We start from the raw sequence: 55,178 nt of genomic DNA, 5'->3' as shown, positions 1-55,178 counted from the left end.
ATGGAGGACTCCGAGCCGGTCGCCGTCGAGGAACTGGTCGCCGAGGCGGTCGACCGCAGCCGCCAGGGTGCGGCCACCAAGCAGATCACCATGGCCACCGGCGGCATCGAGGGCCTGTTCGTCTTCGGGCACCGCGGGCAGCTCGCGGCGGCGCTGGGCAACCTGGTCGAGAACGCCGTCAACTACTCGCCGCCGCGAACCCGGGTCGGCATCGCGGCGCGGCGGGTGCCCGCTCCGGGCGGCGACATGATCGAGATCGCCGTCACGGACCAGGGCATCGGCATCTCCGAGCGGGATCGCGACCGCATCTTCGAGCGCTTCTACCGCGTCGACCCGGCCCGCTCCCGGGCGACGGGCGGCACCGGTCTGGGCCTGGCCATCGTCAAGCACGTCGCCGCCTCCCACGGCGGTGAGGTCACCGTGTGGAGCGCCGAAGGCCAGGGCTCCACGTTCACCCTGCGACTTCCCGAGGCCGGGCAGGCCCGGGAGCGGGCCGAGGAGAACCGCCGCAGCCGCAACCGGCTCAGCGGCGCGCTCCAGGAGCCCGGGGACTACCACGGCCCCGAGGGCGACGAGAGTGTCGACCCCGTGGAGTCCACCGGCCCGATCGAACCGGTCGGCCGGCCCAAGCCCGTCAGCCCGATGGACGGGCCCGGCGGCGGGGCGGCCCTTCCCCCCAGCCCCCGTTCCCGGCGGCCCCGCACCGCCGACGGTTCAGAAGGCACCGTCAGGGGACGGTCATACGAGACCTTCACCCAGGATCAACTCTCAGCCCCGGAGGTCCTTCCGTGACCCGAGTGCTCGTCGTCGAGGACGAGGAATCGTTCAGCGACGCGTTGTCGTACATGCTGCGCAAGGAGGGGTTCGAGGTCGCCGTGGCGACGACGGGCCCCGACGGCCTCGACGAGTTCGAGCGCAACGGCGCCGACCTCGTCCTGCTCGACCTCATGCTGCCGGGGCTGCCCGGCACCGAGGTCTGCCGTCAGCTCCGCAGCGTGAGCAACGTCCCCGTCATCATGGTCACGGCCAAGGACAGCGAGATCGACAAGGTCGTCGGGCTGGAGATAGGGGCCGACGACTACGTGACCAAGCCGTTCTCCTCGCGCGAGCTCGTGGCCCGCATCCGCGCCGTGCTGCGGCGCCGCGGGGAGCCGGAGGAGACTGCCCCGGCCGCGCTGGAGGCCGGTCCGGTCCGGATGGACGTCGACCGGCACGTCGTCACCGTCGCGGGCGGCAAGGTGGACCTCCCGCTCAAGGAGTTCGACCTGCTGGAGATGCTGCTGCGCAACGCGGGCCGCGTCCTGACCCGCATGCAGCTCATCGACCGGGTGTGGGGTGCCGACTACGTCGGTGACACCAAGACCCTCGACGTCCACGTCAAGCGGCTTCGCGCCAAGATCGAGCCGGACCCGGGCGCCCCCCGCTACCTGGTGACGGTCCGCGGCCTCGGCTACAAGTTCGAGCCCTGACGGGCCCGCCCCCGCGCGGGGCCCACCCCGAGCGGGGCACACACGCGTGGGACCCCCGGCCGCCCGGCCGGGGGTCCCACGCGTGTTCGGCGCCGTCGGTCCGGCGGGCGCGCCGGACCGACCGGATCAGTGGGCGGACTCGACGCCCTCGGAGCCTTCGCTGCCCTCGATGCTCTCGGTGCCCTCGTCGGCGGGGGACTCCGCCTCGTCCTGCGTGCCCGCCTCGGCCGACTCGCCCTCGGCGGGCTCGCCCGCGGAGTCGTCGGGGGTCTCGCCGCCCGGCGTCTCCTCGGCGCCCTCGGCCTCCTCCCCGGCCGGGGCCTGCTCGGCGCCCGGCGCCGGCGAGGGGCCCCAGGGGGCGTAGTGGTCCTGGTCCGAGGGGAAGACGAGCGCCTTGATGTCGATGTCGCCCGTGGAGCTCAGCTCGAAGGTGAGCTGCTGCGCCTCGCCGTCGTGGATCTCCTGTGCGGCCTCGCCCTCGACGACGGCGGACGCGTGGCCCTCGCCGCCGAGCACGAGCCGGCCGCCCGCCGGGACGGTGAGGTCGTCACCCTCGGCCGGGGAGAGCTCGAAGGAGCCGTCGCCGCCCGGCGCGGCGAACGTGATGCCGCGCAGCGTCTCGGCCTTGTCGCCGTTGTTGAAGATGGTGGCCGTCACACCGGCCGGGCCCTCGCCGTCCTCGGAGGTGATCACGAGGACGTTCTGCAGCGCGATGTCGCCGACCTGCTCGGAGGGGGTGTCCGGGCGGACCTGGCTCGTTCCGGCCTCGAACCCCGCCCCGCACCCGGCCAGCGAGAGGGACGAGAGCGCGAGAACGGCGGCGGCGACTGCGCCGCGTCGAAGGCTGCTGCGGCTGCTGCTCACGGCGGCGCATCTCCTAGCGGTGAAGAACGAAAGGCGTCTGTCAGCGGCTCAGCGTACCCACCCCGGGTGACGGCTCCGCACCCGACCCGCCTCGGGGCCGGGACGGGGTGCGGAGCCGGTCGGGGGGAAATGAGCGCCGACGGTCTCGGGGATTCCGTGACGCCGAATGCGGGGCGAAGTCGGGAATTGATCTTCCCGACCGTTCGCGGTTGCGTCGGCGCAACAGTCGGACGGAACTGTTGATCAATTGGCGGGGGTCGAACGGCCTTCCAGGAAGTCCGGCATATCGGACACCGATAAACGTCTTCGCGGCCGCCTCGCCGGTGTTTCCGGGTGCCGCCAGAGGGGCTCCCACCTGCGAATACCCGGTTGCGTGACGGGGGGCGAGCACGGTACGGGGGTTGTTGTCAAGCCCCGAGATGGGCCCTGACCTGCGGAAATGCCATTCAGGACGACCCACTCTCGTGCTATCCTGGATAGCCACGGAAGGGGTACCTGTCACATGACGTTCAAGGTTGGCGACACCGTGGTCTATCCCCATCACGGGGCCGCGCTGATCGAGGCTATCGAAACTCGTCAGATCAAAGGCGTGGACAAGACCTACTTGGTTCTGAAGGTCGCCCAGGGCGACCTCGAAGTTCGTGTGCCGGCGGAAAACGCCGAGCTCGTCGGCGTGCGTGATGTGGTCGGCCAGGATGGGTTGGACCGGGTCTTCGAGGTGCTGCGCGCACCGTATGCGGAAGAGCCCACCAACTGGTCCCGTCGCTACAAGGCGAACCTGGAGAAGCTCGCCTCCGGTGACGTCATCAAGGTGGCCGAGGTCGTGCGCGACCTGTGGCGCCGCGAGCGTGAGCGCGGGCTCTCGGCCGGTGAGAAGCGCATGCTCGCGAAGGCGCGGCAGATTCTGGTGAGCGAGCTGGCGCTCGCCGAGAACACCAACGAGGACAAGGCGGAGGCCCTGCTCGACGAGGTCCTGGCCTCCTGACCGTTCCGTCACCCGTTCCGACACGTCGGCGGAGCGGGTCATCCCGGAGGGGCCGGACGTCTCGATGACGTGCGAAATGCCGCGGTGCCCGAGTGGCGGCCTGAGGGTCGCTCGGCTCGGGCGCTGCGGCATTCGTGCTGTTCCCCGGGTGCGTGCTGTTCCCCGGGTGCCCGGGGGTGTGTTGTTCGGCCGTGGGTCAGCCGCTGTTGCCGACGGCGCCACCACAGGGGCCGAAGACATCGCCGTCCGGGCGCTTCGCCGGCCTCCGGCCCCCGCGCGACGGTGCTCCGTCGACCCGGACGGCCCGTACAGCTCTCGCTCCATGCCCGCAGGCCGGAACGCCGGGCCGGGCGGCAGACTTGGTCGGCTGTCACGGAAGGGACCGACCAAGGCCTCACACCCGGCACGCTGTGGCCATACCCATCTCAGCCAAGGACACAAACCTGAACGTGCAACCAATGTCTGATCACCTGCCCGGCGACGAGCGTCCCGCGCCCCGCGAGGCCCGGACGGCCGTCGTCATCCCCGCCGCCGGAAAGGGCGTACGGCTCGGGCCGGGGGCTCCCAAGGCGCTCCGCGCGCTGGGCGGCACCCCGATCCTGGTCCACGCCGTCCGCGCCATGGCCCGGGCCCGTGACATCGCACTCGTCGTGGTCGTCGCCCCGCCGGACGGTGCGGCGGACGTCCGGCACCTCCTCGACGCGCACCCGCTGCCCTCCACCGGGCAGTCGACGGATGTCGTCGTCGTGCCCGGCGGCGCCACCCGGCAGGAGTCCGTACGCCTCGGCCTCGAGGCCCTGCCCGAGCACATCGAGGTCGTCCTCGTACACGACGCCGCCCGGCCGCTCGTCCCGGCCGAGACGGTGGACGCCGTCGCCGCCGCCGTCCGCGCGGGGGCGCCGGCCGTCGTCCCGGCCGTGCCGCTGGCCGACACCGTCAAGCAGGTCGAGCCGCGCGACGACGGCACGCCCGAGCCCGTCACCGGCACCCCCGAGCGGGCCCTGCTGCGGGCCGTCCAGACGCCGCAGGGATTCGACCGCGCGCTCCTGGTCGAGGCCCACGCCGCCATCGCCGCCGAGGGCGAGGGCGCGACGGACGACGCCGGGATGGTGGAGCGGCTCGGCAAGCCCGTCGTCGTCGTGCCCGGGCACGAGGAGGCGTTCAAGGTCACCCGTCCGCTGGACCTCGTGCTCGCCGAGGCCGTACTCGCCCGACGGAGGTCCACCGATGGCTTCTGAACAGCCCCCGGTCCCCCGGGTCGGGATCGGCACGGACGTGCACGCGTTCGGGGCCGGCCGTCCGCTGTGGTGCGCCGGCCTGCTGTGGGACGAGGGCGACGGGCTCGCCGGCCACTCCGACGGCGACGTGGCCGCGCACGCCGCCTGCGACGCGCTCTTCTCCGCCGCCGGCCTGGGCGACCTGGGCGCCCACTTCGGCACCTCGCGGCCCGAGTGGTCCGGCGCCTCCGGCGTCAGCCTGCTCGGCGAGGCCGCGCGCATCGTGCGGGCCGAGGGCTTCGTCGTCGGCAACGTGGCGATCCAGGTCATCGGGGTGCGGCCGAAGATCGGCAAGCGCCGGGACGAGGCGCAGAAGGTGCTCTCCGAGGCTGTCGGGGCACCGGTCTCGGTGTCCGGGACGACGACGGACGGCCTCGGGCTCACCGGGCGGGGCGAGGGCCTCGCCGCCATGGCCACCGCGCTCGTCTGGGCGCCCGCCCCCTGAGCGGGGCTGCGCCCGAGCCGGACCGTCCGGCACGGTTCGCCAGCCGGGGCGCCCCGAGCGGGGCGGCCCGCGCCGGGTCCCGCCATCCGGTCCGGGCCCGGATCCCGGGCCCGGACCCCAGATGGCGGGCTTGGGGGTGCGCGCGAGGTGGGTACGGGTAACGCGTCCGTCCGTCGCACACCGTGGGAGGCCCCGTGGCAGTCGCCCTGTCCGACAACCTCAAGCAGCTCCTCGACAGCCAGGTCTTCGTCGTCGTCGCGACGGTCCAACCCGACGGCAGTCCGCAGCTATCACCCGTCTGGGTGAAGCGGGACGGTGACGACGTGCTGTTCTCCACCACGATCGGCCGCCGCAAGGAGAAGAACATGCGGCGCGACCCGCGCGTGAGCGTCGTCGCCCAGCCCGCCGACGCGCCCTACACCTACGCCGAGATCCGCGGCACCGCCACCATGACCACCGAGGGCGGGCAGGAGCTGATCGACGAGCTGTCGACGAAGTACGTCGGCAAGACGTACCGCGAGTTCAACCCGGCCTCCGCTCAGGAGCCGGAGCGCGTGGTCGTCCGGATCACGCCCGAGCGGGTCGTGGGCATGGGCGACCTCGCCTGAGCCACCCGCCGCACGGTCCGTCGCCCGCCCGCCGTGCGCGCCCGTCCAGGGGGTGCCGGGCCCGACTGCCCGGCACCGCGCCGGGCAGTCGCCGTCTTCTACTACCCTTGACGGGTGACTCTTCGCCTGTACGACACCAGCGCCCGGCAGATCCGTGACTTCGAGCCCCTCACCCCGGGCTGCGTCTCGATCTACCTGTGCGGTGCCACGGTGCAGGCCGCGCCGCACATCGGGCACATCCGCTCGGGCCTGAACTTCGACATCATGCGCCGCTGGTTCGCCTACCGCGGCTACGACGTCACCTTCGTCCGCAACGTCACCGACATCGACGACAAGATCATCGCCAAGGCCGCCGAGCAGGGCCGCCCCTGGTGGGCGATCGGCTACGAGAACGAGCGGGCCTTCAACGACGGCTACCGCGCCCTCGGCTGCCTCCCGCCCACCTACGAGCCGCGCGCCACCGGGCACATCCCGGAGATGACCGAGATGATGCGCGCCCTGATCGACAGCGGCCACGCCTACGCGGCCGACGGCAACGTCTACTTCGACGTCCGCTCCTTCGACCGCTACCTGGCCCTGTCCAACCAGGACCTCGACCACCTGCTCCAGCCCTCCGGCGAGGGCGAGACCGGCAAGCGGGACCAGCGCGACTTCGCCATGTGGAAGGCCGTCAAGCCCGGCGAGCCCCACTGGGACACGCCCTGGGGTCCCGGCCGCCCCGGCTGGCACCTGGAGTGCTCGGCCATGGCGCACAAGTACCTCGGCTCCGCGTTCGACATCCACGGCGGCGGCGTCGACCTCGTCTTCCCGCACCACGAGAACGAGATCGCTCAGTCCGCGGCCTACGGGGACGCGTTCGCCACCTACTGGCTGCACAACGCCTGGGTGACGATGAGCGGCGAGAAGATGTCCAAGTCGCTCGGCAACTCCGTGCTCGTCTCGGAGATGGTCAGGCAGTGGCGGCCCATCGTGCTGCGCTACTACCTCGGCACCCCGCACTACCGCTCGACCATCGAGTACAGCGAGGAGGCACTGCGGGAGGCCGAGACGGCCTTCGCCCGCATCGAGGGCTTCATCCACCGGGCCGTGGAGCGCACCGGCCCGGTCGAGCCGTCGGCCGAGGTGCCCGCCGAGTTCGCGGCGGCGATGGACGAGGACTTCGGCGTGCCGCAGGCCCTCGCCGTCGTCCACACCACCGTCCGGCACGGCAACGCCGCCCTGACCGCCGACGACAAGGACGCCACCGCCACCGCCCTCGCCGACCTGCGCGCCATGCTCGGCGTCCTCGGGCTCGACCCGCTGGACGCCCACTGGCACGGCGCGGGCCACGAGAGCGGCGAGCGGCTGCACGACGTCGTCGACTCCCTCGTCCGCCTCGTCCTGGACCAGCGCCAGGCCGCCCGCACCCGCAAGGACTACGCGACGGCCGACGCCATCCGCGACGAACTCACCCGGGCCGGTCTCGTCATCGAGGACACCCCGCAGGGCCCGCGCTGGGAGCTCGGCTCGGCCGCCGAGCGCTGAGGCCGGGGGCCCGCCACCGGGTGACCGGGCGGCCGGGCCCGCGCGCCGGACGGCCCGGCACGGTGCCGCCGCTCGACGCCACCCGGCCGTGGCCCGCACCATGGACGCGGGCCGCACCACAGAACTTCACGCAGTACCACCGGAAAGAAGGACCCTCCCATGGCCGGCAACAGCCAGCGGCGCAACCGCCGCACGTCCAACAAGAAGGGCGCGCAGGTCGGCAGCGGCGGCCAGCGTCGCCGCGGCCTGGAGGGCAAGGGCCCCACCCCGCCCGCCGAGATGCGCAAGGGGCACGCCAAGCAGCGCGCGGCGCAGGCCCGGGCCCGCCGCGCCACCGGGCGCCCCGCCCCCCGCCGCGGTGGCCCGAAGGGCACCGCGGAGCTCGTCGTCGGCCGCAACCCCGTCTTCGAGGCCCTGCGCGACGGCGTGCCCGCCACCACGCTCTACGTCCAGCAGTTCATCGACAGCGACGACCGGGTGCGCGACGCGCTCAAGCTCGCCGCCGACCGCGGCGGCATCCACCTGCTGGAGGCGCCCAGGCCCGAGCTGGACCGGATGACCGGCGGCCTCAACCACCAGGGCCTCGTGCTCCAGGTCCCGCCCTACGAGTACGCCCACCCCGAGGACCTGACCGCCGCCGCCTTCGACGAGGGCGACGACCCGCTGATCGTCGCGCTCGACGGCGTCACCGACCCGCGCAACCTCGGCGCCGTCGTCCGCTCCGTCGCGGCCTTCGGCGGCCACGGCGTCGTCGTACCCGAGCGCCGCGCCGCCGGGATGACCGCCGGGGCCTGGAAGACGTCGGCCGGCACCGCGGCCCGCACCCCCGTCGCCCGGGCCACCAACCTCACGCGGGCGCTGCAGGCCTACCAGAAGGCCGGGCTCATGGTCGTCGGGCTCGCCGCCGACGGGGAGGCCGAGCTGACCGACCTCGACCTGCTCGACGGCCCCGTCGCCATCGTCATCGGCAGCGAGGGCAAGGGCCTCTCGCGGCTCGTGAGCGAGTCCTGCGACGTCCGGGTGCGCATTCCCATGCCGGGCGGCGCGGAGTCCCTCAACGCCGGTGTCGCCGCCGGCGTCGCGCTCTACGAGGCGGCCCGGCGCCGCCGCTGACCCCGGGCCGGAGGACCCGGCGGTGTGCCGGGGGCGTGCGCGGTGGCCACGAGCGCCCGGGGTGTGCGCCCCGGGCGCGCGGGTGCGCCCTCGGGCGCACCCTTTGACTGATCGCGGACAGATCGGCGGGGTCAAGGCAGTGTCCTAAAGGTCCGTCACTCGGTTAGATGAGTGTGGACACCAGAACACCCCGCACGCCCACCGGGGGAAGCCCGGGCGGTTTCTTCGACGATGAGCCGATCCTCAGCTCCGTCAAGGTGCCGAGCGACCCGGCGCAGGTGATTGTCAACAACGTGAGCTTCCGGGTAAAGCTCGCCACGCCGACGCCGCAGAGTCGCGCGCTGGCGGACACCGCCCAGCGGCTCCCGGGCGTCCCCGGAGGCGCCGCCGACCCGCTCGCCCCCGCCGCCGTCTCCCTCCCGGCCGGTGCCGCCGCGGCGGCCGGTGCGGCGACCGCCGTCAAGCGGCGCGCCCCCGTGGTGTGGAGCGGCCAGAGCGCGCCCGGCGACACCGCGGCCACCCGGCTGCTGGACGCCGTGCGCCCCGGTGGCCTCGGCACCGTCCCGCCGCAGCCCGACGGGCAGCGTCCCCGGTCCGCAGGCTCGACCCAGGTCCTGCCGCGGGTCACCCCCGACCTCACCGTGCCGCCGTCCGTCGTGGGCCCGCGACCCCCGCAGGACGAGCGCCCGCTCCTGGACGGCGTACGGCCCGCCGAAGGCGCCTACGACACCCCCGCACACGGCACCCCGGCCACCGACGGCGACGGTGACGAGGGCTACGACGCCGGCCGCTACGAACTCGCCGGCGACGACCGCCGCCCCGCCCGCGAGGGCGCCGACCGCGCACGGCACGCCTACTACCCCGGTCGGCGCATGAACCTCGGCGTCGTCCTGCTGCCCCTGCGCATCTTCCTCGGCTTCATCTCCGTCTACGCCGGCATGGGCAAGCTCACCGACCCCGTCTACTTCGAGGGCGGCGAGCGCGGCTCGATGGTCCACTGGCTCGAATCCCTCGAGCCCTGGACGATCGCCGCCCCCCTGCACAGCTTCGCCGTGGCCCACCCCGTCGGCGCGGGCCTGACCGTGGCGTTCCTCCAGGTGCTCGTCGGCGTCCTCACCGTCTGCGGCCTGTGGCAGCGGCTCGCCGCCGGCGTCGGTGCCCTCCTGTCCGCCGCGCTGCTCGTCACCGTGAGCTGGCGCAGCGTCCCCGTCTACGACGCGCCCGACATCATCTACCTCGCCGCCTGGTCCCCCCTCGTCATCGCGGGCGCCCCCGTCTACTCCCTCGACGCCCGCCTCACCAGCGAGGCCTGGCGGCGGCTCGGCCCCCGCGTCGCCCTGTGGGACCTCCGCCGTCGCGTCCTGCGCCGCGGCGCCCTCATGGCGGCCGTCGTCGCCGGGCTCACCCTCCTCGTCGGCTCCCTGCTCGGCAGCGCCGTCCGCTCCGCCCAGGTGACCACCGTCCCGGAGCCCGGTGAGCCCCCGCGCAACCACCTGCCCGGCTCCCCGCTCCCGCAGGACCCGGCCTCCCGGCCCAGCCAGGGCGTCACCTCCGGCCCCACGGTGGGCCCCAGCGCCGGGCCGAGCGCCGAGCCCAGCACCACGCCCAGCCCGGACGCCGCCGAGGAGACCACCGGCAGCGACGGCACCGGAGACGCCCCCAGCCAGGACCAGACCGTCCAGGCCCCGGCGCCGCCCCCCGCCCCCGAACCGCCCGCGCCGCCGCCCGCCCCGGAGCCGCCGACCGACGGCTCCTCCGGCGGCACGCCGGACGGCTCGACCGGCGGCACCACGGGAGGCTCCGGCGACGACTCCGGTGACTCCACGGACGACTCGTCCGGCCGCGGCGCCCTCGGCGGTCTGCTCGGCTGATCCGGTACCGCCGCCCACCCGGCCCGGCGCGTGGCCTCGCCGCCCGCGCCGGGCCGCTCGGCGTCATGGCTGTGGCCGTGGTCGGTGCCGTCGTCCGTGCCGAGGTCCGTGCCGCCGTCGGCGCCGGGGCCGCCGTGAGCGGGAGACGACGGGCGCGAGGCGCACCCCGCCACCCCGCTACTCCGGCTGCTCCACCGGAGGCTCGGGCTCGGCCTGCGCGGAGGCCGCCAGCTCCCGGGCGGCCTCCGACAGGTCCTTCGCCGTGTCGATGGCCCGCCAGTACGCCCCCTGCGGCAGCGGGAAGCCCGCCAGCCGCCCCTCCCGCGCCAGCTGCGGGAACGCCGTCCGCTCGTGGTCCCCGCGCTCCGGCAGGAAGTCCGTGAACTCGGGGGCGCACACGTAGACGCCCGCGTTCACCTCGTACGTCGTCGGCGGGGCCTCGATGAAGTCCGTCACCCGCCCGAAGCCGTCGGTGCGGACCGCGCCCCAGGGAATCCTCGGCCGGGCCAGCGCCAGCGTCGCCACCGCCGCCCGCTCTCGGTGGAACGCCGCCATCTCCCGCAGCGGGAACCGCGTCCAGATGTCGCCGTTCGTCGCGTACCACGGCTCGTCCGCGCGCGGCAGCGCCTGCGCCGCGAACCGCAGCCCGCCGCCGCGCCCGAGCGGCTCCGGCTCCACCACCGTCGTCACCCGCAGCGGCCCGGCCTCCGGCCCCTCGCCGACCAGCGGAAGCTCCGCCGCCGCCAGCCACTCCTGGAGCACCGACGCCAGGTGCCCGCACGACACGACGACATCCGTGACGCCCTCGTGCGCCAGCCAGGACAGCTGAAAGCCGATGATCGGGGTCCCCGTCCCGGGGATCTCGATCATCGGCTTGGGCCGGTCGTCGGTATAGGGCCGCAGCCGGGAGCCCTGGCCACCGGCCAGGATCACGGCCTGCGTCGGTTCAACACGCGGATCGTCTGCCATGCCCGCACGCTATCGGGCGGCGGCCGACGATCCGCGGCAAGCTCAGCGGAAGTCGGCCACGCCCGAGGCGAACGACGTGTCGCACACCGGCCGCGCGAAGCGCTGCGCCCGCTGCGCCGAGCCGTACTTCTGGACGGCCGCCTGTCCGAGCGCCCGGGCGATCGCCACGCAGTGCCGGGCCAGCGACGGCTTCTCGTCCACGGCGCGCTGGAGGCTGGTGAGGGCGACGCCCGGGTCCTTCTCCTGCAACTCCGCCACCAGCCGGTCCCGCAGCACCTCGTGCGGGGCCCGCGGCTCCTGACGGCCGGACGCCGCGCGCTCGGTGGACGCCGTCAGCATCTGCGACTCGGACGGCGCCCCGGACCACGGCACCCGGGCCACGGCGAGCGTCCCGGACAGCACCAGGACGACCGGAAGGACAAGGGCGAGACTTCTGCCGATACGGCGCACTGCCTGATTCACTGGTGTCTTCCTCGCGACGGGATTCCCCGGCGACGCCAGGGGCGGAACGGGTGCCCACAAAGGGCTGCCGGAGCGATGGTAGCGAGGGGTAGTGATATGGCGACAATTGGTCACCCTGATGAGCGAAGAAAAAGTGGTTTCGCAGGCGTGATGTTGACGCTTGGCGCCCCGGACGAGTCATCCCGCGCTCGCGCCGTTGCCGTTGCCGCGCGGACGACGGCAGGGGCCCGCCCCCGAGGGCGAGCCCCTGCCACCTCTGTGCGCTCGATCAGTCGCTGAGCCGCTCACCCGAGGAGGTCGCGAACACGTGCGACTCACCGGCCCGCGGCACGACGTGGATCTCCGAGCCCTTCTCCGGCACGCCGCGGCCGCTCACGCGCACGACGATGTCCTTGTCCTCCCCGCCGACGTGCGCCGTCCCGTAGACGAAGGCGTCGGCCCCGAGCTCCTCGACGACGTTCACCGTCACCGGAAGCCCGGCGGGTTCGTCCTTCTCCAGCGCCCGCGAACCGTCCCCGTTCACCAGGTCGAAGTGCTCGGGCCGCACGCCCACGGTCACCGTGCGGTCGCCCTGGGACGCGGCCTCCGCCACGGCCTCCCGCTCCACCGGCACCAGGCTGTTGCCGAACTTCACCCCGCCGTCGGTGATCGGCACCTCCACCAGGTTCATGGCCGGGGAGCCGATGAAGCCCGCGACGAACAGGTTCGCCGGCTTGTCGTACATCCGGCGCGGCGAGTCCACCTGCTGGAGCAGGCCGTCCTTCAGCACCGCCACCCGGTCGCCCATCGTCATGGCCTCGACCTGGTCGTGCGTGACGTACACGGTGGTGATGCCCAGCCGCCGCTGGAGGCTCGCGATCTGCGTACGGGTCTGCACGCGCAGCTTCGCGTCGAGGTTGGACAGCGGCTCGTCCATGAGGAACACCTGCGGCTCCCGGACGATCGCGCGCCCCATCGCCACCCGCTGCCGCTGACCGCCGGAGAGCGCCTTCGGCTTGCGCCCCAGGTACTCGGTCAGGTCGAGGATCTTGGCCGCGTTCTCCACCTTCTGGCGGATCTCGGCCTTCGGCACGCCCGCGATCTTGAGCGCGAAGCCCATGTTCTGCGCGACGGTCATGTGCGGGTAGAGCGCGTAGTTCTGGAACACCATCGCGATGTCCCGGTCCTTCGGGGGAAGGTGGGTGACGTCCCGCTCGCCGATGCGGATGGCACCCCCGTTGACGTCCTCCAGCCCCGCGAGCATGCGCAGGGACGTGGACTTCCCGCACCCCGAGGGGCCGACGAGGACGAGGAACTCGCCGTCCTCGATCTCGATGTCGAGCTGGTCGACGGCGGGCTTCTCGCTTCCCGGGTACACCCGGGTCGCCTTGTCGTACGTGACCGTGGCCATGTTGTTGTGTCTCCTTCACCGGCAGGAACGTGCCGGACGATCCGAGTAAAGGGAGGAGTCGCCCACGAGACCGTGGACATTCCGCGAACGTTAACCCGCGACCGACCGCTTTGTCAGTAGCCGGAAGTACTCGCGACCACCCGTCGGCGGCTGTGTAGAGTTGACCGCGTCCACGCCGCCTTAGCTCAGCTGGCCAGAGCAACGCACTTGTAATGCGTAGGTCGTCGGTTCGACTCCGACAGGCGGCTCCGACGCGAGGCCCCGGTCCACCCCAGCGGTGGCCGGGGTCTCGTGCGTCGCGTCGAGGGGGCGGCCGGGCGGCGTGACCGCATCGGGGCGTGCCGGGGGCTGCCCCCGGCCTCGGGTCCGTCCCCGGCCTGTCCGGCCGGGTCTGCGGGGGGCGCCGGGTCCGACGTATCGTCCGTGTATGAGGGATATGTCGGCGTGTGGGCGGGGTACCCGGTGCCCGACCCCCGGGGTCGGCCAGAGGGGGTGAGGGCGTGGCGGACGGCGGTGGCCCGGCGGCCGCGGCGGGCTCCGGCCTGGAGTGGCTCGACGGTCCGCTGGTCGACGGCATGCGGGACACCGGCGCCACCACGGGCGCCGTGTACCTCCTGCCGCCGGGCGAGGAGACGCTGTACCTGGCGGTGCTGAGCGGGCTGTCGCAGGAGATCGCCGTGCCCTGGTCGAGAGTGGAGCTGGGGGCCTCGACCCCGGTGAGCGACGCCCTGCGGGGGAACCGGCTGGTGTGGCTCGGCAGCCAGGAGGAGGTGGCGCGCCGCTACCCGCGGATCGCGCTCGTGCTGCCCTACCCGTTCACGCTGGCCGCCGCGCCGATCGCCACCGACGCGACGGTGTGGGGCGGCCTGGTGATGCTGTGGCCGGGCGAGCACACGCAGCAGCTGAGCGCTCACGAGCGCGACGTGGTCGACCACACCCGCAGCCGTCTGGGGCTGCGGCTGCTCAGGGCCCGGGAGGCCGGGCACCCGGTGCTGCCCGGCTCCGAGCCGCGCGTGCTGCCCCCGTCCCGCGCCGGGCACCACCGGCCGGACGTGGCCCGGGCCGCGATCGACTTCGCGGAACGACTGCCCGACGGCTGCTGCGCGCTCGACCTGGACGGCAGGGTCACCTTCGTCACCGCCACCGGTGCCGAACTCCTGGGCGCCGAGGTCTCCGAGCTGCTGGGGACGCTGCCATGGGAGACGCTGCCGTGGCTGGACGACCCGCTCGTCGAGGAGCACTACCGGTCCGCGGTGGTGACCCGCCAGCCCACCTCGTTCACGGCCCTGCGCCCACCGGACCGGTGGCTCTCCCTCCAGCTCCACCCGGACGCCACCGGCATCAGCGTCCGGATCGTCCCCACGGCCCCGGAGCCGACGGAGGACGAGGCGGGGGGCGGGCGTGCCGAGGGCTCGGCCACGCCGAGCCGGGCCGGCGTGCTGGCGCATCTGACGCATCTGGCCGCCACGCTGGCCGAGGCGGTCGGGGTGCGGGACGTGGTCGACGGGGTCGCCGACCAGATCATGCCGGCCTTCGACGCGCAGGGCCTGATCCTCTTCGTGGCGGAGGACGACCGGCTGCGGATCCTGGGCTCGCGTGGCTACAGCGCTGAGGCGGCGGAGCGCCTGGACGGTCTCCGGCTGTCGGCGTCGCCGAGCCCGGCCGCCCAGGTCCTCGGTAACGGCGCCCCCCGCTTCATGACCTCCCCCGAGGAGATGGAGAGGCTGTTCCCGGGGGGCCCGGCGCTGACGGGGAAGGCCGCCTGGGCGTTCCTGCCGCTGATCGCCTCCGGCCGTCCCGTCGGCTCGCTGGTGCTCTCCTACGACCGGCCCCGCCACTTCCCGCCGACGCAGCGTGCCGTCCTCACCTCCGTCGCCGGGCTCGTGGCCCAGGCGCTGGACCGCGCCCGTCTCCACGACACCAGACAAGAGCTGGCCCACCACCTCCAGACCGGCCTGCTGCCGCACGCCCTGCCCCGGGTGCCCGGGCTGGACGTGGCGGCCCGCTACCAGCCTGCCGGCCTGGGCATGGACATCGGGGGTGACTTCTACGACCTCATCCGCCTGGACGACACCGCCGTCGCGGCCGCCATCGGCGACGTCCAGGGCCACAGCGTCACGGCCGCCGCGCTCATGGGGCAGGTCCGCACGGCCGTCCACGCCACCGCCGGCGCACCGCCGGGCGAGGTCCTCGCCAGCACCAACCGCCTGCTCACCGACCTGGACCCGGGGCTGTTCACCAGCTGCCTCTACGTCCGCGTCGACCTGGTGCGCCATCGGGCCTGCCTGGCCAGCGCGGGGCATCCGCCCCCGCTGCTGCGCCACCCCGACGGGCGCACCGAGACGCTCGACGTGCAGCCGGGCCTCCTGCTCGGCATCGACTCCTCGGCCGAGTACGAGGCGGCGGAGGTTCCCCTGCCGGTCGGGGCCACGCTGGTTCTCTACACCGACGGGCTCGTCGAGACCCCCGGTGTCGACATCGGGGACGCCACCGCCGAGCTCGCGGGCCATCTGGCGCGGGCGGGGGACCGGCCCGTGGAGGAGCTCGCCGACGCCCTGGTCGACCGCGCCCGCGGGTCCGCGCCGAGCATCGACGACATCGCCCTGCTCCTGCTGCGCCCGGAGCCGGCCGACCGGTGACGCGGGCCGAGCCCGCCGCCTGCCCGGTGTCACCCGAACGGGGGCCACCGGGTGGGGGCGGGGCGGGGGCGGGCGCAGGGTGGGTGGCATGTGGCCGCGCAGGGTGGCGCAGGGGGCGGCGGTGTCGGTACTGGCACTGCTGATGACCTGGAGCGCCCCGGAGCGGCCCCCGGTGGTGGAGCCGGGTGCCGGGTCGGGGCCGCGCCCGGCGGCGCCGAAGCCCCCGGTCGTGGGGCGGGCGGTGTGGCACGCGGACGAGGAGGCGGTGCGGGAGGGCCCGGCACGCACGCCGTCCGCCGAGGCGGTTTTCGTCCACCACACCAACCACCCCAACGCGTACGACTGTGAGCGGGACGTGCCCGGGCTGTTGCGGGAGATGCAGCGGCAGCACATCGAGGGGCGGGGCTGGGACGACCTGGGCTACAACTTCGTCGTCGACCGCTGCGGGACGATCTACGAGGGCCGGGCCGGGAGCGAGGAGCGCACGGTGCTCGGGGCGCACACGAAGGGGTTCAACAAGCGGAGCGTCGGCATCGCGGCGCTCGGCACCTTCGGTGCGGGCCAGGAGGTGCCCGACCGCATGCTGGCGGCGATCGCGGCCGTGGCCGCCTGGAAACTGAGCCCCGGGGCCGACCCGCTGGGCCGGGTGCGGATGGAGTCGACGAACGACGCGAGCCTGTACCCGAAGGGGACGGAGGTGACGCTCGACGTGATCGCCGGGCACCGGGACGGCTATGCGACGGACTGCCCGGGCCAGGCGCTCTACGAGGCCCTGCCCGGGCTGCGGGAGCGGGTGGCCCGGCTGCGGACGGAGCACGCGGCCCGGGCCTCGGGCGGCCGGTGAGGGCCCGGCGGACGTCCGGACGTCCGCCGGCGTGACGGGGGCGGCCGCTACGGGACGAGGACGACCTTGCCGGTGGTGGCGCGCTCCTCCAGGGCCCGGTGGGCCTTGGCGGCCTCGGCCAGCGGGAAGGCGTGCACGAGCGGGTCGAACGTGCCGTCGGCGAGTCGTGCCATGGCGCGTTCCTCCAGGACCCGCAGGTTCTCCATGCCGCCGATCCGGTCGAACATCGGCTTGCCCAGCACCGACCGGGAGACCACCCCGCGACGGCGCTGTTCGTCCTCGTCGAGCACGGCCTGCCCGGAGGGGTCGAAGCCCGTGGCGGCGTAGCCGTAGGACAGGTGGGTGCCGCCGGGCGCCAGCAGGTCGACGGCGGCCCGGCCGATGTCGCCGCCGACGCCCTCGAGCACGTGGGTGACGGGGCCGGGCACCCGGCGCGTCCAGCCTCGCTCGCGGTAGTCGACGGCCACGTCCGCGCCGAGCCGGAGGACGGCGGCCGTCTTGTCCGGGCCGCCGGCTGCGCCGATCACCCGGGCTCCGGCCCGCTGGGCGTACTGCACGAGGAGCGAGCCGACGCCCCCGGCCGCGGCGAGGACGAGCACCGTGTCGCCCGGGCCCGGCTCGATGAACTGGAGGATGCCCATGGCGGTGCGCCCGGTGCCGATGACGGCGACGGCCTGGGGCTCGGCCACGCCCTCGGGCAGGACGTGCAGCCGTTCGACGCCGGTCACGGCCCGTTCCGCGTAGCCGCCGGGGACCATGCCCAGGTGGGCGACGACGCGGCGGCCCAGCCACTCGGGACCGACGCCCTCGCCGAGGGCCGCGACCCGGCCCGCCACCTCCCGGCCGGGGATCGTGGGCAGTTCGGTGGGCGTCGGGCCGGACTTCCGGCCCGAGCGCAGGGCGGTGTCCACGAGGTGGACCCCCGCGGCGGCCACGTCGACGAGGACCTGGCCGGGTCCGGGAGCCGGGTCGGGCACCCGCTCGTAGGTGAGGTTCTCGGCGGGGCCGAAGGCGTGCAGTCGTACGGCGTGCATGGTGTGTCCCCCCAGCGGCTGACGCGTGCGGTGCGGTTGACGCCCACCATCGAACGTGAACGTAAGTTCAAGTCAACTGCCCGCGGTCGGTGACTGTCAGTGGTGTCTCCCATGCTGGATGTCATGACACCGCGCACGCCTTCGCAGCCGCCCAGGCCGCCACGTCCGGGCCCGTCCCGGCGGGCGGGTCCGACCCCGCCCCGGCCACCCGAGTTCACCCTGCCCGAGCAGGACGGCCACCTCGGCCCCCTCGCCCCCGAGGGGGACTACGACGGCCTGGCGTTCACCTCCCTGGACCTGACGGGGGCCGACGCGCCGAGTGCGCGGTTCCTCGACTGCACGCTGAGGGACCTCACGCTGGACGAGGCCGGTCTGCGCGGCGCCCGCTTCGCCGACTGCGCGCTGGAGGGGGTCAGGGGCGTGGGCACCGACCTGGTGGACGCCCGGTTCCGGGACGTGACCTGCGTGGACGTCCGGCTGGGCGGCGTCCGGGCCTACGGGGCGAGCCTGTCCCGCGTCCTGGTCCGGGGCGGCAAGCTGGACGTCGTCAACCTTCGGGGGGCCACGTTGACCGACGTGGCCTTCGAGGGGTGCGTCCTGGTCGAGCCGGATCTCGCGGGCGCCACGCTCACCCGGGTCGCCTTCCGGGACTGCGTCCTGCGCGGCGCCGATCTGACGGGCGCCACCCTCGTCGACGTCGATCTGCGGGAGACGGCGGGGTTCACGCTCAGCCGGGGCGTGGAGCGGCTGGCCGGGGCGACGATCACCCCGGCCCAGCTGCTCGACCACGCGCCCGCACTCGCCGCCGCTCTGGGCATCCGGGTCCAGCCGTGAGGCGCGGCGGCGTTCCTCGGGCGGTGCCTACCCCCGGGGCAGGGCGCGGGCGGTGTGCACGGTGGTGGCGTGCAGGTAGAAGGCGTCGGGCCGGTGCAGCAGGCCCGACTCCGCCCCGGGGTCGAGAAGGCGGTCCAGCGTCGCGAGGTCCTCCGCGTCCAGCAGTTCGGCGAGCCGCTCGCGCTTGCGGGCCAGCCGGTCGCGCAGGTGTGCGCGGGCGGGCCGGGCCAGGGGTGCCGGGTGCTCGGAGAGGAACGTGCGGCTGCCGGTGGGGGTGAGCCCGGCGGCGGTGAGCAGGGCGGGCCAGTCCTCGACCACGTCCACGGTGCCGCTCAGCCCGGCGCGCATGGCGGCGAACGCCTCCTCCTCGGCGGCGTCCAGACGGGCTTGCAGGCCGGGCCGGCCCAGGCCGATGTCGCGCGGCAGGAAGCGTAGGGGCAGGCCGCGTTCGGCGATGGCCAGCAGACCGCCGGGGCGGAGGGCGGCGGCGAGGGAGGTGAGGGCCGCCTGCTGGTCGCCGAGGTGGTGGACGACGTTGCTGCTCCAGACGAGGTCGGCCGACGGCAGGGTGCCGAACTCGGCGGGCAGGTCGGCGCGGTGCGTGGTCAGCTTCAGGCCCTGTCCCGACGCGCGCTCGGCGGCGTGGTCCAGGAGGGCGGAGGACTGGTCCGCGGCGACGGTCTCGGCCTCGGGGAAGGCCCGGGCGAGCACGCAGGCCGCCACCCCGGGGCCGCTGCCCACGTCCAGCACGCGCCGGACGGCCGGTTCCGGGGCGCCGTCCGCGTCGCCGCCGGCGCCGGCCGCCGCGTCCGCGTCGGCGGCCGTCAGGCCGCGGAGCCACTCCGCCGCCCGCTCCAGGTACGGCAGGTGCAGCTCGCCCTCGCGCAGCAGCTCGGTGACCATGGCGTCCCAGTCGAGGTCCGCGTGGTCGTGGTCGTGGTGGTGGCCGGTTTTCGTGTGCTGGTGTCCCGTCATGGTGTGCGCCTCCATGGTGTGCGGTCCGGGGTTCACGCCCCGCCGACGCTCAGCGTGCGGGCGGCTGAGCGTCACCGGCAATCTTTGTTGCCGTTTCCGGGACGGCGCGGTGCAATGGGCCGCATGGACGACACCACCGCCATCGGCCGGGCCCTGGACGAGGTCGGCCCGCGGCTCAAGCGGCTGCGCACCGAGCGCGGGGTGACGCTCGCGGCGCTGTCGGAGGCCACCGGCGTCTCGAAGAGCACCCTGTCCAGGCTGGAGACCGGCCAGCGCCGCCCGAGCCTGGAGCTGCTCCTGCCGATCGCCCAGGCGCACCAGGTGCCGCTGGACGAGCTGGTCGGCGCGCCCGAGGTCGGAGACCCGCGGGTCCGCCTCGTCCCCCGGCGCCTGGAAGGCCGCACGGTGCTGCCGCTGACGCGCCAGCCGGGCCCGCTGCAGGCGTACAAGCTCGTCATGCCCGCCGAGCAGCGGACGCCGGACCCGGTGCGCCACGAGGGCTACGAGTGGATGTACGTCCTCGCCGGCAGGCTGCGTCTGGTCCTGGCCGAGCACGACCTCGTGCTCGGCCCGGGGGAGGCGGCGGAGTTCGACACCCGCCTGCCGCACTGGTTCGGGAGCACGGGTGAGGAGCCCGTGGAGGTCCTCAGCCTCTTCGGCTCCCAGGGGGAGCGGATGCACGTGCGCGCCAGGCCGCGTCGCGGTGCGTCACGGGAACCGGGCGACCGGCCCCGGCCGCCGGGCGCCCGGCCGGACACCCGGTCAGGCTCCTAGACGCGGGGGAAGCGGGCCTGGAGGTCCCAGACCAGGGGGTTGTCGCCGAGGTCCTCGTGCAGGTCCACCAGGTCGGCGACCAGGTCGTGGAGGAAGTCCCTGGCCTCCCGCCGCAGCGCGGAGTGGCCGAAGGCGAGCGGGGGTTCGTCGGGCGCCCAGTCGGCGGTGATCTCCACCCAGCCGAAGCGGCGCACGAAGCGCAGCCGGTCGGCGGACTCGGTGAGGTCCAGCTCGGCCCGCTGCGGCCGGGACGCGCGGCTGCCCAGGGGGTCGCGGTCGAGGTGCTCGACGACGTCGCACAGCGCCCAGGCGAAGTCCAGTACCGGCACCCAGCCCAGGGCGGTCGCCAGCTCCCGGTCGGCGTCCACGTCGGCGAGGTAGACGTCGCCGCGGAAGAGGTCGTACCGCAGGGCCCGCACGTCGGCCCGCGCGTAGGCGGTCTGCGGCGGGTCGGGGAACCTCCGGGAGAGCGAGTAGCCCAGATCGATCACGCGTCCATGCTCCCACGTGCGGCGAGGCGGTCCGGGAGTGCGCGATAGGTTCCCGGTGGGCCGATGGGGACGTCGCCGGGAGGGACAGTCATGACCGGGAAGCACATCACCGGGGAGCGCTACACGTTCGCGACCGAGTGGGACGAGGAGCGGGCGCGGCTGGCACACCTGGGCGCGTTCTGGGAGCCCGCCTCCCGCCGGGCGCTCGCGGCGGCGGGCGTGCCCGAGGGCGCCTCCTGCCTGGACGTCGGCGCCGGGGGCGGCTCGGTGAGCCGGCTGCTGGCCGACATGGTGGGGGAGGGCGCGGGCCGGGTGGTCGCGCTGGACGTCGACACCCGGCATCTGGAGGCGGCCGCGCTGCCGTCGCGGGTGGAGGTACGGCGGCACGACCTGCTGGCCGACGAGCCGCTGGGCGAGACGTTCGACGTCGTGCACGCGCGGATGGTGCTCTCGCATCTGCCGGAGCGTGCGCGGGTGCTGGACCGGCTCGTCGAGTACTGCGCCCCGGGCGGGCTCGTCGTCCTCTCGGAGTTCGACATCGACGTGCCGGGGCCGCTGCCCGCGCCGCGCACGGCGGCCGAGCGGTTCCAACGGGTGCACGACGCGGTCGTGACGGTGCTCGGCGGGCGGGGCTGCGACAACCGGTTCGGGCACCGGTTGCCCGCCGCCCTCGCGGAGCGCGGGCTGACCGGCGTCGACGCGCTGGTGGACGGCGGGGCGTTGCGCGGGGGGAGCGCCGGTGCCGAGTTCTACCGTCACACGTTCCGGCGGCTGCGGGAGCCGCTGCTGGCCGGCGGGCTGGTCGGTGAGGAGGAGCTCGGCCAGGTCCTGGCGGACCTGGCCGACCCCGGATTCGTCACGCTCTCCGCGCCGTTGGTGTCCGCGTGGGGGAGGCGTGGGCCCGCTCCCGCGCGATCCGGGCGTTCTGCCGGGTGAGCAGCAGGACCTCCTGGAGGAGTTCGACGCTGCCGCCGCCGCTGCCGAGCGGGTAGAGACGCACGTCCTCGCGGTAGGCCTGCCGGGCGATGCGCAGGTGTCGGCCGCGGAACGTCATGACGGTGCGCAGCAGCTCCACCAGCGCCCTGGCCCCGGCCCGCACGGCGCCCGCCTGCGGGCCCCCGGCGGCCGTCAGCAGCCGGCCCACGGCGGACGGCCTGCCGTGCCAGGCGGCGTGCAGGTGGCGCCAGCGCGGGAGGCCGTAGGGCACGGAGTCGAGCAGGAACCGCTCGTACGCGTCAACGCCGGCGTCCGAGAGCCACACCACCTCGTCGACGAGCCACAGCGGCACCTGGGCCGCCGCCGGGCCCAGGTAGGCGGTGCCGTCGACGGTGAACTCCTCGAAGTAGGGGCGCAGGCCGCGGGCGAAGAACTCGGGGCTGACGTCCGCTATCACCCGGTCGATCGACTCCACCATGACCTCGGTGTGCCGGCCGATCTCCGCCACGAGCGGGGCGAAGCCCGGCTCCCAGGGTTCGGTGCGGCTGAGTTCCCCGCACAGCTCCAGCGCCGCGTGCAGCCGGGGGAAGGCGTGCCGGACGGAGTCCTGGAGGGCCCGCTCCTGCGCGTCTCCGGTGTAGGTGCGGCGCCGCTCGCCCGTCGGGTTCCACACGCAGTAGTGCAGCACCGTGTCCCGCGGCACCATGTCGGTGCGGCGTCCCAACTCCTCCAGGACAGGCAGGAGTTCGGGCACCACACTGCCCGGCTCGGCACCGTGGCGCTTGATGGAGCCGGCGAAGAGCCCGATGTCGCGCATGGCGGCCAGGCACGCGTCGCGGGAGAAGCCGTCGAGGTCGGCGGCATCCGGGAGGATGCGGCGCAACGCCGTGGCCAGCGCGAACAGATCGGCCCGGGGGTTGATCTGCGGCAGCCTGGCGCACAGTTCGTCGGCACCCAGCGGGTCGGCGGCCTGGACGGCGCGTATCTGCTCGGCGGAGCCGTACGCGACCGTCGTCGTGGGCATCGTCAGCGCCCCCGCCGGACGCGGGCGAACTGCATCGGTACGGTCAGTGGGCCGTCCAGCCCGGTCTCGACGCTGCGCCCGGTGAAGTCGCCCATCTCGACGACGTCCAGGCCGGCGTTGAGCAGGGTCTCCTCCAGCTCGCCCGGGGCCAGCCGGGCCGGTACGAGCCCGGACTGGATGATGTCGTCGAGCTTGGACGGGCCGCCCTGCCGGGGCCAGGCGGCGAACAGCACGGCGGCCTCGGGGGCGAGCTCGATGACGTAGCCGTGCCCGCGCTCGCCCAGCAGGGTCGCGAGCGAGTCGCCCGCGCGCTGCCGCGCCTCCTCGGGCAGCTGGTGGATGACGGTGCGCACGTAGACGTTCTGGTCCCCGAACTCCTGGTGGACGCGGTCCGCCTCGCCGGGTACGGACAGGTCCAGCTGTCGGTACGCGACGTTGTCCCGGGGGTGCAGCTGGCGCGCCGCGGCCAGCGCGGAGGCGGAGACGTCGTAGCCGATGACGCTGTCGAAACGTTCCGCCAGGGCCTCCGTCTGACGGCCGTTCCCGCAGCCGACGTCCGCGACCGGCAGCCCGGGCGTGTACCACTCCTGGAGCCGCGGCAGGTGGCGGTGCACGGCCTCGGCCGGGTCCACGTCCCACAGCGTCGCGCCGTCCTCCACGGGACGGTCCCGCCAGAAGGCTTCCCAGGCGCTTGAGTTCCCCTGCACAACAATCTCCTCGTTAGCGGACGGTTCCGGACGGTTCGGATCGGCCGTGCGCACCAGAAGGGGCCAGACCCGATGGCCTGGCCCCTTCGCGACGGCTGTCTCAGACGTTAACGCCGAAGTCCTGAGCGATGCCCACCAGCCCCGACGCGTAACCCTGGCCCACGGCCCGGAACTTCCACTCGGCGCCGTTGCGGTAGATCTCGCCGAAGACCATGGCCGTCTCCGTCGCCGCGTCCTCGCTGAGGTCGTAGCGGGCGATCTCCTGCTGGTTGGCCTGGTTGACGATGCGGATGAACGCGTTGCGCACCTGGCCGAAGTTCTGGCTGCGCGACTCGGCGTCGTAGATGGACACCGGGAACACGATCTTGTCGATCTCGGCGGGCAGCGTCTGCAGGTTGACGTTGATCTGCTCGTCGTCACCGCCGCCCTCGCCGGTGCGGTTGTCACCGGTGTGCACGATCGCCTGGTCCGGCGAGGCCGTGTTGTTGAAGAAGACGAAGTGGCCGTCGGTGTGCACCTTGCCGGCGGCGTTCACCGCGATGGCGCTCGCGTCCAGGTCGAAGTCGGTGCCGGTGGTGGTGCGGACGTCCCAGCCGAGGCCGACGGTCACCGCGGTGAGGCCAGGGGCCTCCTTGGAGAGCGAAACATTGCCGCCCTTGGACAGGCTCACAGCCATGGGGTGGGTCCCTTTCTCAAGGTTCTCGTCAGATGCGACGACGGTACATTCACTCCCCACAACGTCGCTCGGGTACGCGCAGGTTCCGACAACGGGTTTCGGCCCGTTTCCGGCCGGGGGCCGACGGCCGGAAGCGGGGCGGCTGGAGGGAGCTCTGAAGGGGCGGCTCCGGGTCGGCGCGACGCCGAGGGTGCCGGGGAAAAGGCGATGCGGGCGCCGGGGGGAGAGGAGATCATGGGCGCATGTCCGGTCCCTACGTCATCCGCGGTTCTGTCGCCCTGCCCGAGTCGGAGCTGAGCTGGCGGTTCTCCCGGTCGTCCGGGCCGGGCGGGCAGCACGTCAACACCAGCGACAGCCAGGTGGAGCTGCGCTTCGACCTGGCCCGCACCGACGCCCTGCCGCCGGTGTGGAAGGAGCGGGCGTTGGAGCGGCTCGGCGAGCGGCTGCGCGACGGCGTCCTCACGGTGCGGGCGAGCGAGCACCGCTCGCAGTGGCGCAACCGCGAGACGGCGGCCGTCCGGATGGCGTCGCTGCTCGCCGAGGCGACGGCGCCGCCGCGGCCCGAGCGCAAGAAGAAGCGCGTGCCGCGCGGTGTGGTGGAGCGGCGCCTGCGGAACAAGAAGCGGCGCGGCGAGGTGAAGCGGGGCCGTAGGGGACAGGGCTGGGACTAGGGTTTCGTACCACTCTGAGCGATTTCTTCCGGATACTCACGGTTCCTCCGGGTCGTCCCGGACACTCCGGCCGAACCCCGGCAGTGGACTAGACCTCTTGGGGGATCTCGGGCGAGACTGTGGACGTGGAATACGTCATCGCCCTCGATGTGGGCGGCACCGGCATGAAGGCCGCCCTCGTCGGCCCGGACGGTGCGCTCCTGCACGAAGACCGTCGTCCCACCGGCCGTGGCCGGGGCCCCGACGCCGTCACCGCCGCTGTCCTGGACTTCGCGGCCGACCTCGCCCGCACCGGCGCCGACCGGTACGGGCGCGGCCCCCGAGCGGCCGGGGTCGCCGTGCCGGGCATCCTCGACGAGCCCGCCGGTGTCGTCCGCTTCGCCGCCAACCTCGGCTGGAGCGACCTCCCCCTCCGCAGGCTGCTCGCCGAGCGGCTGGGCCTGCCCGTCGCGTTCGGCCACGACGTGCGAACCGGCGGTCTGGCCGAGGGACGCATCGGCGCGGGCGCCGGCGTGGACCGCTTCGTCTTCGTCCCCCTGGGCACCGGCATCGCCGGGGCCATCGGCATCGACGGCCGGGTGGAGGCCGGAGCCCACGGCGGCGCCGGGGAGATCGGCCACATCGTCGTCCGGCCGGGCGGCCCGCCCTGCGGCTGCGGCCAGCACGGCTGTCTCGAAACGCTCGCCTCCGCCGCCGCCGTGGGCCGCGCCTGGGCCGAGGCCAGCGGGGACGCCCGGAGCACGGCCGCCGACGCGGCGCGCGCCGTCGCCGCGGGCGACCCCCGGGCCGAGGCCGTCTGGCGGGACGCGGTGGACGCCCTCGCCACCGGCCTCGTCACCGCGCTCACCCTGCTCGACCCGCGCATGCTCATCGTCGGGGGCGGCCTCGCCGAAGCCGGGGACACCCTCTTCGCCCCGCTGCGTCAGGCCGTCCGGGCCAAGGTGACGTTCCAGCGGTTGCCCCTGATCGTTCCGGCCGCCCTCGGGGACGCTGCCGGCTGCCTGGGCGCGGGACTCCTCGCCTGGGACCTACTCACCGCGGAGGTCGCGACCCGATGACGCAGCAGTTCAGCCTCGCCGGGGCCCGAGTCGTCACGCCGGACGGCGTGTTGGACGGTGGCCGGGTGACCGTCGAGGGCGGCCGCATCGCCGCCGTCGAGCCGGCCACGGCGATGTCCGGCGAGCGGGGGGCTCCCGCGCGGGTGCGGCCCGGCGACGTCGACCTCGGCGGGCACTGGCTGGTGCCGGGTTTCGTGGACGTCCACAACCACGGCGGCGGCGGTGCCTCCTTCACCTCCGGCACGGCCGAGGACGTGCTGACGGCCGTCCGCACCCACCGCGCCCACGGCACGACGACGCTTGTGGCCTCCACCGTCACCGGCGAGCTGGACACGCTCGCGCGGCAGGCCGGGCTGCTGTCCGAGCTGGTCGAGCAGGGCGAGCTGGCCGGAGTCCACTTCGAGGGCCCCTTCATCTCCCCCTGCCGCAAGGGCGCGCACAGCGAGGCGCTCCTGCGCGACCCGGAGCCGGCCGAGGTCCGCAAGCTCGTCGACGCCGCGCGGGGCACCGCGGTGATGTGCACGCTGGCGACCGAGCGTCCGGGCGGGCTCGACTCCGTCCGCCTCCTCGTCGACGAGGGCGTGCTCGCCGCCGTCGGCCACACCGACGCCACCTACGAGGAGACGCGGGCGGCGATCGACGCGGGGGCCTCCGTGGCCACCCATCTGTTCAACGCGATGCCGACACTGGGCCACCGGGCCCCCGGGCCCGTCGCGGCCCTGCTGGAGGACGAGGGCGTCACCGTCGAGCTGATCGACGACGGCACGCACCTCCACCCGGCGGCGCTGCGGCTGGCCTTCGACCGCGCGGGCTCCGGCCGGGTGGCCTTCATCACCGACGCCATGGACGCCGCGGGCTTCGGTGACGGCCGCTACCGGCTCGGCCCGCTGGACGTGGAGGTCGTGGACGGCGTGGCCCGCCTCGTCACCGAGGACGGCGGCCCCGGCTCGATCGCCGGCTCGACGCTCACCCTGGACGCCGCGCTGCGCCGCGCCGTCACCCGGGACGGCATCGGCATCGAGGACGCCGTACGCGCCGTGTCCACGACCCCGGCGCGGCTGCTCGGCCGCTCCGACCGCATCGGCGCGATCCGTCCGGGGCTGGACGCCGACCTCGTCGCCCTCGACGCGGACCTCACCGTCCGCGCGGTGCTGCGCCGCGGCGAGTGGGCCGTCGGGCCCGCGCCCGCCTGACGTGGGGCCCGGACGGGCCCCGGGCCATCACGCTCGCCCGAGGCCTGGTCCACGGGACGGCCCGGGCTCCGCCGGGGCGCGGCTCCGGCCGGGCCTCAGCCCTCCGCCGGGGCGAGCCACACGCGGCCGAGGGCCACGTCGCAGGCGTCCTTCGCGCCGCAGGTCAGACGGAAGACGTTCTCGCCCTCCTCGACCGTCACCTGGCCGTAGGTGTACGTCCAGGACTTCTCCCAGTCGTCCTTGGGGCCCTTGGCGAAGTTCTTGAAGTTGACGTTCTGCGGCTTCGGCGCGTCGTTGACGAGCAGGCTGAGCTTCATGTCGCGGCCGGGCACGGTGTAGCCGAAGTACAGGAAGTACGTGCCGGCCTCGGGGACGTTCGTCGTCCAGGTGACCGTGGCGCCGGGCTTGTTCAGGCCCGTCACGTACTTGCCGTCCTTGGCCTTGGAGCCGGGGACGTCTCCGGCGACGAAGGGGCCGTTGTCGAGGCGGAGGCTGGAGGCGTCCTCGCTGGGCAGCTCGACCTCCTCGGACTCCTTCTCCTTCTCGCCCTCGCCCTGCTGCTCGTCGTCCTTCTGGCCCGTGCCGTCGGTGCCGCCGGACTGGCCGTTGCTCGCCGAGTTCTGGGCCTGGTCCCCGGTGTCGTCACCGGAGAAGGCGACGGCCGCGCCGACGCCGATGAGGACGGCGCCCACCACGGCCAGGGCCGCTATGAGCAGCCCGTTGCGCCGCTGCCCGCCGCCGGAGCCGCGGGCGCCGTGGCCGCCGCCCGCCGGGCCGGCCATGCCGCGGGTGGCCGCACGGCCGCCGGGCTGCGTCTCCGGGGCCGCGTAGTGCGCGTTGGGGTGGGCGGAGGACGCGGGAGCCTGGGGCGGGTAGCCGTAGCCGCCCTGCGGGGCCTGCGGGCCCTGCGGCGGCTGGCTCTGGGGCGGCGGGCCCTGGGGCGGGTAGCCGTAGCCGCCCGCCTGCTGGCCGCCGTAGCGGCGCTCGCCCACCGGGCGGACCTGCTGGTATGAGGTGCGGGGGACGCCCTGCTGCTGCGGGGCCTGGTCCGGCGCGCCGCCTTCCTGGCGGTACAGATAGCCGAACGGGTCGTCCCCCTCCGGCGGCGTCGTACCGTTGTTTCCGGCGGTCATCCCCTGTTCTCCTCACACGGCATCGGCTGACCCCGGGCAGCCTACCCCGTTCGGGGGACAGCGCAGGTGTACTCCTGTGCGTGGGAGTACCCTCCGGCCCGCTATCCGGCCCGCCGGTGGCCCTTCGAGCGGGAGCGCTTCTCGACGTACATCCGCTGGTCCGCGGACTGGAGGATCTCCTCCACCGACTCGCCGCAGGAGGCCCAGCCGATACCGAAGCTCGCCCCGACCCGCACCTGGCGCCCCTCGACCCGGATCGGCGGGATGATCGCGTTGCGCAGCCGCACCGCCAGGTCGCCCGCGTCGGCGAGGCCCAGCCCGTCCGCGAGGACGACGAACTCGTCGCCGCCGAGCCTGGCCACCGTGTCGTTGTCCCGCACGCCCGCCGCGAGCCGCCGCGCGACCTCGACGAGGACGGCGTCGCCGCAGTGGTGGCCGAAGCGGTCGTTGATGGACTTGAAGCCGTCCAGGTCGCAGAAGAGGACCGCCAGCCCCTTGGCCGCGGGGTCGTCGTTCTGCGGCGCGATGACGTGGACGTGGTGGTCGAATCCGGCGCCCACGGAGGGCGGCGCCGCCGGGCCCTGCGCACCGGGGTCGTCGGCCTTGAAGCCGTCGACGTCGTACCCGTCCGGGCTGAAGCCGTGGGCGCCGGCGCCGTCGAGATACGCGGCGCCCGAGTCGTAGGCGTCGACCCAGGTCGAGTCCGGGCCCGGATGGCCGGGGTACACGCCCGCGTGGTCGTCCCGGTGGCCGTCGCCGTGCCCTTTCGCGTGCCCGCCCGCGTGGACCGACGTCAGCGCCGGGCGCTCGCACAGCCGGGCGCTCAGCCGCGCCCGCAGCTCGGCGCTGTTGGGCAGCCCGGTCAGGGAGTCGTGGCTGGCGCGGTGGGCGAGCTGGAGCTCGTGGCGCTTGCGCTCCTCGATGTCCTCGACGTGGGTGAGGAGGAAGCGCGGGCCGTCGGCGACGTCCGCGACGACCGAGTTCCGCAGGGACACCCAGACGTAGGTGCCGTCGCGGCGGCTCATCCGCAGCTCGGCCCGCCCGCCCTCGGCGGCGGTGCGCAGCAGGGTGCCGATGTCCTCGGGGTGGACGAGGTCGGAGAAGGAGTAGCGCCGCATCATCGAGGCCGACCGCCCGAGCAGCCTGCACAGCGCGTCGTTGGCCTTGATGAGCCGCCCGTGCTGGTCTCCGCCCATCTCGGCGATCGCCATGCCGCTGGGCGCGTACTCGAACGCGGCGCGGAAGCTCTCCTCGCTCGCCCGCAGCGCCTGCTGCTCGCGCTCCAGTCGGACGAGGGCGCGCTGCATGTTGGCGCGCAGGCGGGCGTTGCTGATGGCGATGGCGGCCTGGAACCCGTACATCTGGAGGGCCTCGCAGCCCCACGGGCCGGGGCGGCGGCCGTTGCGCGGCTGGTCGACGGATATGACGCCGAGGAGGTCCCCGTCGGAGGTGTACATGGGGATGAACAGCCGGTCCATGGGGTGCCACTCGTCGGGGAAGCGCGGCGCGGGACCGGGGGAGTGCCACTGCGGGACGTCGTCGTCGTCGAGGACCCAGCCCTCGGTGTAGGGCACGAACCGCAGTTCGCCCCAGGCCTCGCCCAGGGCCAGCCGGCGTTCCCAGGAGGCGCGGGAGCCGACCCGGCCGGCCATCATCGCCTCGGCCCCGGTGCTGCCCGCGACGGCGGCGACGACGAGGTCCCCGTCCTGGCGCACGAGGTTGACGGCGGCCATCTCGAAGCCGAGGCCGGTGACGATGCCGTCGGCGACCGTCTGGAGGGTGTCGGCGAGGCTGCGGGCGGTGTTGAGCTGCGCCACGGACTGGTGGAGTCGACGCAGACTGGTGAGGCGGACGTACGGCTCGGAATCGGTGTCCATCGCCCTCCCCTCGTGGCTCGTCGCCGGCCCGAAACGCCACTCGTCCGAGTGTTTCCGCCACTGAATCACAGGCTGCTCCACCCCCGGTACACAGGGTCAGCAATAAATCTCATCTGTGACTCATGTCACAATTGAGGGTTCTGGGGGTGCGGATTTCCCCGCCGACGAGTGCCGTCGCACCCCTGTTCGGGGCGGTTGGTGCCGGTCCTAGGACCCGGCTGGTTCCCGGGCCCGATGCGCCCCGGCCCGGCGTCTCGCTAGCGTCGCCGACGTGTTTCCGACAGCAGCGCACCGCACCGATTCCGCCGCCGAGACCGCGCGGACGGCGTCCGCCGACCCCGCCGACGCCGCCGCCGTCCCCCATCCTGGAGGGGTGAACGAGGACCAGTTCCGAGCGGCCATGGCCCGGCTCGCCGCCGGCGTGGTGCTGGTGACGGCCTTCGACCCCGAGGAGGGGGCCCGGGGCGCCTACGTCGGGATGACGGCGACGGCCTTCCTCTCCGTCAGCCTCGACCCCCCGCTCGTCCTCCTCAGCGTCCGCACCGGTTCCCGGATGGACGAGCTGCTGGCCCGGCGCGAGCTGTGGGCCGCCAACCTGCTGGCCGAGAACCAGCGGCAGACGGCCGGGCGCTTCGCCATGAAGGGCCGGCTCAGCGACGAGCTGCTCTTCCGGGAGCTGCCGCACACCCGGGGCGACGTCGCCGAGGCCCCGCTCGTCCACGGCGCACTCGCCCACCTGGAGTGCCGTACCGAGCAGCGTGTCCCCGCGGGCGACCACACGCTGCTCGTGGCCCGCGTCCTGACGACGGGCGTACCCGGCGCCGACGGCAGCCCCCTCACCTACTTCCAGGGCCGCTACCGCACCCTGGGCTGAGCCGGGCGCCCGGGGCCGGGCCGGGGCCGCCGCCGGGGCGCGCGTTACGTTGGCGGGGTGGACGGAGGCGGGGGTGAGTACGCGGTGAGCGAGAGCACGGACCAGCCCGGGGACGAGCCGCGGGGCGCGCCCGGGGACGCGCCCGGTGCCGGGCCGGGGAGCGGGCCCGCGCGGGGGCTGTCCGCGCGGGACGAGGCCGTGCTCGCCGTCGAGCGGCGGGGCTGGCCGGGGCCGGGCGCGAAGGAGCGGGCGATACGCGAGCGGCTGGGTATGTCGCCGACGCGCTACTACCAGGTGCTCAACGCCCTGCTCGACGACCCCCGGGCCCTCGCCCACGACCCGGTGACGGTGAACCGGCTCCGGCGCGTCAGAGACGCGCAGCGGCGGCGCCGGTAGGGTCACGGGCATGGTCCGCTTCGACGCGCACACCATCACCCCCGCCGGACGCGCCGGTTTCGAGGCCATCCAGGCCGATCCGGGACGCTCGGTCGTCGCCTTCGACTTCGACGGCACCCTCGCCCCCATCGTCCCCGACCCGGCGGACGCCCGCCCCCACCCCGATGTGCTGCCCGCGCTGGTGCGGCTCGCGTCCCACGTGGCCGGGATCGCGGTCGTCACCGGGCGGCCCGCCGAGCTCGCGGTGCGGTACGGGGGCTTCGCGGACGTCCGCGGCCTGGAGGGCCTCACCGTCCTGGGCGGCTACGGCGCCGAGCGCTGGGACGCCGCCACCGGCGAGGTCTCCACGCCGCCCCCTGACCCCGACGTGGCCGCCGTCCGCGCCGAACTGCCCGACCTCCTCGGGGGCCTGGCCCTGCCCGAGGGCGTCACCGTCGAGGACAAGGGGCTGGCCCTCGCCGTCCACACCCGGCGGTCCGCCGATCCGGAGGGCGCGCTGGCCGTCCTGCGCGAGCCGCTGGCCGCTCTGGCCGAGCGGCACGGCCTGCATCTCGAACCGGGGCGCTGCGTCCTGGAGTTGCGTCCGCGCGGCATGGACAAGGGGCTGGCGCTCGCCGCCTACCTGGCGGAGCGGGACGCGGGCCCCGCCCTCTACGCGGGCGACGACCTGGGGGATCTGGCGGCCTTCGCCGCGCTGGATCGGCGGCGCGCCGAGGGACTGCCGGTGCTCCTGGTCAGCGCCGCTCCCGAGGTGCCCGCGCTGGCTTCCCGGGCCGACGTCGTCGTCCCGGGGCCGGAGGGCGTCGCCGCGCTGCTGCGCTCGCTCGCGGAGCCGTGGGCGGCGCCTACGCCTCTCTGAGCGCGCGGAGTTGGGCGAGGAACCAGGCGCGTGGCGGCAGCGCCGTCGCGGCGGCGGCCAACCGCTTGGTGGTCTCCGTGCGCGCCTCCGGGGCGACGGAGAGGGCCTCGTCCAGAGCCCGGGCCGTGGCGCCGACGTCGTAGGGGTTCACCAGCAGCGCGTCCTCGCCCAGTTCGGCGGCGGCCCCGGCCTCGCGGGAGAGGACGAGCGCGCAGCCGTGGTCGGAGACGACGGGCACCTCCTTGGCGACGAGGTTCATCCCGTCCCGGATCGGATTGACCAGGGCCACGTCCGCCAGCCGGTACGCGGCCAGCGAGCGGGCGAAGTCGTCCTCGACGTGCAGCACCACCGGCGTCCAGCCGGCCGTGCCGAACTCGGCGTTGATCGCGCCCGCGAGGCGGGAGACCTCCGCCGTGTAGTCGCGGTAGACGGCGAGGTCCTGCCGGGAGGGGTAGGCGAAGGCCACGTGCACCACCCGCTCCCGCCAGTGCGGGAACTCGGTCAGCAGCCTGCGGTAGGCGTGCAGGCCGCGCACGATGTTCTTCGACAGCTCGGTGCGGTCCACCCGGACGATCGTGCGGCGGCCCTCGCCGATCCGTTCGCGCAGCGCGGCCATCCGTTCCTCGACGTCCGCTCGGTGGGCGCGTTCGCGCAGGAAGGCGGCGTCCGCGCCCAGCCCGTGCACGCCGACGCGGGTTGTGCGGCCCTCGTGGGTGACCAGCAGCTCGTCGTCCGTCGCTCCCGCCGCCGGCTCCACCGTCGCGCCCAGGACGTCGGCGCAGCAGGAGGCGAACGCCTCGGCCCAGCGCCGGGTGAGGAACGCGGCGCGGTCGGCGCCGAGGATGCCGCGCAGCACGGCCGCGGCGGTCGCGTCGGGGAGGATCCGGTAGTACTCGGCTGGGGCCCAGGGGGTGTGCGAGAAGTGGCCGGTCCGCAGGTCCGGCCGCAGCCGGCGCAGCAACTCGGGGACGAGCGCCAGGTGGTAGTCCTGGACGAGGACGACGGCACCCTGGGCCGCCTCGTCGGCCAGCGCCCGGGCGAAGGCCGCGTTGTAGGCCTCGTAGGCGGCCCACCGCTCCTCGAAGCCGGTGTCGAACACCGGCTCCAGCGGCGTCTGGTAGAGCATGTGGTGGACGAACCAGAGCACCGAGTTGGCGATGCCGTTGTAGGCGTGGGCGAAGGTCTCGGCGGGGATGTCGAGCATCCGCACCCGCTGCCCGCCGGTGTCCTCCGCCGGCAGCAGGCCGTCGGTGCGCCGGGCCGCCGCCCGGTCGCCCTCGCCGAGCGCGGCGCACACCCACACGGCGTTCGTCCCGGGGCCGACGGCCGAGAGCCCGGAGACGAGGCCGCCGCCGCCGCGTCTCGCGCTGAGGGAGCCGTCCTCGGTGAGCGAGTAGGAGACCGGACCACGGTTGGAGGCGACCAGGACCTGGGACACGTGGGACACAGCGACCATGCGGCGAGCGTATCCGCATCGGCCGCCGTTCAAACGCCCGTGCGGTTCCCCGCCCCGCGCTTGGGAGGTCTGCGCCAGAGGCGCAGGGCTGGCAAGCGCAGCCCACGTCACCGGGCCCGGCCCGGGCAGGGGGGACTGCGCGAGCAGCCGCGGCGAACCTGCACCAGACGACGCTCGGGAAGGGGCACGGCCTGTGCTCGGCTGATCGGCCTGACAAGGCCTACGCGGCGTGGCGGGCGGCGGTGTACTCCGGGACAGTGCTCATCGGCGGCCGCTCCTCGGTGTCCACGGGATGGGTGCGGGGCACGAAGCCGCCGCCCTCCTCGCGGGCGAACTGGGTCAGCCCGGCGTGGGTGAGCGGCGCCCCCGCGATGCGCCGCTGGGCGGTGCGGTAGATGGCCGCCGCCATCCGGCCCAGGGCCTGGCCGTCCTGGTTGCGGTGCTTGCGGACGCCGACGTCGACCTGGGCGAGGGCGTCCAGCCCGACGGTGTGCAGGGAGTCCACCAGCAGGGCCAGCTCGACGCCGTAGCCGACGGGGAAGGGCAGCCGCTCAAGCAGCGAGCGCCGGGCGGCGTACTCCCCGCCGAGCGGCTGGACGAAACCGGCCAGCCGGGGCCAGTGCAAGTTGAGCACGGGCCGGGCCACCAACTCGGTGACGCGGCCACCGCCCGCCGGGCTGTCCCCGAGTGGCCGGTCGTACATCCCCTTGACGAGGTGCAGCTCCGGGTCGGTGAGCAGCGGGCCGACGATGCCGGAGACGAAGGTGGAGCGGAAGTCGCGCAGGTCGGCGTCGATGAAGCAGACGATCTCGCCGCTGGTGGCCAGGAGCGAGCGCCACAGGACCTCGCCCTTGCCGGACACGGTCGGCACCCGGGGCAGCAGCGAGTCCCGGTGGACGACCTTGGCCCCGGCCGCCGCCGCCACGTCCCCGGTGCGGTCGGTGGAGCCGGAGTCGAGCACCACGAGCTCGTCGACGAGGGGGACCTCCCGCGTCATGAGCTCGGTACGGATCGTGGTCACGATGTCGCCGACGGTCGCCTCCTCGTTGAGCGCGGGGAGCACGACGCTCACGCTGCCGTGCGCCCCCGCCGCCCGCTTGGCGGCGAGCAGCCGCGCGAGCGGTCGGTCCGCTGCGCTCCAGGAGCGCCGGTGCAGCCAGCTCTCGACCTCGTTCAGCACGTATCCGCCTCCAGCGATCAGCCGCGAACGCCTGCGTCTCGCGGTTCGGACGACCCGATCCACCCTCACGGCCGTCGGTTACAGTCTTGAACAGCGCACGTGACCTCCGCATGTCGGGGCACGTCGCGGACGGACCCGGCGCCCACCGGCGCCACCGACAAACACGCCGCCCGGCGTCATAGAGCTCATCCAGAGGGGCAGAGGGAACGGCCCGTAGAAGCCCCGGCAACCCTCCCGCGCGCGATTGCGTCATTCCGGTTCATTCCGGAGGCGAAGGCCGCCGTGGGGAAGGTGCCAATTCCGTCCCATGGCGAGAGCCGTCGTGGGGAAGATGAGGAGAAAGGGCCTCGCCTCCATGGCCGTGAACACGGTTGCAAGCACCGAATCCGACTCCGCCGCCGCTGCCGGCGCCGCCGACACGGGCGTCTCGCTCGGCCCCGCCGTGGCGCTGTCCTGTCGCGAGTGCGGCGAGCGCACTCCGCTGGGCCCCAGCTTCGCCTGCGTGGCCTGTTTCGGCCCGCTCGAGATCGCCTACGAGCTGCCCAAGGGCGACGCCGAGGCGCTGCGCCGGCAGATCGAGGCCGGTCCCGACAACATCTGGCGGTACGCGCCGCTGCTGCCCGTCCCCGCCGACGTCGCCGCCAAGCCGAACCTGAACCCGGGCTTCACCAAGCTCGTGCGCGCCGACAACCTGGCGAAGGAGCTGGGCGTCACCGGTGAGCTGCACGTCAAGGACGACTCCGGCAACCCGACGCACTCCTTCAAGGACCGCGTCGTGGCCATCGCCGTCGAGGCCGCCCGCGCCTTCGGCTTCACCACGCTCTCCTGCTCGTCCACCGGCAACCTGGCCGGTGCGGTCGGCGCCGCCGCGGCCCGCGCGGGGCTGCGCTCGTGTGTGTTCATCCCGCACGACCTGGAGCAGGGCAAGGTCGTCATGGCCGCCGTGTACGGGGGCGACCTCGTGGGCATCGAGGGCACCTACGACGACGTCAACCGGTTCTGCAGCGAGCTGATCGGTGACCCGGCCGGTGAGGGCTGGGGCTTCGTCAACGTCAATCTGCGCCCGTACTACGCGGAGGGCTCCAAGACGCTCGCGTACGAGATCTGCGAGCAGCTCGGCTGGCGGCTGCCGGACCAGATCGTCGTCCCGATCGCCTCAGGGTCCCAGCTCACCAAGATCGACAAGGGGCTGCGGGAGCTGGTCGAGCTGGGCCTCGTCGAGGACCGGCCGTACAAGATCTTCGGCGCCCAGGCCGAGGGCTGCTCCCCGGTCTCCCAGGCGTTCAAGGGCGGCCACGACGTCGTCCGCCCCGTGCGGCCGGACACCATCGCCAAGTCGCTCGCCATCGGCAACCCCGCCGACGGCCCGTACGTGCTCGACATCGCCCGCCGCACCGGCGGCGCGGTGGAGGACGTGACGGACGAGCAGGTCGTCGACGCGATCAAGCTGCTGGCCCGCACCGAGGGCGTCTTCGCGGAGACGGCGGGCGGCGTGACCGTCGGCGTCACCCGCAAGCTGATCGAGAACGGCCTGCTCGACCCGGCGCTGACCACCGTCGTCCTCAACACCGGCGATGGCCTGAAGACGCTGGACGCCGTCGCGCCGACGACCGGCCCGAGCGCCGTCATCCGCCCCTCGCTGGACGCCTTCCGCGCCGCCGGCCTGGCGTGAGCCGCGCCCCGCGGCCCGTCTGACCCACGCCCTTACGACTCGGGTACCCGGGACCCGGTACCCACGACTCGCGAAAGTGATCCCATCATGAGCGTCAACGTCCGCATTCCCACGATCCTGCGCACCTACACGGGCGGCCAGGCCGAGGTCACCGCCGAGGGCGCCACCCTCGGCGAGGTGCTGGCCGACCTGGAGAAGAACCACGCCGGCATCAGCGCCCGGGTGCTGGACGACACGGGCAAGCTGCGCCGCTTCGTGAACGTGTACGTCAACGACGACGACGTCCGCTTCGCGGAGGGCCTCGCGACGCCGACCCCGGACGGTGTGGGCGTCTCCATCATCCCCGCCGTGGCCGGCGGCGCGGTCTGAGCGCCCACGGTTCCTCCGGCGGGCCGCCCTGACGGTTCGTCAATTCGCCATCAGCGTAAGTTCGTTGCGGCTCCGCCCCGTCCTCGGGGCGGAGCCGCGGCGCGTTCACGGCCCTCCGAGGCGGCGGAAGCGGTCATTCCGGCTTCCGCGAAGCGGTAGAGTGGGTTTCGAAACCCCCCGACAACACCCCGCATGACGGAGATTCATGCGGGAAGTTCTGCGTGCCCACGGAAAGTGGCGCAGAAAGTTATGTCCGGTTGGCTCCCGCTATGTCCGGCCGGATCTGTCCCGTTTCACCGGTGTATGTCTGACATCGGGTGATTGGGTCTCCGTGGATTTCTCGTCTGATTGACCTGTTGCACAGGGCGTTCGTCCAGATACATTCAGCGGCGGTCGACGCGTTCCGGCGCACAGCACCCTCGCGACCCAGGGGGTGGACTCTGACCCGGGTCCGCGGAGTGCGGGCTCGTGCAAAGGGCCAGTAATAGGGGAGTTAGGAATGGCTCAGGGCACCGTCAAGTGGTTCAACGCGGAGAAGGGCTACGGCTTCATCGCGGTCGACGGTGGTGCGGACGTGTTCGTCCACTACAGCGCGATCCAGATGGACGGCTACCGCACCCTTGAGGAAGGGCAGCGGGTCGAGTTCGAGATCTCGCAGGGTCAGAAGGGGCCGCAGGCGGACATGGTCCGCCTGACCGCCTGAGCGAAGACCGTCTACGCCACCTCCCGAAGGGCCCGGCCATGCCGGGCCCTTCGGGCTTTCCGTGCGCGTGCGCCGCGCTCCGCCGTCGGCGGTCCGGCCGTGTGATCCCGGTCGCCCCGGGGGTCCGGGAGGCCGGGACTTCCGGCCGGGGGCGGGGCCCGGGCGCTTGCACTCACAGGGGGCGAGTGCTAATCATGGGGCTTAGCACTCTGCACATGAGAGTGACAACGTAGGACCGGTTCGGTGAGGTCCGTGCGGCCCGGCGTGAAGGAACGCCAGGTCGTGCAGGCCGTCCGTCGCGGGCGCCAGCGCGGTCCTGAAGCACTCCACCCCAGTCCTGGGAGGACCACTTCACATGGCCAAGATCATCGCGTTCGACGAGGAGGCGCGGCGCGGCCTCGAACGCGGCATGAACCAGCTCGCCGACGCCGTCAAGGTCACGCTTGGCCCCAAGGGTCGCAACGTCGTGCTGGAGAAGAAGTGGGGCGCCCCCACGATCACCAACGACGGTGTCTCCATCGCCAAGGAGATCGAGCTCGAGGACGCCTACGAGAAGATCGGCGCCGAGCTCGTCAAGGAGGTCGCGAAGAAGACGGACGACGTCGCCGGTGACGGCACGACGACCGCTACCGTCCTCGCCCAGGCGCTGGTCCGCGAGGGTCTGCGCAACGTGGCCGCCGGCGCCAACCCGATGGCTCTGAAGCGCGGTATCGAGGCCGCCACCGAGGCCGTCTCCGCCGCGCTGCTGGAGCAGGCCAAGGACGTGGAGACGAAGGAGCAGATCGCCTCCACCGCCTCCATCTCCGCCGCGGACGTCCAGATCGGCGAGCTGATCGCCGAGGCCATGGACAAGGTCGGCAAGGAAGGCGTCATCACCGTCGAGGAGTCCCAGACCTTCGGTCTGGAGCTGGAGCTCACCGAGGGTATGCGCTTCGACAAGGGCTACATCTCGGCGTACTTCGCGACCGACATGGAGCGTATGGAGACCGTCTACGACGACCCGTACATCCTGATCGCGAACTCCAAGATCGGCAACGTCAAGGAGCTGCTGCCGCTCCTGGAGAAGGTCATGCAGTCGGGCAAGCCGCTGCTGATCATCGCCGAGGACGTCGAGGGCGAGGCCCTGTCCACGCTGATCGTCAACAAGATCCGCGGCACCTTCAAGTCCGTCGCCGTCAAGGCCCCGGGCTTCGGCGACCGTCGCAAGGCCATGCTCGGCGACATCGCCATCCTCACCGGTGGCCAGGTCATCTCCGAGGAGGTCGGCCTCAAGCTGGAGAACGCCGGTCTCGAGCTGCTCGGCCGCGCCCGCAAGGTCGTCGTCACCAAGGACGAGACCACCATCGTCGACGGTGCCGGCGAGAGCGAGCAGGTCCAGGGCCGGGTCAACCAGATCCGCGCCGAGATCGAGAACTCCGACTCGGACTACGACCGCGAGAAGCTCCAGGAGCGCCTCGCCAAGCTGGCCGGCGGCGTGGCCGTCATCAAGGCCGGCGCCGCCACCGAGGTGGAGCTCAAGGAGCGCAAGCACCGCATCGAGGACGCGGTGCGCAACGCCAAGGCCGCCGTCGAGGAGGGCATCGTCGCCGGTGGTGGCGTGGCCCTGCTCCAGGCCTCCAGCGTCTTCGAGAAGCTGGAGCTGGAGGGCGACGAGGCCACCGGTGCCGCCGCCGTCAAGCTGGCCCTGGAGGCCCCGCTCAAGCAGATCGCGGTCAACGCCGGTCTCGAGGGCGGCGTCATCGTGGAGAAGGTGCGCAACCTCTCCGTGGGCCACGGCCTGAACGCCGCCACGGGCGAGTACGTCGACATGATCGCCGAGGGCATCATCGACCCCGCCAAGGTGACCCGTTCCGCGCTGCAGAACGCCGCGTCGATCGCCGCGCTGTTCCTCACCACCGAGGCCGTCATCGCCGACAAGCCGGAGAAGGCCGCCGCCGGTGGCGCGCCGGACCCGACCGGTGGCATGGGCGGCATGGACTTCTGATCCGAACGGATCGGCGGTTCCCGCCGGGGCGCCCAGCGCCCCGGCCCGGGGCGGCTCTCCCCTCCACGGGGGGAGCCGCCCTTTTCCTGTCCCGCTCTTCCCCTGGCTCCCTCCCGGCCCTCTCGCCCGTACCGCGCCCCCGTCCGCCCGCGATGGCCGCGCGACGCACCGCATCGGGCATACCGCGGCATACCTGTGAGAATCAGCACGTCCGACGTCCCTGTTCAGCGCGCGCGAACGCTGGTTAACCTCCCGTGAACCGCACGGCCACGTACGCGACCCGTACCGCCGCCGTCGGAACGGAACCATCCGATCCACCCGACTCACGAGGACGGGACGCACCACCCCCATGAGCACGCTCAACGCCCACATCGTCGACTTCAACGACGACTTCTGGACGTACCTGCTGATCCCGCTCATCGCGATCGCGGGCCTCTACTTCACCCTCCGCTCCCGGGGCGCCCAGCTCCGCCTGGTCCCGGACATGCTGCGGGTCTTCAAGGGCAAGCGCTCGGACGGGGTGACCCCCTTCGGCGCCTTCACCATCTCCGCCGCCGCCCGCATCGGCACGGGCAACGTCGCCGGCGTGGCCGCGGCCATCACCCTCGGCGGGCCCGGCGCCGTCTTCTGGATGTGGATGATGGCCCTCGTCGGCGCCGCCTCCGCGTTCGTCGAGTCCGTCCTCGCCCAGCTGTACAAGGCGCGCGGCAAGGAGCCCGGCACCTACCGCGGCGGCCCCGCCTACTACATGCAGCGCGCCCTCGGGAAGCGCTGGCTCGGCGTCCTGTTCGCCGTCCTGGTCACCCTGACCTTCGGCTTCGTGCTGACCGCCGTGCAGTCCAACACCATCGCCGTCGCGGTCGAGGGCTCGCTCGGTGGCGTCGAGTCCGGCTGGTTCACCCCGGTGCTCGGCCTCGGACTGGCCGGCCTGCTCGCCCTCGCCGTCTTCTTCGGCGTCAAGCGCCTGGCGAAGGTCACCAGCACGCTGGTCCCGGCGATGGCGGTCCTCTACCTGATCCTCGGCACGGTCATCGTCGCCCTCAACGCGAGCCAGATCCCCGGCATGCTGGGCGACATCGTCGGCGGCGCCTTCGGGCTCCGCGAGGCCGCCGGAGGCGCGATCGGCACCGCGATCCTCCAGGGTGTGCGCCGGGGCATGTTCTCCAACGAGGCCGGCATGGGCTCCGCCCCGAACGCCGCCGCCTCCGCCGAGACCTCGCACCCCGTCAAGCAGGGCCTCGTGCAGACCTTCGGCGTCTACTTCGACACCCTCGTCGTCTGCACCATGACCGCGTTCGTCGTGCTGAGCGCCAACCCGTCCCTCGCCGAGCGCGGCGGGGCCGACGTCACCCAGTCCGCGTTCGCCGCCACCCTCGGCGACTGGGGCGCGCACGCGCTCACCCTCATCGTCTTCATGCTGGCCTTCAGCTCGATGATCGGTAACTACTACTACGGCGAGTCCAACATCCAGTTCATGACCGACTCCCGGTCCGTCATGACCGGCTACCGCGTCGTGGTCCTGGCCTGCGCCGTGCTCGGCGCCATGGGCTCGGTCAGCATCGTGTGGAGCCTGGCCGACATCACCATGGGCGCGATGGCCCTGGTCAACCTGCTGTCGATCCTGCCGCTGTCGGCCGTCGCCTTCAAGCTGCTGCGCGACTACCAGCAGCAGCGGCAGGCCGGGCTCGACCCCGTCTTCACCCGCGACCGGATCCCCGGCCTGCGCGGCGTCGAGTGCTGGTCCCCCGAGTCCGTCGCCGGGGCCGAGCCCGTCGCCCAGCCCGCCCCGGGGAAGGCGGCCGCCGCCACGCGGAACTGAGGCCGCCGGCCGGCCTGCGCCGAACGCGAGCACACGTAGCCAGTGCGGTTTGTGTACACATTCCGCACTGGCTACAAGTGCTCTGTGCGTGACGTCGTCCGGGTCGGGCACCTGAGCGAGGTGTACCGGGAGCGGTGACGCGGGGTACGCCGTCCGGCGGATTCGTGTGGCCGCGCTCGACGCTTCGGCGGAGGGTTGGCGTACCCGGGTGCGCTGGACGGAACGCACCCGCCCCGAGGCGTGAGGGCACCCATGCGCACATCCACCCCCGCCCTGGCCGACCGCCAGGAGGCCCACTTCCTGGCCTCCCTCCGAGCCCAGGCCCCGGCGCCCGAACGGCACGCGCTGTGGCTCGGCCTCGTCGCCGTCGCGTTCACCGCCGTCCAGCTCGCCCTCGTCGTGCCGGGGCTCGGGCTCGGCTGGGACGAGACGGTCTACGTCAGCCAGAGCGGCCCCGACGCCACCCGGGCCTTCTTCAGCGCGCCCCGGGCCCGCGGCATCAGCTACCTCGTCACCCCCGTCACCGCGGTGACCTCCTCCGTCACGGCTGTGCGGATCTACCTGGCCCTCCTCGCCGGAGGCGCGCTGTTCCTCGCCCTGTGGGTCTGGCGCGCCCTCCTGCCCGCCCCGGTCCTCGCCCTCGCCGGGGGCCTGTTCGCCTCGCTGTGGATCACCCTCTTCTACGGCCCGCAGATCATGCCCAACCTGTGGGTGGCCTTCGCGGCCCTGGCCACCGTCGGCTGTTTCCTGCGCGCCGTCGAGGCCGAGCCGGGACGCGACCCCCGCGCCCTCCTCGGCCTCGGCCTCGGCATCGCCTGCGTCGCCCTGTTCCGTCCCGGGGACGCCGCCTGGCTCGGCCTCCCGCTCGTCCTCGCCGCGCTCGCGGTGCCGGGCTGGCGGCGCCCGCTGCCGCTCGCCGTGCTCGGCTCGGGCGCCGTGCTCGGCGCCGCACAGTGGCTGGTCGAGGCCCACGTCTCCTACGGCGGCGTCCTCACCCGGCTGGACCGGGCCGGGGAGATCCAGGGCGGACTCGGCTGGAACCTCGCCGTCGACGACCAGGTCCGCGCCCTCGCCGGTCGCTCGCTGTGCCGCCCGTGCGACATCGGCTGGGAGCACCCGGTGACCGCCCTCTGGTTCCTCCTGCTCCCGCTTCCGCTGATCGCCGGGCTCGCCGTCGCCGTCCGGCTCCGGCTGCTGGCCCCCGTGCTGCTGGCGACCCTCACCGGGCTGTCCGTCGCCGTGCCCTACCTGTTCCTCATCGACTACGCCGCCCCGCGCTTCCTGCTGCCCGCCTACGCCCTGCTCGCCCTGCCCGTCGCCCTGTGCCTCGTCCGGTTGTGCACCGGGCCGTCGCGCTGGCGTCCGCTGCTCGCGGGGCTTGTCGTGGCGGGGCTTCTGGGGCACGTGGCGGTGCAGTACGGGGTGCTGCGCGGTTCTGTGGACCGCAGCGGGCGGGCGGCCCGGGAGATCGCCGACGTCGCCGCCGAGCTCGGTCGTCTCGGCGTCCGGCCGCCCTGTGTCATCTCGGGGCACGACGCCGTCCGCGTCGCCTACCAGGCCGGTTGCGCCTCACGCCAGCTCGCCGGGCACGACGGCAGCATCACCCCCGCCGGCCTGCGCGCGGCGGCGGATCGCCAAGCGGTGGCGGTGCTCGTCGCGGGCGACCGACGGCCCCCGTCCGTCGCCCGGACCTGGACGGAGCATCCGCTCCCGGACCGGCCGGTCAGCCGGAACTACCGGGCCTACGTCGCTCCGTGAGCCCGGTGGGCCGGGCCTGGGTCAGACGCTGGCCTGGGGTCAGACGCGGGCCTGGGTCAGACGGAGGGCGGCCACACCGGCCGGTGCTCCGCCGGGACGGCCGCGAGCGCCGCGCCGGGCGTGGGGTAGCAGTGGAAGACGTGGCGGGTGCCGGTCAGCGTGAGCATGCGCAACACCCGGTTCCCGACGGCCGCGAGCAGGAGCTGACCGCCCAGCCGGCGGCACAGCCAGTTGAGGGACAGCAGGCAGTTCAGCCCGCGCGAGTCGCAGAAGCCGAGCGCCGTCAGGTCCAGCACGAGGTGGTGGTGGCCCGCGTCGACGAGCGTCCCGGCGTGCTCCTGGAGCTGCCGCTCGGTGGAGACGTCGAGCTTGCCCGCGACCCGCACCAGCGCGCAGCCCTCGGTCTGCACGACATCCGTCAGGCTGATGCTGTCCGTGTCGCTGTACATCCCGCTCTTCGCCTCCCCTCGTGCTCTCGTCGGCCGGACTCATCGTAAACCGTTGCAGGACGGCAAACATCGTCGCGGGCGCCGAGAAGCCGACTCCGGTTGTCGCCGGGACGGACCGGACGGCCCGCGGGGGTGTGCCGTACCCGCCCGCCCCACACCCCCGCTTCCCGCGACCGTTCCGCTTCCAGCATGCCCCGATCCTGGCCGCCCCTCATCTTCAGACGCCCCGCCCGCCGCCGACGTTCCCCGCCGCCCCGCCCGGTGCGGGTGCCACGGGCGCCTCCACGGCCCCGAACGCGTCGATCACGTCGAACGCGTCCCGGAAGCCGCGGAGCCCGTCCGCCAGCGCGGAGCGCGCCGAGGGCGCCATCGCGTCGAGCACCCGGGAGAGCACCTCCTCCCGGCGTACCCGCAGATCGCGCAGGAACGCCTTGCCCTCGCCCGTCAGCCGCAGCTCCAGCTCCCGCCGGCTCACCTGGCTCACCGAGCGCTCCACGAAGCCGATCGCCTCCAGCCGGTCGCACAGCCGGCTCACGGACGACGGACCCGCCCCGAGCAGCGTCCCCAGCTGGCGCAGGTTGACGCCCTCCTCACGGTCCAGGCTGTACAGCACCCGCAGCTGCGCGGTGGACACCGGCGACGAGGACACCGCGTCCCGGCCCCGCTCCCACACCACCTCCAGCAGCTCCACCACCTCCGCCGCGAGCCGGGCGGCATCGCCGCGGCGACCGTGAGGGCGTACGGGGTTCGGACCCATCGAGCAGTGCACTCCGAATCAGCGTCGACGGCACGGGTTCTGGCGCGGTCCACCCACCATAGGTCCGCGCCGCCACCCACCCCGCCGCGTGCCGACGCACACCCCGCCGCCTACCCCGCACGGCGGGGTGCACCCCGCCCGTTCGCGTGACGGGTGGGCAGCCGAGTGGGCACGAGCCTCGCGTACGGGCACGCGAGCCCGGGGACGGCCCGCGAGCCCGGGGACGGCACGCGAGCCCGGGGACGGCCCGCCGCCGTCGTCCATGGGCGTCGTCACACTCGTCGGGCGAAGCCGCACTCGTCCGGCCGGTCCTCGAGGTCCCCCCGGCGGTCGTAGGGGTCGGTCAGCTCGTCTCCCGGCTCGGCCTGGTCGCCTTCGCCGTACCAGGTGAACTCCGGTTCGATGTATCCGGGAGCCGCGTCACACCTGCTGTTCGTGATGTCGGCGATGTCGTACAGGATCCACAGCCTGCCCTCGGTCCCGGTCCACTCGCCCAGCTCGCCGACGTGCACCTCCAGCACCCGGCGGACCAGCGAACGGTCCACGGCATGCGGGGGGTCGGCCTTCGTCACCGGGTAGACGAAGCTGTAGTCGGCACGGATCACGGCGGACCCGTCGTCCCCCTCCTCGACGGTCATCCGGCCGCGCACCTTGATCACCTCACCGGCGAGCTCCACCTCGTCCGGGTCGAACCGGGGGAACCACCACACGGGGTTGTCCTCCTCGGTCGGGTTCTCCAACGCGCGGCGCATGCCGTCGAGCACGTCCTCCTGCAGGGGGTCGATCAGCGCGAGGGCGTCCTCGGGATGGCCGCCCCGGAGGACCTCCCGGTCGAGGTGCGAGGCGACGAGGAACTCCTTGGTCAGCACCAGCGACGACGCGATCGTCTCCTTCGACGTCCTCCCGACGGCCTCCGCCTCCGGCAGAACGATCCCCTCGGCGCCCTCCGCCCATTGCTTCGCCGGCGAACCGGCGAACGGGTCGTCCAGCGTGGGACGCTCGGGGTAGCCGTACTGCGGGGCAGTCGTGGGCGCCGCGGACTCGGCGGCCAGGGGAGCCGACGCGCCGTCACCGTCGCCCGGGGGCCCGACCTGTCCGTCCAGCCAGACGTATCCGGTGCCCAGGGCGGCGAGCGCGAGCGCTCCGGCGACCCACCGCCCGGCCCGCCACGCGGGGCCGTTCCGCCAGCCTCCGGGCCGCGGCGCGGCCGTCCCGTCGGGCGGCGAGGCCTCGTGGCCGGGGTTCTCGATGGGCGGCGGAGCGGCAGTCATACGGTCTTCCTCGGGGATCATGGTGTTGAACCGCACGAACGCTAGATCGCCGAGAACACGGACCGTAGTGGACACGACAACGAACTCGTAACGCCCGCACCGCCGTCAGCGGGCGTCCGCCACATCGCACGGATGGGGAAGCGGCGCGCGCGCCGGGCCGTTCCCGATATAGGACTTGAACCATGACGACCACACGCGACGAGTCCGCCCCCGGAGCGCCGTTCCCGCTTCCGCAGGCCGACTACCTGGCCACCCTCCCCAAGGCCACCATCTACGCCTGCGTCTTCCTCACCGACGAGCGGGGCCGCGTCGTCCAGCTCCGCTCCGTCTTCCGGGACCGGCCCTGGCAGCTGCCCGGCGGCAACATGGATGCCGGGGAGGACCCGTTCAGGGCCGCCGTCCGCGAGACGTACGAGGAGACCGGGCTGCGGGTCGACCGGCCCTGCCCGCTCCTGCTCATGCACTACGTGCGCTCCGAGGCCCCGGACGCGCCGCTGGCCAAGGTCGGCTTCTGCTTCGACGGCGGCACCCTCACCGACCGCCAGATCGCCGGCATCCGGCTGGACCCGGCCGAGCACGACCGCTGCGCCGTCGAGGACTGGGCCACCTGGGAGCGCCTGATGCCCCCCGACGGCTACCGGCGCGTCGCCGCCATGGCCGAGGCCCGCCGCACCGGCCGCGCCGGGCTGCTCGTCACCGAACCCGCCACCGCCACCGGCGCTTGACCCTCACACGGTGTCAGGCCGTCTGCTGAGGACGTCATGTTCAGCATCGGAGACTTCGCCAAGCACGGCAGCGTGTCGGTACGCATGCTGCGCCACTACGACGCGGTGGGGCTGCTGCGCCCCGCCCGCGTCGACCCGCACAGCGGCTATCGGTACTACGGCGCCGCCCAGCTGTCCCGCCTCAACCGCATCATCGCGCTCAAGGACCTCGGATTCACCCTGGAACAGGTCCGCGTGGTGCTCGACGAGGAGGTGGAGCCGGGCGAGCTGCGCGGCATGCTGCGGCTGCGCCGTGCCGAGCTCGCGGCGGCCATGGCCGCGGACGCGGCCCGGCTCACGCAGGTCGAGGCGAGGCTCCTGACGATCGAGAGCGAGGGAACCATGTCGTCCCAGGACATCGTGATCAAGCGGGTGCCCGCCGTCCGGGTGGCGGAGCTGACGGCCACGGCCGAAGGCTTCGGGCCCGCCCACATCAGCCCCGTCATCCAGCCGCTCTACCGCGAGCTCTTCCGCCGCCTCGCCGCCGCCGGCATCGCCCCGGTCGGCCCGGGGGTGGCCTACTACGAGCCCCTAAAGGGCGGTGCCGTCACCGTGCACGCCGGGGTGCAGGTGGCCGTCGAGCCGGACGCCGCCCACGACTTCACCGTCGTCACCCTGCCCGAGCTGGAGTCCGCCGCCACGCTCGTGCACCACGGCTCGATGGACGGCGTCATGCCGAGCGTGCAGGCCCTGGCCCGGTGGATCGAGGCCAACGGCTACCGCACGACCGCCCCGCCGCGCGAGGTCTACCTCTCCGCCGACGGCGACCCCTCGACCTGGGTCACCGAGCTCCAGGAGCCGGTCGTCCGGGAGCCGGCCGTCCAGGCCTAGGCCGGGGCCCGTGCCGACGGTGCCGGACAGCCCTCGTCCGATCCGCGGCCCCGCACGATCGGGCGGAATGTTCCGGAATGGTTCGGTGTTTACCGCTACGGGAGCGTTGATCCTCCCATGACCTGCGAAAGCACAAGGAAATGAGCCGATGAGCACCGTAGCCCTGACCGCCGCCGACTTCGAGAAGACCGTCACCGACAACGACATCGTCTTCGTGGACTTCTGGGCCGCCTGGTGCGGGCCGTGCCGTATGTTCGCCCCCGTCTACGAGAAGGCGTCGGAGGTCCACCCGGACATCGTCTTCGGCAAGGTCGACACCGAGGCGGAGAAGGCCCTGGCCGCTGCGGCCGACATCGCCTCGATCCCGACCCTGATGGCCTTTCGCGAGGGGATTCTCGTCTTCTCCCAGCCCGGCGCCCTGCCGCCCCAGGCGCTGGAACAGGTCGTCACGGGTGTCCGCGGGCTCGACATGGACGAGGTACGCGCGTCCCTCGCCGCCCAGAGCCCGGGGCGGTGACCACCGTCGGTCCACGGCCGCTCCTCTGAGAGCACGTCATGGCCCAACTCCCCACCGAGCGGGTACGGTCGGTCGCCAACCGGCGGTCAGGTTCGCTCCACGTCCCCGGACGGCCGTAGGGGTACCCACCAGACGAGATGGGTACCCCCGTCCTCCGGGCTGCCCGCCCGCATGGCCCCACCGAGCTGGTGCGCGCGTTCCTCCATGTTGCGCAGCCCGCTTCGTCGGCCCCCGGGCGCGATGCCCGCACCGTTGTCGGTGACGGTGAGCCGGACCAGCCTGCCGTCGGTCTCGAGCGCTACCTCGGCGCGGTCGGCGCGGGCGTGACGGGCGATGTTCGTCAGGGACTCGGACAGGACGGCCATGACGTGGTCGGCCGTCGCCCGGGGAACATGCGTGTCGAGCAGGCCCTCCATACGGACGCCGGGGGCGAAGCCCAGCACGGGTGCCGCTTCGTCGACCGCCCGCACCACTCGCGCCCGGAGGGCCGACGCCGCGTCGTCGCCCCGAGAGCGCAGGCCGAAGATCGTCGACCTGATGATCTTGATGGTCTCGTCGAGATCGCCCACCGCCCGCAGCACCCGCTCCGAAGCCGCCTCGTGTTCGATCACGCGGCCTGCGCTCTGCAGCGTCATCCCGGTGGCGAACAGCCGCTGGATCGCCAGGTCGTGCAGGTCGCGGGCGATCCGGTCGCGGTCTTCCAGCAACGCGATCTGTTCGGCGTCCTTGCGGCGCTCTGCCAGCTCCATGGCGACGGCCGCCTGCGCGGCGAAGACCTGGAGGGACTCCGTCTCCTGCTCGGTGAACTCGTGCCGGCCCGTCTCGCTGGCCAGCAGGACCACGCCGCGTACACCCCCGCTCGAACCGATGGGCGCGGCCACCGCCGGGCCGAGGCCGCCCAGATCCGCGGGAGAGCCAGCCGATACGCGCTCGTCCTTGGACATGTCCGGCGTGCTCACCGGGGTGCCCTGGACGAAGACCTGGCCGACGAGGCTGCCCTCCGCGGGCAGCACCATGCCGCTCAGCGCCTCGGCCCCCTGCCCGATCGCCAGCTCCACGGCAAGCGTGTCGGTGCCCGGTACCGGCACGGCGATCACCCCGAGAGCGGCCGACGTGATCTCCCGCGCCCGCTCAGCGATCAGCGCCAGCACGTCACGCTGGCCGGCGCCCGACATCAGGGTGTGCGTGATCTCCGCGTTCGCCTGGAGCCAGCGTTCCCGCAGCCGTGACTCCTCGTACAGCCGCGCGTTGTCGATGGCCACACCCGCCGCCACGGCCAGGGTGGCCAGCACCGACTCGTCCTCCTCGTCGAACTGGAACCCATCCCGCTTCTCGGTCAGATACAGATTGCCGAAGACGTGGTCGCGCACCCGGATGGGGACGCCGAGGAAGGTGTTCATCGGCGGATGGTGCCGGGGGAACCCGTAGGAGGCGGGGTGCTCGGAGAGCTTCGGCAGGCGCAGCGGCTCGGGATGGCGGATGAGTTCGCCGAGGATGCCGTGTCCTTCGGGGAAGTCGCCTATGCGCTCGATCCGTTCCTCGTCTATGCCCACCGTGTAGAAGGCGGACAGACGCCTGCCGTCCGGGCCGATCACCCCGAGCGCCGCGTACTCGGCGTCCACCAGGGCCGCCGCCGCTTCGACGATGCTGTGCAGCACTTCTTCCAGATTCAGCTCACGCCCGACGGACAGCACGGCCTCCAGGAGACTGTGCACCCGGTCCCGGGTGCCGCGGGCCGCGTCCAGGCGGGCCTGCAACTCCTCCAGCAGCTCATCCAGCCGCAGTTGCGGCAGCCGTACACGCGCCGCTTCTCCCGCCCCTTCCGAGCTTCGCACCGCTGATCCTCCATGCCCGCGCGCCTTCCGGCAGTCGTGCCGCCGCGGGTCACGGTAGCGGTTCGGATCAAAGGGACATGCGGCGGACCGGAGGCCGCGGGACGGGAGGCTGCCGGTGGCGGTCGGGTCACCCCACCGGATGACGAGGAGGGACGGGACGACCGCGGTCCGGGGTGCGCCCGGGCGACGGCGCCCGCCACGACCGTCCTGAGGTAGGTGGGCAGATAGACGGAGAAGGCCACATGGCCGCCGAACGTGACCGCGTACGGTGCGGAAGCCTGCCAGGTGATGGGCAGCCTCGCCGTGGTGGTCAGACGGTGGCTGAGCGACTCGGCCGGTGCCAGGCGGCCGGGCGCGTCGGACAGCAGGACCGCGGCGGGTGACGGCGGGGCTTGGGCCGTCGGTCCCTGCCGTCGGGCGGTCGGCCCCGGGGCGGGCGGGCCCAGCGGCCCCTCGCAGGAGTGGGGCCGGTCGGCCCTACTCCGTGGCCACGGCGCCGGGGACGATGAACCGATGGTCCGGAACGACACCTTTCGCGCACTCGACCGGCAGGTATGTCTGCGCCTCCTGGCCAAGGTGCCGATCGGCCGCGTGGTCTACACCCAGCAGGCACTGCCCGCGATTCTCCCCGTCAACTTCTCGATGGACTCGGACGCTTCCGTCCTGTTCCACACGGTGCCGGGCTCCGACCTCATCAGGGCCGTCGACGGCGCCGTGGTCGCCTTCGAGGCGGACGAGTTCGACGTGGCCACCCGGTCCGGTTGGAGCGTGGTCGTCACCGGGCGGGCCACCGTGGTGACCGATCCCGCCGCGCACGCGCGGCTGTCGAGGGCCGACCCGCTGCCCTGGACGCCCCTGGGAGGTGGGGCCGGGGTGTTCGTGCGCGTCGAGTCGGAAGTCGTCACCGGGCGGGGGGTCGGAGGGGCTCACGGCCTGTGGTGACCTCACCCGGAGCGGCTCCATCGGTGCACGGGGCGCCGACAGCGCGAAGAGGGTGTGCCCGGCCGATCGGAGAGGCCGGGCCGGACACACCCACCGAACCGGGGCCGCCTCCCGTACGCGCTGGGCCCGCGGCAGCCGAGACGGGGGGACTACGCCGCCTGGCGGGCACACCACGCGGTCGCATGGGCGGGCGTCCGCGGTTCGGTCGGCAACCAGCATGCGTTGTCCGCACCAGGCGGGTCTTCGGCTGACCGGCCCTCAACACCAGGGCCGATGGGCCCTGTTGCACCTGATGCGCCTGGGCCGGAATTCCGCCCTCCCCTGCTGTTCCAGCTACACGCTCTCAGCGCCTTCCTCCTCTTCGCGGTCTGGCCGTCTACCGGCGGCGCGGTGTGCCGGCCGGGGCGCCCACGCGCCGGACCTGACCGCCCGGACCGAACGGCCGAGCCCGGATCCGATCCGGCACGATCGCGCCCCGTGGCTCAGGCGCCTTCCTGCCGGAGCCGGTCCCGGGCCTGGGTGGCGATGACCGCGGCCTGGACACGGCGTTCGACGCCCAGTTTCGCCAGTAGCCGGGAGATGTGGTTCTTGACCGTCTTCTCGGCGAGGTACAGCCGCTGACCGATCTGGCGGTTGGTCAGCCCTTCACCGATCAGGTCCAGGATCTCCCGTTCCCGGTCCGTCAGCCCCGGCAACGTCTCAGGTTCGGGATCCGGCTGCTGGTTCTGGCGCAGCCGGGCCATCAGCCGGGCGGCCGCGCTCGGGTCGAGCATGGACTGCCCCCGGGCGATCGTTCGGACCGCCGACACCAGATCCGAACCATGGATCTGCTTCAGGACGTACCCGGCCGCCCCCGCCATGACCGAGTCCAGCAGGGCCTCCTCGTCGTCGAACGACGTCAGCATCAGGCAGGCCAGCTCCGGCATCCGCGAGCGCAGCTCCCGGCAGACCGTCACGCCGTCCCCGTCGGGCAGGCGGACGTCCAGGACGGCCACGTGCGGACGTAGGGCGGGGACCCGCACCAGAGCCTGTTCGACCGTGGCGGCCTCGCCCACGACGGTGATGTCGGGTTCGTCGTCCAGCATGTCGTGCACGCCGCGCCGTACGACCTCGTGGTCGTCCAGCAGGAAGACCCGGATCGGGGTGTGCAGAGCGGGGGGCTGGCCGTCCGCCATCGAGTGCTCCTTGTTCTGTCGGCCACTTCCGGGCACCGGACTCGGACCGCTGAGCGAAGCCCGTCGGCGCCCTTCCGTAGATGCTCCGCCACCGAGGGCCGAAGGGCCAGGGCCGGTCGGCCCCACTCCGGGCGCCGCTCCCTCGGCGGCCGGGCCGCGACCGGGCGCCGAGGGAGCGGCCGCGCCCGGTCGTGGCGAACCCGCGGCCCCCGCGGAGACAGGGCCGGACGCGGGTCGTTCGTGGCGCCGAGCGTCCCCCCGAACGCGGCCCGGTCCGGGACGGTCGGGGCACAGATCCCCGGGCCGTTCGTCCCTTCATCGCCCAGCGCCCCCGGAACCGGGCTGAAACGCGGAAGGTGCCTGCTACACACAAGAGACGCCGCCCGACATGACGTGTTGCGGCACCGACCCCCCGCCCTCAGCCAGGGAGGCTTCATGCTGTCCGTGGAATCCGCCGCCGTGGTGCGTACCACCCTGCCTGCCGTGACCCGCGCGCTCGACGAGATCACGACCGTCTTCTACCGCGAGATGTTCCACGACCGGCCAGAGCTTTTGGACGGGATGTTCAACCGCGGCAATCAGGCCAGCGGCGCCCAGAGCCGCGCCCTGGCCGGCTCGGTCGCCGGGTTCGCGGCGGCCCTGCTGGGCGACCCCGAAACCCGCCCGGACGTGCTGCTGGAACGTGTCGCGCACAAGCACGCCGCTGTCGGGGTCACGGACGACCAGTACGCGATCGTGCACAAGTACCTGTTCGGCGCCATGGCCGAGGTACTCGGCGACGCCGTCACGCCGACGGTGTCCGCGGCCTGGGACGAGGTGTACTGGCTCATGGCCAATGCCCTGATGAGCCGTGAGGCCCGCCTCTATCAGGAGGCCGGTGTCGAGCCCGGCGAGGTGTGGCGGCGGTGGACGGTCGCCGAGCGCCGCGCCGAGACCTCCGACGTGGTCTCCTTCGTGCTCCGGCCGGCCGACGGTCTGCCCGCGCCGCGGGCACGGGCGGGCCAGTACGTCAGCGTGCGTGTCCTGATGTCCGACGGAGTGCACCAGCTGCGTCAGTACAGCCTGTCCTCAGACCCAGGCGGCGACACCCGTCGCATCACCGTGAAGCGGGTCACGGGAACGGCCGGGGCGCCGGACGGCGAGGTGTCCAACCTGCTGCACGACCACGTCCACGAGGGTGACCAGCTGACGCTCTCCGCCCCCTTCGGGGATGTCTTCCTCGATGACCCCGCCGACGCCGCCACTCCCGTGGTCCTGATCTCGGCGGGCATCGGCGGCACCCCCATGTGCGGCATCCTCGCCCACCTGGCCGGCATCGGCGCCACCCGCCCGGTCCTCGTCCTGCACGCCGACCGCTCCCCGGCCGACCACGCGCTGCGCGCCGAGACGAGCGAGCTGACCCGCCGACTGCCGGCGGCCACGGCCGTCTTCTGGTACGAGAGGGCGAGCTGGGAGGACCCCGCGGCCCGCGCCGGCCTGATGGATCTCGACGGCATCGAACTGCCCGAGGGCGCCCTCGTCTTCCTGTGCGGGCCGCTGCCGTTCATGCGCGACGTACGGGGACGGCTGTTGCGTTCCGGCGTTCCGGCGCGGCGGATCCGCTACGAGGTCTTCGGCCCCGACCTGTGGCTTCCCGGCCCGTCGGCATGACGCGCGGGTCCGACGGGCCTCCGCCAGCGGGCCCGGAGCGCTGGAGAAACGGGGGTGATGGTCTTCCCGCCACCGAGCCGCGTACCGGCATCGGCCGAAGGCCCGGCGGAGGCCGGTCACCGCCGTGCCGCGTCCACGGCGGGTCGGAGGTGCCCGTGCGCCTCGGCCAGGTGGCGGGCGGCCGTCGCGGCGTCGGCCCCGGTCAGCAGCATGAGCAGGGCGGGCTTGACCTCGCCCGAGGTGGCGGCGAGCGCGGCCTCGATGGCCTCGTCGTCGGCGTCCGTGGCCAGGGCCAGGATGCGCCGGGAGCGGGCGTGCAGCTTGGCGTTCGAGGCCCGGACGTCGACCATCAGGTTCCCGTAGGTCTTGCCCAGCCGGATCATCGTGACCGTCGAGATCATGTTGAGGACGAGTTTCTGCGCGGTGCCCGCCTTCAACCGGGTCGAGCCGGTGATGAGTTCGGGGCCGGTGACGATCTCGACGCCGTGCTCGGCCGCCGCGGCCAGCGGGGAGCCCGCGTTGCAGGCCAGCCCGACCGTCAGCGCCCCCAGGGCGCGGGCGTGCTCCACGGCACCGAGGGCGTACGGCGTGCGGCCGGAGGCGGAGACGCCGACGACGGTGTCCGCGGCCGTGAGCTTCAGCTCGTCCAGGTCGGCGACGGCCAGCTCGGGCCGGTCCTCGGCGCCCTCGGTCGGCGTCGCGAAGGCGGCCAGGCCACCGGCCACCAGCCCGACGACCTCACCGGGCGCCGTGTTGAACGTCGGCGGGCACTCGCTCGCGTCCAGCACCCCGAGCCGCCCCGCGGTACCGGCCCCGGCGTAGACCAGGCGCCCTCCGTCGGACATGCGCAGGGCGACGGCGTCGATGGCGGCGGCGAGCTGCGGCAGGCTCGCGGCCACCGCGGCGGGGATCCCGGCGTCCTCGCCGTTCATCAGAGCGCAGATCTCCAGGGTGGGCAGCCTGTCGATCTCGGCCAGCTCGGGGCGGAACGCCTCGGTGGTGAGCACGTCGAGCTGTCGGCGCAGCTCGCGGTCGGAGGTCATGCGGCTCAGGGCTCTTTCTGTGCGGCGGCGGGCTGGGGGACGAACGCTGATGCGGCGTCGGATCAGCGGTGCGGGGGCGTGTGACGGTGGGCCAGCGCCTCGTAGGAGGCGGCCAACGCGGGCGCGGCGGTGTCGTAGGTGCGCTGGGCGACGCCCACGAACAGGCAGTCCACCACGAGGAGCTGGCTCGTCCGGCTCGACATGGCCGCCGGGCGCAGTTCGCTCTCGCGTGCGGTGGACGTCGTCAGCACGTGGTCCGCGTACTGGGTGGCCTCGGCGTCCGGACGCCCGGTGATCGCCACCGTCGTCGCCCCGTGCTCGAAGGCGACCCGCAGCGGCTCGATGACGTCGACGGTGCGGCCCGAGTGCGTGATGGCGATGGCCACGTCCCCGGGGCGGAGCTGGACGGCGTTGGTGACCGCGAGATGCGGGTCGGCGTGCGCGTGGGCGAGCAGCCCGATGCGCAGCAGCTTCTGCACCAGATCCTGGGCGACGAGGCCGGAGGCCCCGCTGCCGTAGACGTCGATCCTGCGGGCGGCGGCGAGCGCCGTGACCGCAGCCTCCACCTGCGCCGGGTCGAGCGTGACGGCGGTGTCGGCGAGGGTCTGCTGCTCCTCGCGGGCGAGCTTGGCGATGACGTCGCCGATCGGGTCGTCCACCGCGATGTCCGCGGTGACGGCCGGCGCCGCCCCGGAGGCCTGCTGGGCCGCCAGCCCGGCGAGCGCGAGCCGCAGGTCCCGGTACCCCGGATAGCCCAGCACCCGGGACGTGCGCACGACGGTCGCCTCGCTCGTGCCGGTCCGCTCGGCGAGCCCGGTCACCGTCAGTGTGGCGCAGCCCGCCGGATCGCCCGCCACCGCCTCGGCGACGCGCTGCATGGACCGCGTCATGCTCGGGCCCAGCGTGCGCACCTTCGCCGCGAGCGCCGCCGGATCGGGCCGCTGCGCGTCCCCGCCCCGGCCCGCGGCCCGTCCCCCGCCGCGTGCGCCGCCTCCGCCCGGCGCACCGCCTCCGCCGGGCGCACCGCCTCC

Annotated in this window: 52 protein-coding genes, 1 tRNA gene, 1 pseudogene and 1 riboswitch (1 of these 55 running past the window's edge); of the genes and pseudogenes, 32 read left to right on the top strand and 22 right to left on the bottom strand. The window is 73.7% G+C overall.

From position 1 onward, the window contains the following. Positions 1 to 792, top strand: partial view of a cell wall metabolism sensor histidine kinase WalK gene (locus HPT28_RS19030; protein ID WP_219092344.1) — the 3' portion only. The gene continues 663 nt to the left of window position 1, outside the view; 792 of the gene's 1,455 nt are visible here — the last part of the coding sequence; its start codon lies off the left edge, out of view; its stop codon occupies positions 790 to 792. Then, entirely contained in the window at positions 789 to 1,469 is a 681-nt protein-coding gene (locus HPT28_RS19025) for a response regulator transcription factor (RefSeq protein WP_219092343.1), read from the top strand. Before HPT28_RS19030 ends, HPT28_RS19025 begins: the two co-directional genes overlap by 4 nt. A gap of 126 nt (positions 1,470 to 1,595) precedes the next feature. On the opposite strand, the gene HPT28_RS19020 is transcribed toward HPT28_RS19025, so the two are convergent. After that, entirely contained in the window at positions 1,596 to 2,333 is a 738-nt protein-coding gene (locus tag HPT28_RS19020; RefSeq protein WP_219092342.1) for a DUF461 domain-containing protein, read from the bottom strand. A gap of 502 nt (positions 2,334 to 2,835) precedes the next feature. Here HPT28_RS19020 and HPT28_RS19015 point away from each other — a divergent pair. The 7 genes from HPT28_RS19015 (at position 2,836) to HPT28_RS18985 (ending at position 10,156) form a co-directional block, all read left to right on the top strand. Next, positions 2,836 to 3,318 (top strand): CarD family transcriptional regulator, encoded by a 483-nt coding sequence (locus tag HPT28_RS19015; RefSeq protein WP_031508181.1) that lies wholly within the window; start codon positions 2,836 to 2,838, stop codon positions 3,316 to 3,318. A gap of 458 nt (positions 3,319 to 3,776) precedes the next feature. Beyond that, positions 3,777 to 4,556: a 2-C-methyl-D-erythritol 4-phosphate cytidylyltransferase gene (gene ispD / locus HPT28_RS19010; protein WP_219092341.1), complete on the top strand. Its 780-nt coding sequence runs from the start codon at positions 3,777 to 3,779 to the stop codon at positions 4,554 to 4,556. Then, a complete protein-coding gene (gene ispF / locus HPT28_RS19005; RefSeq protein ID WP_219092340.1) occupies positions 4,546 to 5,040 on the top strand; it encodes a 2-C-methyl-D-erythritol 2,4-cyclodiphosphate synthase in 495 nt (164 codons plus the stop codon). Before ispD ends, ispF begins: the two co-directional genes overlap by 11 nt. 194 nt (positions 5,041 to 5,234) lie before the next feature. Further along, entirely contained in the window at positions 5,235 to 5,648 is a 414-nt protein-coding gene (locus HPT28_RS19000) for a PPOX class F420-dependent oxidoreductase (protein ID WP_219092339.1), read from the top strand. 114 nt (positions 5,649 to 5,762) lie between these two features. Further along, the gene (cysS, locus tag HPT28_RS18995; protein WP_219092338.1) at positions 5,763 to 7,172 is read left to right on the top strand and encodes a cysteine--tRNA ligase; all 1,410 of its coding nucleotides are present in this window, start codon (positions 5,763 to 5,765) and stop codon (positions 7,170 to 7,172) included. 159 nt (positions 7,173 to 7,331) lie between these two features. After that, the gene (gene rlmB, locus HPT28_RS18990; protein ID WP_219092337.1) at positions 7,332 to 8,285 is read left to right on the top strand and encodes a 23S rRNA (guanosine(2251)-2'-O)-methyltransferase RlmB; all 954 of its coding nucleotides are present in this window, start codon (positions 7,332 to 7,334) and stop codon (positions 8,283 to 8,285) included. A 167-nt stretch (positions 8,286 to 8,452) separates the two neighbouring features. Beyond that, complete coding sequence (locus HPT28_RS18985) at positions 8,453 to 10,156, top strand: DoxX family protein (protein ID WP_219092336.1); 1,704 nt, start codon at positions 8,453 to 8,455, stop codon at positions 10,154 to 10,156. A 177-nt stretch (positions 10,157 to 10,333) separates the two neighbouring features. Here the strand turns inward: HPT28_RS18985 and HPT28_RS18980 are convergent, their stop codons facing one another. The 3 genes from HPT28_RS18980 to HPT28_RS18970 all read right to left on the bottom strand — a co-directional run bounded on the left by HPT28_RS18980 (position 10,334) and on the right by HPT28_RS18970 (position 12,977). Then, on the bottom strand, positions 10,334 to 11,125 hold the full coding sequence (locus tag HPT28_RS18980; protein ID WP_219092335.1) for a nucleotidyltransferase family protein: 792 nt from the start codon (positions 11,123 to 11,125) through the stop codon (positions 10,334 to 10,336). Between the two features lie 42 nt (positions 11,126 to 11,167). Further along, positions 11,168 to 11,587 (bottom strand): hypothetical protein, encoded by a 420-nt coding sequence (locus HPT28_RS18975; RefSeq protein WP_219092334.1) that lies wholly within the window; start codon positions 11,585 to 11,587, stop codon positions 11,168 to 11,170. 268 nt (positions 11,588 to 11,855) lie between these two features. Next, a complete protein-coding gene (locus tag HPT28_RS18970; protein ID WP_219092333.1) occupies positions 11,856 to 12,977 on the bottom strand; it encodes an ABC transporter ATP-binding protein in 1,122 nt (373 codons plus the stop codon). 174 nt (positions 12,978 to 13,151) lie between these two features. On the opposite strand from HPT28_RS18970, the gene HPT28_RS18965 reads away from it, so the two are divergent. The 3 genes from HPT28_RS18965 to HPT28_RS18955 all read left to right on the top strand — a co-directional run bounded on the left by HPT28_RS18965 (position 13,152) and on the right by HPT28_RS18955 (position 16,460). Further along, positions 13,152 to 13,225: transfer RNA gene (locus tag HPT28_RS18965), tRNA-Thr, on the top strand. A gap of 252 nt (positions 13,226 to 13,477) precedes the next feature. Further along, the gene (locus HPT28_RS18960) at positions 13,478 to 15,616 is read left to right on the top strand and encodes a SpoIIE family protein phosphatase (RefSeq protein ID WP_308119360.1); all 2,139 of its coding nucleotides are present in this window, start codon (positions 13,478 to 13,480) and stop codon (positions 15,614 to 15,616) included. 88 nt (positions 15,617 to 15,704) lie between these two features. Beyond that, entirely contained in the window at positions 15,705 to 16,460 is a 756-nt protein-coding gene (locus tag HPT28_RS18955; RefSeq protein WP_219092332.1) for an N-acetylmuramoyl-L-alanine amidase, read from the top strand. A gap of 47 nt (positions 16,461 to 16,507) precedes the next feature. Here HPT28_RS18955 and HPT28_RS18950 read toward each other — a convergent pair whose 3' ends face one another. After that, positions 16,508 to 17,494: a zinc-binding dehydrogenase gene (locus HPT28_RS18950; protein ID WP_219092331.1), complete on the bottom strand. Its 987-nt coding sequence runs from the start codon at positions 17,492 to 17,494 to the stop codon at positions 16,508 to 16,510. 123 nt (positions 17,495 to 17,617) lie between these two features. On the opposite strand from HPT28_RS18950, the gene HPT28_RS27485 reads away from it, so the two are divergent. Then, positions 17,618 to 18,328 (top strand): pentapeptide repeat-containing protein, encoded by a 711-nt coding sequence (locus HPT28_RS27485; protein ID WP_219092330.1) that lies wholly within the window; start codon positions 17,618 to 17,620, stop codon positions 18,326 to 18,328. 27 nt (positions 18,329 to 18,355) lie between these two features. On the opposite strand, the gene HPT28_RS18940 is transcribed toward HPT28_RS27485, so the two are convergent. Beyond that, positions 18,356 to 19,303, bottom strand: a complete 948-nt coding sequence (locus tag HPT28_RS18940; RefSeq protein WP_219092329.1) for a trans-aconitate 2-methyltransferase — start codon at positions 19,301 to 19,303, stop codon at positions 18,356 to 18,358. 123 nt (positions 19,304 to 19,426) lie between these two features. Between HPT28_RS18940 and HPT28_RS18935 the strand changes: the two genes are divergently transcribed. Beyond that, positions 19,427 to 20,077: a helix-turn-helix domain-containing protein gene (locus HPT28_RS18935; RefSeq protein ID WP_219092328.1), complete on the top strand. Its 651-nt coding sequence runs from the start codon at positions 19,427 to 19,429 to the stop codon at positions 20,075 to 20,077. On the opposite strand, the gene HPT28_RS18930 is transcribed toward HPT28_RS18935, so the two are convergent. Next, complete coding sequence (locus HPT28_RS18930) at positions 20,074 to 20,568, bottom strand: hypothetical protein (RefSeq protein WP_219092327.1); 495 nt, start codon at positions 20,566 to 20,568, stop codon at positions 20,074 to 20,076. The two genes, HPT28_RS18935 and HPT28_RS18930, sit on opposite strands and share 4 nt — an antisense overlap. 90 nt (positions 20,569 to 20,658) lie before the next feature. On the opposite strand from HPT28_RS18930, the gene HPT28_RS18925 reads away from it, so the two are divergent. Continuing rightward, on the top strand, positions 20,659 to 21,504 hold the full coding sequence (locus HPT28_RS18925) for a bifunctional 2-polyprenyl-6-hydroxyphenol methylase/3-demethylubiquinol 3-O-methyltransferase UbiG (protein ID WP_219092326.1): 846 nt from the start codon (positions 20,659 to 20,661) through the stop codon (positions 21,502 to 21,504). Here the strand turns inward: HPT28_RS18925 and HPT28_RS18920 are convergent. The 3 genes from HPT28_RS18920 to HPT28_RS18910 form a co-directional block, all read right to left on the bottom strand. Further along, positions 21,425 to 22,528: a monodechloroaminopyrrolnitrin synthase PrnB family protein gene (locus HPT28_RS18920; RefSeq protein ID WP_219092325.1), complete on the bottom strand. Its 1,104-nt coding sequence runs from the start codon at positions 22,526 to 22,528 to the stop codon at positions 21,425 to 21,427. The two genes, HPT28_RS18925 and HPT28_RS18920, sit on opposite strands and share 80 nt — an antisense overlap. A gap of 2 nt (positions 22,529 to 22,530) precedes the next feature. Continuing rightward, complete coding sequence (locus HPT28_RS18915) at positions 22,531 to 23,235, bottom strand: class I SAM-dependent methyltransferase (RefSeq protein ID WP_219092324.1); 705 nt, start codon at positions 23,233 to 23,235, stop codon at positions 22,531 to 22,533. Positions 23,236 to 23,335: 100 nt separating this feature from the next. After that, complete coding sequence (locus HPT28_RS18910; protein ID WP_219092323.1) at positions 23,336 to 23,911, bottom strand: TerD family protein; 576 nt, start codon at positions 23,909 to 23,911, stop codon at positions 23,336 to 23,338. Positions 23,912 to 24,153: 242 nt separating this feature from the next. On the opposite strand from HPT28_RS18910, the gene arfB reads away from it, so the two are divergent. From arfB to nagA, 3 genes are all read left to right on the top strand, one after another. Continuing rightward, complete coding sequence (gene arfB / locus HPT28_RS18905) at positions 24,154 to 24,582, top strand: alternative ribosome rescue aminoacyl-tRNA hydrolase ArfB (RefSeq protein WP_219092322.1); 429 nt, start codon at positions 24,154 to 24,156, stop codon at positions 24,580 to 24,582. 125 nt (positions 24,583 to 24,707) lie between these two features. Continuing rightward, positions 24,708 to 25,640, top strand: coding sequence for an ROK family protein (locus tag HPT28_RS18900; protein ID WP_219092321.1), 933 nt, complete (start codon positions 24,708 to 24,710; stop codon positions 25,638 to 25,640). Beyond that, positions 25,637 to 26,833, top strand: coding sequence for an N-acetylglucosamine-6-phosphate deacetylase (nagA, locus tag HPT28_RS18895; protein WP_219092320.1), 1,197 nt, complete (start codon positions 25,637 to 25,639; stop codon positions 26,831 to 26,833). The genes HPT28_RS18900 and nagA overlap by 4 nt, the downstream gene beginning before the upstream one ends. Positions 26,834 to 26,928: 95 nt before the next feature. Here nagA and HPT28_RS18890 read toward each other — a convergent pair whose 3' ends face one another. Next, positions 26,929 to 27,966 carry a hypothetical protein gene (locus tag HPT28_RS18890; protein WP_219092319.1) on the bottom strand — a complete coding sequence of 346 codons (1,038 nt, stop codon included), beginning with the start codon at positions 27,964 to 27,966 and terminating at the stop codon, positions 26,929 to 26,931. Between the two features lie 101 nt (positions 27,967 to 28,067). Further along, entirely contained in the window at positions 28,068 to 29,843 is a 1,776-nt protein-coding gene (gene cdgB, locus HPT28_RS18885) for a diguanylate cyclase CdgB (protein ID WP_219092318.1), read from the bottom strand. Between the two features lie 271 nt (positions 29,844 to 30,114). Between cdgB and HPT28_RS18880 the strand changes: the two genes are divergently transcribed. The 3 genes from HPT28_RS18880 to otsB all read left to right on the top strand — a co-directional run bounded on the left by HPT28_RS18880 (position 30,115) and on the right by otsB (position 31,972). Beyond that, complete coding sequence (locus tag HPT28_RS18880) at positions 30,115 to 30,717, top strand: flavin reductase family protein (RefSeq protein WP_308119358.1); 603 nt, start codon at positions 30,115 to 30,117, stop codon at positions 30,715 to 30,717. 177 nt (positions 30,718 to 30,894) lie between these two features. After that, entirely contained in the window at positions 30,895 to 31,113 is a 219-nt protein-coding gene (locus HPT28_RS18875; RefSeq protein ID WP_219092384.1) for a DUF3263 domain-containing protein, read from the top strand. Positions 31,114 to 31,123: 10 nt separating this feature from the next. Further along, positions 31,124 to 31,972, top strand: coding sequence for a trehalose-phosphatase (gene otsB / locus HPT28_RS18870; RefSeq protein WP_219092317.1), 849 nt, complete (start codon positions 31,124 to 31,126; stop codon positions 31,970 to 31,972). Here otsB and HPT28_RS18865 read toward each other — a convergent pair. Together HPT28_RS18865 and HPT28_RS18860 are read right to left on the bottom strand one after the other, a co-directional pair. Then, complete coding sequence (locus tag HPT28_RS18865) at positions 31,959 to 33,428, bottom strand: trehalose-6-phosphate synthase (RefSeq protein WP_219092316.1); 1,470 nt, start codon at positions 33,426 to 33,428, stop codon at positions 31,959 to 31,961. The genes otsB and HPT28_RS18865 overlap by 14 nt on opposite strands. Before the next feature lie 220 nt (positions 33,429 to 33,648). Further along, positions 33,649 to 34,608: a glucosyl-3-phosphoglycerate synthase gene (locus HPT28_RS18860; protein WP_219092315.1), complete on the bottom strand. Its 960-nt coding sequence runs from the start codon at positions 34,606 to 34,608 to the stop codon at positions 33,649 to 33,651. Between the two features lie 182 nt (positions 34,609 to 34,790). Then, positions 34,791 to 34,946: riboswitch (SAM riboswitch) on the top strand. 17 nt (positions 34,947 to 34,963) lie between these two features. Here HPT28_RS18860 and thrC point away from each other — a divergent pair. The 6 genes from thrC (at position 34,964) to HPT28_RS18830 (ending at position 42,913) form a co-directional block, all read left to right on the top strand. After that, the gene (gene thrC, locus HPT28_RS18855) at positions 34,964 to 36,280 is read left to right on the top strand and encodes a threonine synthase (protein ID WP_257578910.1); all 1,317 of its coding nucleotides are present in this window, start codon (positions 34,964 to 34,966) and stop codon (positions 36,278 to 36,280) included. Between the two features lie 87 nt (positions 36,281 to 36,367). Continuing rightward, the gene (locus HPT28_RS18850; RefSeq protein ID WP_219092313.1) at positions 36,368 to 36,649 is read left to right on the top strand and encodes a MoaD/ThiS family protein; all 282 of its coding nucleotides are present in this window, start codon (positions 36,368 to 36,370) and stop codon (positions 36,647 to 36,649) included. Between the two features lie 499 nt (positions 36,650 to 37,148). After that, positions 37,149 to 37,352: a cold-shock protein gene (locus HPT28_RS18845; protein WP_219092312.1), complete on the top strand. Its 204-nt coding sequence runs from the start codon at positions 37,149 to 37,151 to the stop codon at positions 37,350 to 37,352. A 355-nt stretch (positions 37,353 to 37,707) separates the two neighbouring features. After that, positions 37,708 to 39,336 carry a chaperonin GroEL gene (gene groL, locus HPT28_RS18840; protein ID WP_219092311.1) on the top strand — a complete coding sequence of 543 codons (1,629 nt, stop codon included), beginning with the start codon at positions 37,708 to 37,710 and terminating at the stop codon, positions 39,334 to 39,336. Positions 39,337 to 39,685: 349 nt separating this feature from the next. After that, positions 39,686 to 41,155, top strand: a complete 1,470-nt coding sequence (locus HPT28_RS18835) for a sodium:alanine symporter family protein (RefSeq protein ID WP_219092310.1) — start codon at positions 39,686 to 39,688, stop codon at positions 41,153 to 41,155. Between the two features lie 252 nt (positions 41,156 to 41,407). Further along, positions 41,408 to 42,913: a hypothetical protein gene (locus HPT28_RS18830; protein ID WP_257578909.1), complete on the top strand. Its 1,506-nt coding sequence runs from the start codon at positions 41,408 to 41,410 to the stop codon at positions 42,911 to 42,913. A 56-nt stretch (positions 42,914 to 42,969) separates the two neighbouring features. Here HPT28_RS18830 and HPT28_RS18825 read toward each other — a convergent pair whose 3' ends face one another. The 3 genes from HPT28_RS18825 to HPT28_RS18815 all read right to left on the bottom strand — a co-directional run bounded on the left by HPT28_RS18825 (position 42,970) and on the right by HPT28_RS18815 (position 45,390). After that, the gene (locus HPT28_RS18825; protein ID WP_219092309.1) at positions 42,970 to 43,362 is read right to left on the bottom strand and encodes an STAS domain-containing protein; all 393 of its coding nucleotides are present in this window, start codon (positions 43,360 to 43,362) and stop codon (positions 42,970 to 42,972) included. A 217-nt stretch (positions 43,363 to 43,579) separates the two neighbouring features. Continuing rightward, positions 43,580 to 44,119 carry a MarR family winged helix-turn-helix transcriptional regulator gene (locus tag HPT28_RS18820; RefSeq protein ID WP_219092308.1) on the bottom strand — a complete coding sequence of 180 codons (540 nt, stop codon included), beginning with the start codon at positions 44,117 to 44,119 and terminating at the stop codon, positions 43,580 to 43,582. Between the two features lie 272 nt (positions 44,120 to 44,391). Further along, positions 44,392 to 45,390, bottom strand: coding sequence for a hypothetical protein (locus HPT28_RS18815; RefSeq protein ID WP_219092307.1), 999 nt, complete (start codon positions 45,388 to 45,390; stop codon positions 44,392 to 44,394). 182 nt (positions 45,391 to 45,572) lie between these two features. On the opposite strand from HPT28_RS18815, the gene HPT28_RS18810 reads away from it, so the two are divergent. From HPT28_RS18810 to trxA, 3 genes are all read left to right on the top strand, one after another. Then, positions 45,573 to 46,115, top strand: a complete 543-nt coding sequence (locus HPT28_RS18810) for an NUDIX domain-containing protein (RefSeq protein WP_219092306.1) — start codon at positions 45,573 to 45,575, stop codon at positions 46,113 to 46,115. Between the two features lie 36 nt (positions 46,116 to 46,151). Next, positions 46,152 to 46,985: a MerR family transcriptional regulator gene (locus tag HPT28_RS18805; RefSeq protein WP_219092305.1), complete on the top strand. Its 834-nt coding sequence runs from the start codon at positions 46,152 to 46,154 to the stop codon at positions 46,983 to 46,985. 148 nt (positions 46,986 to 47,133) lie between these two features. Then, entirely contained in the window at positions 47,134 to 47,502 is a 369-nt protein-coding gene (trxA, locus tag HPT28_RS18800) for a thioredoxin (RefSeq protein ID WP_219092304.1), read from the top strand. Positions 47,503 to 47,588: 86 nt separating this feature from the next. Here trxA and HPT28_RS18795 read toward each other — a convergent pair whose 3' ends face one another. After that, the gene (locus HPT28_RS18795) at positions 47,589 to 49,337 is read right to left on the bottom strand and encodes a GAF domain-containing protein (protein WP_219092303.1); all 1,749 of its coding nucleotides are present in this window, start codon (positions 49,335 to 49,337) and stop codon (positions 47,589 to 47,591) included. Between the two features lie 203 nt (positions 49,338 to 49,540). Beyond that, positions 49,541 to 49,714, bottom strand: a pseudogene (locus HPT28_RS27480) (MFS transporter); the annotation flags it as partial. A gap of 136 nt (positions 49,715 to 49,850) precedes the next feature. On the opposite strand from HPT28_RS27480, the gene HPT28_RS18790 reads away from it, so the two are divergent. Continuing rightward, on the top strand, positions 49,851 to 50,279 hold the full coding sequence (locus HPT28_RS18790) for a pyridoxamine 5'-phosphate oxidase family protein (protein WP_219092302.1): 429 nt from the start codon (positions 49,851 to 49,853) through the stop codon (positions 50,277 to 50,279). A gap of 482 nt (positions 50,280 to 50,761) precedes the next feature. Here HPT28_RS18790 and HPT28_RS18785 read toward each other — a convergent pair whose 3' ends face one another. Beyond that, entirely contained in the window at positions 50,762 to 51,454 is a 693-nt protein-coding gene (locus tag HPT28_RS18785; RefSeq protein ID WP_219092301.1) for a response regulator transcription factor, read from the bottom strand. A gap of 435 nt (positions 51,455 to 51,889) precedes the next feature. Between HPT28_RS18785 and HPT28_RS18780 the strand changes: the two genes are divergently transcribed. Then, positions 51,890 to 53,104, top strand: a complete 1,215-nt coding sequence (locus HPT28_RS18780; protein ID WP_219092300.1) for a globin domain-containing protein — start codon at positions 51,890 to 51,892, stop codon at positions 53,102 to 53,104. Positions 53,105 to 53,220: 116 nt separating this feature from the next. On the opposite strand, the gene murQ is transcribed toward HPT28_RS18780, so the two are convergent. Both murQ and HPT28_RS18770 read right to left on the bottom strand, forming a co-directional pair. Continuing rightward, positions 53,221 to 54,147 (bottom strand): N-acetylmuramic acid 6-phosphate etherase, encoded by a 927-nt coding sequence (gene murQ, locus HPT28_RS18775; protein WP_219092299.1) that lies wholly within the window; start codon positions 54,145 to 54,147, stop codon positions 53,221 to 53,223. A 62-nt stretch (positions 54,148 to 54,209) separates the two neighbouring features. Then, positions 54,210 to 55,058: a MurR/RpiR family transcriptional regulator gene (locus tag HPT28_RS18770; RefSeq protein ID WP_308119366.1), complete on the bottom strand. Its 849-nt coding sequence runs from the start codon at positions 55,056 to 55,058 to the stop codon at positions 54,210 to 54,212. Between the last annotated feature and the right edge of the window lie 120 nt (positions 55,059 to 55,178).

The organism is Streptomyces sp. JJ38 (assembly GCF_019303475.1).
GTDB lineage: Bacteria > Actinomycetota > Actinomycetes > Streptomycetales > Streptomycetaceae > Streptomyces.
The sequence above is the reverse complement of the archived record's forward strand: the minus strand, read 5'-3'. Positions and strand labels throughout refer to the sequence as shown.

Excerpts from the sequence above, each read along its gene's own strand:
- HPT28_RS19015 (WP_031508181.1), top strand. The coding sequence starts at position 2,836 with ATGACGTTCAAGGTTGGCGACACCGTGGTCTATCCCCATCACGGGGCC.
- ispD (WP_219092341.1), top strand. The coding sequence starts at position 3,777 with ATGTCTGATCACCTGCCCGGCGACGAGCGTCCCGCGCCCCGCGAGGCC.
- ispF (WP_219092340.1), top strand. The coding sequence starts at position 4,546 with ATGGCTTCTGAACAGCCCCCGGTCCCCCGGGTCGGGATCGGCACGGAC.
- rlmB (WP_219092337.1), top strand. The coding sequence starts at position 7,332 with ATGGCCGGCAACAGCCAGCGGCGCAACCGCCGCACGTCCAACAAGAAG.
- HPT28_RS18985 (WP_219092336.1), top strand. The coding sequence starts at position 8,453 with ATGAGTGTGGACACCAGAACACCCCGCACGCCCACCGGGGGAAGCCCG.
- HPT28_RS18980 (WP_219092335.1), bottom strand. The coding sequence starts at position 11,125 with ATGGCAGACGATCCGCGTGTTGAACCGACGCAGGCCGTGATCCTGGCC.
- HPT28_RS18970 (WP_219092333.1), bottom strand. The coding sequence starts at position 12,977 with ATGGCCACGGTCACGTACGACAAGGCGACCCGGGTGTACCCGGGAAGC.
- HPT28_RS18955 (WP_219092332.1), top strand. The coding sequence starts at position 15,705 with ATGTGGCCGCGCAGGGTGGCGCAGGGGGCGGCGGTGTCGGTACTGGCA.
- HPT28_RS18950 (WP_219092331.1), bottom strand. The coding sequence starts at position 17,494 with ATGCACGCCGTACGACTGCACGCCTTCGGCCCCGCCGAGAACCTCACC.
- HPT28_RS27485 (WP_219092330.1), top strand. The coding sequence starts at position 17,618 with ATGACACCGCGCACGCCTTCGCAGCCGCCCAGGCCGCCACGTCCGGGC.
- HPT28_RS18940 (WP_219092329.1), bottom strand. The coding sequence starts at position 19,303 with ATGACGGGACACCAGCACACGAAAACCGGCCACCACCACGACCACGAC.
- HPT28_RS18935 (WP_219092328.1), top strand. The coding sequence starts at position 19,427 with ATGGACGACACCACCGCCATCGGCCGGGCCCTGGACGAGGTCGGCCCG.
- HPT28_RS18925 (WP_219092326.1), top strand. The coding sequence starts at position 20,659 with ATGACCGGGAAGCACATCACCGGGGAGCGCTACACGTTCGCGACCGAG.
- HPT28_RS18920 (WP_219092325.1), bottom strand. The coding sequence starts at position 22,528 with ATGCCCACGACGACGGTCGCGTACGGCTCCGCCGAGCAGATACGCGCC.
- HPT28_RS18910 (WP_219092323.1), bottom strand. The coding sequence starts at position 23,911 with ATGGCTGTGAGCCTGTCCAAGGGCGGCAATGTTTCGCTCTCCAAGGAG.
- arfB (WP_219092322.1), top strand. The coding sequence starts at position 24,154 with ATGTCCGGTCCCTACGTCATCCGCGGTTCTGTCGCCCTGCCCGAGTCG.
- nagA (WP_219092320.1), top strand. The coding sequence starts at position 25,637 with ATGACGCAGCAGTTCAGCCTCGCCGGGGCCCGAGTCGTCACGCCGGAC.
- HPT28_RS18890 (WP_219092319.1), bottom strand. The coding sequence starts at position 27,966 with ATGACCGCCGGAAACAACGGTACGACGCCGCCGGAGGGGGACGACCCG.
- cdgB (WP_219092318.1), bottom strand. The coding sequence starts at position 29,843 with ATGGACACCGATTCCGAGCCGTACGTCCGCCTCACCAGTCTGCGTCGA.
- otsB (WP_219092317.1), top strand. The coding sequence starts at position 31,124 with ATGGTCCGCTTCGACGCGCACACCATCACCCCCGCCGGACGCGCCGGT.
- HPT28_RS18865 (WP_219092316.1), bottom strand. The coding sequence starts at position 33,428 with ATGGTCGCTGTGTCCCACGTGTCCCAGGTCCTGGTCGCCTCCAACCGT.
- thrC (WP_257578910.1), top strand. The coding sequence starts at position 34,964 with ATGGCCGTGAACACGGTTGCAAGCACCGAATCCGACTCCGCCGCCGCT.
- HPT28_RS18850 (WP_219092313.1), top strand. The coding sequence starts at position 36,368 with ATGAGCGTCAACGTCCGCATTCCCACGATCCTGCGCACCTACACGGGC.
- HPT28_RS18845 (WP_219092312.1), top strand. The coding sequence starts at position 37,149 with ATGGCTCAGGGCACCGTCAAGTGGTTCAACGCGGAGAAGGGCTACGGC.
- groL (WP_219092311.1), top strand. The coding sequence starts at position 37,708 with ATGGCCAAGATCATCGCGTTCGACGAGGAGGCGCGGCGCGGCCTCGAA.
- HPT28_RS18835 (WP_219092310.1), top strand. The coding sequence starts at position 39,686 with ATGAGCACGCTCAACGCCCACATCGTCGACTTCAACGACGACTTCTGG.
- HPT28_RS18830 (WP_257578909.1), top strand. The coding sequence starts at position 41,408 with ATGCGCACATCCACCCCCGCCCTGGCCGACCGCCAGGAGGCCCACTTC.
- HPT28_RS18825 (WP_219092309.1), bottom strand. The coding sequence starts at position 43,362 with ATGTACAGCGACACGGACAGCATCAGCCTGACGGATGTCGTGCAGACC.
- HPT28_RS18820 (WP_219092308.1), bottom strand. The coding sequence starts at position 44,119 with ATGGGTCCGAACCCCGTACGCCCTCACGGTCGCCGCGGCGATGCCGCC.
- HPT28_RS18815 (WP_219092307.1), bottom strand. The coding sequence starts at position 45,390 with ATGACTGCCGCTCCGCCGCCCATCGAGAACCCCGGCCACGAGGCCTCG.
- HPT28_RS18810 (WP_219092306.1), top strand. The coding sequence starts at position 45,573 with ATGACGACCACACGCGACGAGTCCGCCCCCGGAGCGCCGTTCCCGCTT.
- HPT28_RS18805 (WP_219092305.1), top strand. The coding sequence starts at position 46,152 with ATGTTCAGCATCGGAGACTTCGCCAAGCACGGCAGCGTGTCGGTACGC.
- trxA (WP_219092304.1), top strand. The coding sequence starts at position 47,134 with ATGAGCACCGTAGCCCTGACCGCCGCCGACTTCGAGAAGACCGTCACC.
- HPT28_RS18790 (WP_219092302.1), top strand. The coding sequence starts at position 49,851 with ATGGTCCGGAACGACACCTTTCGCGCACTCGACCGGCAGGTATGTCTG.
- HPT28_RS18785 (WP_219092301.1), bottom strand. The coding sequence starts at position 51,454 with ATGGCGGACGGCCAGCCCCCCGCTCTGCACACCCCGATCCGGGTCTTC.
- HPT28_RS18780 (WP_219092300.1), top strand. The coding sequence starts at position 51,890 with ATGCTGTCCGTGGAATCCGCCGCCGTGGTGCGTACCACCCTGCCTGCC.
- murQ (WP_219092299.1), bottom strand. The coding sequence starts at position 54,147 with ATGACCTCCGACCGCGAGCTGCGCCGACAGCTCGACGTGCTCACCACC.